Source organism: Kitasatospora sp. NPDC048715, from assembly GCF_043198905.1.
Classification (GTDB): domain Bacteria; phylum Actinomycetota; class Actinomycetes; order Streptomycetales; family Streptomycetaceae; genus Kitasatospora; species Kitasatospora lactacystinica.
This window is the reverse complement of the sequence record NZ_JBICVH010000015.1, coordinates 239,547-296,417: the sequence shown is the minus strand read 5'-3', so window position 1 is coordinate 296,417 and position 56,871 is coordinate 239,547. Positions and strand designations below refer to the sequence as shown.

General features: G+C 73.6%; 24 protein-coding genes (1 of these 24 cut by a window edge). 13 read left to right on the top strand and 11 right to left on the bottom strand.

What is annotated here, in order from left to right; all coding sequences use genetic code 11:
- The first annotated feature begins 42 nt into the window (after positions 1 to 42).
- From ACGFSC_RS27565 to gndA, 3 genes are all read left to right on the top strand, one after another.
- The gene (locus ACGFSC_RS27565) at positions 43 to 9,051 is read left to right on the top strand and encodes an amino acid adenylation domain-containing protein (RefSeq protein WP_359912530.1); all 9,009 of its coding nucleotides are present in this window, start codon (positions 43 to 45) and stop codon (positions 9,049 to 9,051) included.
- A 153-nt stretch (positions 9,052 to 9,204) separates the two neighbouring features.
- Entirely contained in the window at positions 9,205 to 10,530 is a 1,326-nt protein-coding gene (locus ACGFSC_RS27560; protein ID WP_359912533.1) for an MFS transporter, read from the top strand.
- 161 nt (positions 10,531 to 10,691) lie between these two features.
- Positions 10,692 to 12,146 carry an NADP-dependent phosphogluconate dehydrogenase gene (gene gndA, locus ACGFSC_RS27555; protein ID WP_359912536.1) on the top strand — a complete coding sequence of 485 codons (1,455 nt, stop codon included), beginning with the start codon at positions 10,692 to 10,694 and terminating at the stop codon, positions 12,144 to 12,146.
- Positions 12,147 to 12,225: 79 nt separating this feature from the next.
- Here gndA and ACGFSC_RS27550 read toward each other — a convergent pair whose 3' ends face one another.
- The 5 genes from ACGFSC_RS27550 to ACGFSC_RS27530 form a co-directional block, all read right to left on the bottom strand.
- Positions 12,226 to 12,978 carry an SDR family NAD(P)-dependent oxidoreductase gene (locus tag ACGFSC_RS27550; protein ID WP_359912539.1) on the bottom strand — a complete coding sequence of 251 codons (753 nt, stop codon included), beginning with the start codon at positions 12,976 to 12,978 and terminating at the stop codon, positions 12,226 to 12,228.
- A gap of 89 nt (positions 12,979 to 13,067) precedes the next feature.
- Positions 13,068 to 14,390, bottom strand: coding sequence for an MFS transporter (locus tag ACGFSC_RS27545; protein ID WP_359912541.1), 1,323 nt, complete (start codon positions 14,388 to 14,390; stop codon positions 13,068 to 13,070).
- A 3-nt stretch (positions 14,391 to 14,393) separates the two neighbouring features.
- Entirely contained in the window at positions 14,394 to 15,026 is a 633-nt protein-coding gene (locus tag ACGFSC_RS27540) for a DUF5825 family protein (RefSeq protein WP_359912544.1), read from the bottom strand.
- A complete protein-coding gene (locus tag ACGFSC_RS27535; protein ID WP_359912547.1) occupies positions 15,026 to 16,936 on the bottom strand; it encodes a RiPP maturation radical SAM C-methyltransferase in 1,911 nt (636 codons plus the stop codon). The genes ACGFSC_RS27540 and ACGFSC_RS27535 overlap by 1 nt, the downstream gene beginning before the upstream one ends.
- 176 nt (positions 16,937 to 17,112) lie before the next feature.
- Positions 17,113 to 17,958, bottom strand: coding sequence for a ferritin-like domain-containing protein (locus tag ACGFSC_RS27530; protein WP_359912550.1), 846 nt, complete (start codon positions 17,956 to 17,958; stop codon positions 17,113 to 17,115).
- A gap of 328 nt (positions 17,959 to 18,286) precedes the next feature.
- On the opposite strand from ACGFSC_RS27530, the gene ACGFSC_RS27525 reads away from it, so the two are divergent.
- Positions 18,287 to 19,660 (top strand): FAD-binding oxidoreductase, encoded by a 1,374-nt coding sequence (locus ACGFSC_RS27525; protein ID WP_359912553.1) that lies wholly within the window; start codon positions 18,287 to 18,289, stop codon positions 19,658 to 19,660.
- Positions 19,661 to 19,681: 21 nt separating this feature from the next.
- Here the strand turns inward: ACGFSC_RS27525 and ACGFSC_RS27520 are convergent, their stop codons facing one another.
- From ACGFSC_RS27520 to ACGFSC_RS27500, 5 genes are all read right to left on the bottom strand, one after another.
- Positions 19,682 to 20,419 carry a class I SAM-dependent methyltransferase gene (locus ACGFSC_RS27520; RefSeq protein WP_359912556.1) on the bottom strand — a complete coding sequence of 246 codons (738 nt, stop codon included), beginning with the start codon at positions 20,417 to 20,419 and terminating at the stop codon, positions 19,682 to 19,684.
- 139 nt (positions 20,420 to 20,558) lie between these two features.
- The gene (locus ACGFSC_RS27515) at positions 20,559 to 21,764 is read right to left on the bottom strand and encodes an MFS transporter (protein ID WP_359912559.1); all 1,206 of its coding nucleotides are present in this window, start codon (positions 21,762 to 21,764) and stop codon (positions 20,559 to 20,561) included.
- A gap of 149 nt (positions 21,765 to 21,913) precedes the next feature.
- The gene (locus ACGFSC_RS27510) at positions 21,914 to 22,159 is read right to left on the bottom strand and encodes a hypothetical protein (protein WP_359912562.1); all 246 of its coding nucleotides are present in this window, start codon (positions 22,157 to 22,159) and stop codon (positions 21,914 to 21,916) included.
- Between the two features lie 163 nt (positions 22,160 to 22,322).
- The gene (locus ACGFSC_RS27505; RefSeq protein ID WP_359912565.1) at positions 22,323 to 23,774 is read right to left on the bottom strand and encodes a glutamate-cysteine ligase family protein; all 1,452 of its coding nucleotides are present in this window, start codon (positions 23,772 to 23,774) and stop codon (positions 22,323 to 22,325) included.
- The gene (locus ACGFSC_RS27500) at positions 23,771 to 25,306 is read right to left on the bottom strand and encodes an NAD(P)/FAD-dependent oxidoreductase (protein ID WP_359912568.1); all 1,536 of its coding nucleotides are present in this window, start codon (positions 25,304 to 25,306) and stop codon (positions 23,771 to 23,773) included. Before ACGFSC_RS27500 ends, ACGFSC_RS27505 begins: the two co-directional genes overlap by 4 nt.
- A gap of 274 nt (positions 25,307 to 25,580) precedes the next feature.
- Here ACGFSC_RS27500 and eccB point away from each other — a divergent pair, with 274 nt between their 5' ends.
- The 9 genes from eccB (at position 25,581) to ACGFSC_RS27455 (ending at position 56,486) form a co-directional block, all read left to right on the top strand.
- Positions 25,581 to 27,131 carry a type VII secretion protein EccB gene (gene eccB / locus ACGFSC_RS27495; protein ID WP_392864063.1) on the top strand — a complete coding sequence of 517 codons (1,551 nt, stop codon included), beginning with the start codon at positions 25,581 to 25,583 and terminating at the stop codon, positions 27,129 to 27,131.
- Positions 27,132 to 27,206: 75 nt separating this feature from the next.
- Positions 27,207 to 27,533: a hypothetical protein gene (locus ACGFSC_RS27490; RefSeq protein ID WP_359899443.1), complete on the top strand. Its 327-nt coding sequence runs from the start codon at positions 27,207 to 27,209 to the stop codon at positions 27,531 to 27,533.
- 32 nt (positions 27,534 to 27,565) lie between these two features.
- Positions 27,566 to 27,874: a WXG100 family type VII secretion target gene (locus ACGFSC_RS27485; protein WP_359899441.1), complete on the top strand. Its 309-nt coding sequence runs from the start codon at positions 27,566 to 27,568 to the stop codon at positions 27,872 to 27,874.
- Between the two features lie 23 nt (positions 27,875 to 27,897).
- Complete coding sequence (locus ACGFSC_RS27480) at positions 27,898 to 28,266, top strand: hypothetical protein (RefSeq protein WP_359899439.1); 369 nt, start codon at positions 27,898 to 27,900, stop codon at positions 28,264 to 28,266.
- 94 nt (positions 28,267 to 28,360) lie between these two features.
- Positions 28,361 to 30,655 (top strand): hypothetical protein, encoded by a 2,295-nt coding sequence (locus ACGFSC_RS27475; RefSeq protein WP_359899437.1) that lies wholly within the window; start codon positions 28,361 to 28,363, stop codon positions 30,653 to 30,655.
- A gap of 141 nt (positions 30,656 to 30,796) precedes the next feature.
- A complete protein-coding gene (locus ACGFSC_RS27470) occupies positions 30,797 to 31,246 on the top strand; it encodes a YbaB/EbfC family nucleoid-associated protein (protein ID WP_359899436.1) in 450 nt (149 codons plus the stop codon).
- Positions 31,239 to 31,538 (top strand): hypothetical protein, encoded by a 300-nt coding sequence (locus ACGFSC_RS27465; RefSeq protein WP_359899434.1) that lies wholly within the window; start codon positions 31,239 to 31,241, stop codon positions 31,536 to 31,538. Before ACGFSC_RS27470 ends, ACGFSC_RS27465 begins: the two co-directional genes overlap by 8 nt.
- A gap of 113 nt (positions 31,539 to 31,651) precedes the next feature.
- Complete coding sequence (locus ACGFSC_RS27460; RefSeq protein WP_359899454.1) at positions 31,652 to 55,798, top strand: ADP-ribosyltransferase; 24,147 nt, start codon at positions 31,652 to 31,654, stop codon at positions 55,796 to 55,798.
- Between the two features lie 25 nt (positions 55,799 to 55,823).
- The gene (locus ACGFSC_RS27455; RefSeq protein ID WP_359899432.1) at positions 55,824 to 56,486 is read left to right on the top strand and encodes a type VII secretion system-associated protein; all 663 of its coding nucleotides are present in this window, start codon (positions 55,824 to 55,826) and stop codon (positions 56,484 to 56,486) included.
- Between the two features lie 77 nt (positions 56,487 to 56,563).
- Here the strand turns inward: ACGFSC_RS27455 and eccD are convergent, their stop codons facing one another.
- On the bottom strand, positions 56,564 to 56,871 hold the end of the coding sequence (gene eccD, locus ACGFSC_RS27450; RefSeq protein ID WP_359899430.1) for a type VII secretion integral membrane protein EccD. It continues 1,069 nt past the right edge of the window; only the last 308 of its 1,377 coding nucleotides appear in the window; the start codon falls outside the window, past its right edge — the gene reads right to left on this strand; its stop codon occupies positions 56,564 to 56,566.

Here is a 56,871-nt window from a genome sequence, read left to right as displayed (position 1 = left end):
CTGAAGGAGGGGCGTCCGGCGCGTCCGGCGCTGGTGGCGGGCGTGCGGCCGGAGGTGCTGCCGCTGTCGTTCGCCCAGCAGCGGTTGTGGTTCCTGGACCAGCTCGAAGGCGCCTCCGCGACCTACAACAGCCCGTTCGCGTTCCGCCTGCACGGCACGGTGGACGTGGAGGCTCTGCGCGGCGCGATCGGCGACGTCGTCGGCCGGCACGAGGCCCTGCGTACGGTCTATCCGACGGTCGACGGCCAGCCCCGCCAGCTGATTCTGCAGGTCGGCGACGCCCACGTCCCGTTCACGGTCGAGCCGTGCACGGAGGACGAGGTGGCGGAGCGGATCTCCGCCGAGGCGTTCGCCACCTTCGATCTCTCCGCCGAACTTCCGCTGCGGGTGGTGCTGTTCACCCTCGGCGAGGACGAATCGGTCCTGGTGCTGACCTTGCACCACATCGCCAGTGACGGTTGGTCCTCCGGTCCGCTCTGGTCGGGTATCGCCTCGGCCTACCAGGCTCGGCTGGCCGGGCTCACCCCGGAGTGGGAGCCGCTGGCCGTCCAGTACGCGGACTACGCACTGTGGCAGCACAACCAGCTCGGCGACGCCATGGACCAGCAGCTCGCCTACTGGGCGGAGGCGTTGAAGGGCTCACCGCAGGAGCTGGCTCTGCCGTTCGACCGGCCCCGCCCCGCCGCCGCGTCGCATGACGGCGAGCTGTTGGAGTTCGGGCTGGACGCCGAACTGCACGCCGAACTGGACGCGTTGGCGCGCCGCCACGGGGTCACTCTGTTCATGGTGCTGCATGCCGCGTTGGCGGCTCTGCTGTCGCGGCTGGGTGCGGGGACGGATGTTCCGATCGGGACGGTGGTGGCGGGGCGTTCGGACCAGGCGCTGGACGACGTGGTCGGGTTCTTCGTGAACACGTTGGTGCTGCGGACGGATGTGTCGGGTGAGCCGTCCTTCGGTGAGTTGTTGGGCCGGGTCCGTGACACGGATCTGGCGGCGTTCACCAACCAGGACGTGCCGTTCGAGCGGCTGGTGGAGGAGCTGAACCCGGTGCGGTCGCTGGGCCGGCACCCGCTGTTCCAGGTGATGCTGGTTCTGCAGAACAACGACGAGGGCACCCTGCAGCTTCCTGATGTCGTCGTGACGTCCGAATCGTTCGGGACGCCGCCCGTCAAGTTCGATCTCAACCTGACCTGCGTCGAGAACCGGGACGGTTCCAATGCGCCCGCCGGTATCACGGCTGTTCTGCAGTTCGCGACCGATCTGTTCGATCGGGGGACCGCGGACCAACTGGCGGAGCGGTTGGTGCGGTTGCTGGGTGTGGCGGTCGGGGATCCGGAGGTTCCGGTGTCCGGGTGGGAGGTGTTCGATTCTCCTGAGCAGGAGCGGTACTTCCTGGCGCGGGCGGAGCGGGCGCGGGTCGGTGCGGCGGAGGAGGCCGAGGAGGGGCAGGGCGTTGTGCGGGGGCATCGTGGTCCCCGGACGGCGCAGGAGGAGATCCTGTGCGCGTTCTTCGCCGAGGTGCTTGATGTTCCGTCGGTGGGGATCGACGACAACTTCTTCGCTCTGGGCGGTCATTCGCTTCTCGCGACGCGGTTGATCAGCCGGATCCGTACGACCCTGAACGCCGAGCTGGGCATCCGTGACCTGTTCCGCAACCCGACCGTCGTGGGCGTCGTGGAGAAGCTGAAGGACGGTGGCCCGGCCCGACCCGCGCTGCGGGCCGGAACGCGGCCGGAGGTGCTGCCGCTGTCGTTCGCCCAGCAGCGGTTGTGGTTCCTGGACCAGCTCGAAGGCGCCTCCGCCACCTACAACAGCCCCTTCGCGTTCCGCCTGCACGGCACGGTGGACGTCGAGGCCCTGCGCGGCGCGATCGGCGACGTCGTCGCCCGGCACGAGGCCCTGCGTACGGTCTACCCGACGGTCGGTGGTCAGCCCCGGCAGCTGATTCTGCCGGTCGAGGACGCCCGGGTTCCGTTCACGGTCGAGCCGTGCGCGGAGGAGGAGCTGGCGGAGCGGATCAATGCGGAGGCCTTCGGCCTCTTCAGTCTCTCGACGGAACTGCCGCTCCGCGTGGCGCTGTTCACGCTCGGTGAGGGGGAGTCCGTCCTCGTCCTGACTCTGCACCACATCGCGAGTGACGGTTGGTCCTCCGGTCCGCTCTGGTCGGGTATCGCCTCGGCCTACCAGGCCCGGCTGGCCGGTTCCGTGCCGCTCTGGGAGCCGCTGGCGGTCCAGTACGCCGACTACACCCTCTGGCAGCACAACCAGCTCGGCGAGATTCTCGACGAGCAGCTGACGTACTGGCGCGATCTGCTGGGTGAACTGCCGCAGGAGATGGCCTTGCCGTTCGACCGGCCCCGCCCTGCCGCCGCGTCGCATGACGGCGAGCTGCTGGAGTTCCATCTCGACGCCCAACTGCATGCCGAACTGGACGCGTTGGCGCGCCGCCACGGGGTCACTCTGTTCATGGTGCTGCATGCGGCGCTGGCTGCTTTGCTGTCGCGGCTGGGTGCGGGGACGGATGTTCCGATCGGGACGGTGGTGGCGGGGCGTTCGGACCAGGCGTTGGACGACGTGGTCGGGTTCTTCGTGAACACGTTGGTGCTGCGGACGGATGTGTCGGGTGAGCCGTCCTTCGGTGAGTTGTTGGGCCGGGTCCGTGACACGGATCTGGCGGCGTTCACCAACCAGGATCTGCCGTTCGAGCGGCTGGTGGAGGAGCTGAACCCGGTGCGTTCGCTGGGCCGGCACCCGCTGTTCCAGGTGATGCTGGTCCTGCAGAACAATGACGAGGGGTCGCTGGAGCTGCCGGGTCTCACCGCGCAGCCCGAGTCCTTCGGGACCCCGCCCGCGAAGTTCGACCTCAACCTGACCTGCGTCGAGAACCGTGACGGTTCCAATGCGCCCGCCGGTATCACGGCTGTTCTGCAGTTCGCGACCGATCTGTTCGATCGGGGGACCGCGGACCAACTGGCGGAGCGGTTGGTGCGGTTGCTGGGTGTGGCGGTCGGGGATCCGGAGGTTCCGGTGTCCGGGTGGGAGGTGTTCGATTCTCCCGAGCAGGAGCGGTACTTCCTGGCGCGGGCGGAGCGGGCTCGGGCCGGTGCGGCGGAGGAGGCCGAGGAGGGGCAGGGTGCGGTGCGGGGGCATCGTGGTCCCCGGACGGCGCAGGAGGAGATCCTGTGCGCGTTCTTCGCCGAGGTCCTCGATGTGCCGTCGGTGGGGATCGACGACAACTTCTTCGCTCTGGGCGGTCATTCGCTTCTCGCGACGCGGTTGATCAGCCGGATCCGTACGACCCTGAACGCCGAGCTGGGCATCCGTGACCTGTTCCGGAACCCGACCGTCGTGGGCGTCGTGGAGAAGCTGAAGGACGGTGGCCCGGCCCGACCCGCGCTGCGGGCCGGAACGCGGCCGGAGGTGCTGCCGCTGTCGTTCGCCCAGCAGCGGTTGTGGTTCCTGGACCAGCTCGAAGGCGCCTCCGCGACCTACAACAGTCCGTTCGCGTTCCGCCTGCACGGCACGGTGGACGTCGAGGCTCTGCGTGCGACGATCGGCGACGTCGTCGGCCGGCACGAGGCCCTGCGTACGGTCTATCCGACGGTCGGTGGTCAGCCGCGGCAGCTGATTCTGCCGGTCGGCGATGTCGAGGTGCCGTTCCGGGTGGAGCCGTGCACGGAGGAGGGGGTGGCGGAGCGGATCTCGGCCGAGGCGTTCGCGACCTTCGACCTGGCCGCCGAACTCCCGCTGCGGGTCGCGCTGTTCACTCTCGGCGAGGGGGAGTCCGTCCTCGTCCTGACCTTGCACCACATCGCGAGTGACGGTTGGTCCTCCGGTCCGCTCTGGTCGGGTATCGCCTCGGCCTACCAGGCCCGGCTGGCTGGTTCCGTGCCGGTCTGGGAGCCGCTGGCGGTCCAGTACGCGGACTACGCACTGTGGCAGCACAACCAGCTCGGCGAGACCATGGACCAGCAGCTCGCCTACTGGGCGGAGGCGCTGAAGGGCTCGCCGCAGGAGGTCGCTCTGCCCTTCGACCGCCCCCGCCCCGCCAGTGCCTCGCACGAGGGCGAGCTGCTGGAGTTCCACCTCGATCCCCAACTGCACGCCGAACTGGACGCGTTGGCGCGCCGCTACGGGGTCACCCTGTTCATGGTGCTGCATGCCGCGCTGGCGGCTCTGCTGTCGCGACTGGGCGCCGGCACGGACATCCCGATCGGCACGGTCGTCGCCGGGCGTTCGGACCAGGCCCTGGACGACGTGATCGGGTTCTTCGTGAACACGCTGGTGCTGCGGACCGACGTGTCGCAGGCCCCCACCTTCGGCGAGCTGCTGGGCCGGGTCCGTGACACCGACCTGGCGGCGTTCACCAACCAGGATCTGCCGTTCGAGCGGCTCGTCGAGGAGCTGAACCCGGTTCGCTCGCTGGGCCGGCACCCGCTGTTCCAGGTGCTCCTGGTTCTGCAGAACAACGACGAGGGCACCCTGCGGCTGCCGGGTCTCACCGCGCAGCCCGAGTCCTTCGGGACCCCGCCCGCGAAGTTCGACCTCAACCTGACCTGCGTCGAGAACCGTGACGGTTCCAATGCGCCCGCCGGCATCCTCGCCGTGCTGCACTACGCCACCGACCTCTTCGACCGCGCCACCATGACCCTGCTGGCGGAGCGGTTGGTGCGCTTGCTCGCTGTTGTGGCCGGGGATCCGGAGGTTCCGGTGTCCGGCTGGGAGGTCTTCGATTCTCCTGATCAGGAGCGGTACTTCCTGGCGCGGGCGGAGCGGGCGCGGGTCGGTGCGGCGGAGGAGGCCGAGGAGGGGCAGGGCGTTGTGCGGGGGCATCGTGGTCCCCGGACGGCGCAGGAGGAGATCCTGTGCGCGTTCTTCGCCGAGGTCCTCGATGTGCCGTCGGTGGGGATCGACGACAACTTCTTCGCTCTGGGTGGTCATTCGCTTCTCGCGACGCGGTTGATCAGCCGGATCCGTACGACCCTGAACGCCGAGCTGGGCATCCGTGACCTGTTCCGCAACCCGACGGTCGTGGGCGTCGTGGAGAAGCTGAAGGACGGTGGCCCGGCCCGACCCGCGCTGCGGGCCGGAACACGGCCGGAGGTGCTGCCGCTGTCGTTCGCCCAGCAGCGGTTGTGGTTCCTGGACCAGCTCGAAGGCGCCTCCGCCACCTACAACAGCCCCTTCGCGTTCCGCCTGCACGGCACGGTGGACGTCGAGGCCCTGCGCGGCGCGATCGGCGACGTCGTCGCCCGGCACGAGGCCCTGCGCACGATCTATCCCGCGCACGACGGGCAGCCCCGCCAGCTGATTCTGCCCGCCGGCGACGCCCAGGTCCCGTTCCGGGTCCAGCCGAGCACGGCGGACGAAGTCGCGGAGCGGATCTCGGCCGAGGCGTTCGCCACCTTCGACCTGGCCACCGAACTCCCGCTGCGGGTCGCGCTGTTCACTCTCGGCGAGGGGGAGTCCGTTCTCGTCCTGACCTTGCACCACATCGCGAGTGACGGTTGGTCCTCCGGTCCGCTCTGGTCGGGTATCGCCTCGGCCTACCGGGCTCGGCTGGCCGGGCTCACCCCGGAGTGGGAGCCGCTCACCGTCCAGTACGCCGACTACACCCTCTGGCAGCACAACCAGCTCGCCGAGACCATGGACCAGCAGCTCGCCTACTGGGCGGAGGCGCTGAAGGGCTCGCCGCAGGAGGTCGCTCTGCCCTTCGACCGGCCCCGCCCCGCCGCCGCTTCGCACGAGGGCGAGCTGCTGGAGTTCCACCTCGATCCCCAACTGCACGCCGAACTGGACGCGTTGGCGCGCCGCCACGGGGTGACCCTGTTCATGGTGCTGCACGCGGCGCTGGCCGCTCTGCTGTCGCGGCTGGGCGCCGGCACGGACATCCCGATCGGCACGGTCGTCGCCGGGCGTTCGGACCAGGCCCTGGACGAGCTGGTCGGGTTCTTCGTGAACACGCTGGTGCTGCGGACCGACGTGTCGGACGCCCCCACCTTCGGCGAGCTGCTGGGCCGGGTCCGTGACACCGACCTGGCGGCGTTCACCAACCAGGACCTGCCGTTCGAGCGGCTCGTCGAGGAGCTGAACCCCGTCCGTTCCAGCTCCACGCACCCGCTCTTCCAGGTGATGCTGGTTCTGCAGAACAACGACGAGGGCACCCTGCGGCTGCCGGGCCTCACCGCGCAGCCCGAGTCCTTCGGAACGCCGCCCGTCAAGTTCGACCTCAACCTGACCTGCGTCGAGAACCGGGACGGCTCCAATGCGCCCGCCGGCATCCTCGCCGTGCTGCACTACGCCACCGACCTCTTCGACCGCACCACCATGACCCTGCTGGCGGACCGCCTGCTCCGGCTGCTGGCCGCCGTGGTCGCGGACCCGGACCGGTCGATCGAGGCGGTCGACGTCCTGACCCCGGCCGAGCGCCGGCGGATCCTCGTGGAGTGGAACGACACCGGGCGCGTCCCGGCGGACACCCGGCCGGTCCCGGAGATCTTCGAGGGGAGCGTCCGGCGGATGCCGGACGCGAACGCGCTCGTCTTCCAGGGCGAGGCCCTGACGTTCCGTGAGCTGAACGCGCGGGCGAACCGCCTGGCGCGGCTGCTGATCGACCGCGGGGTGGGACCGGAGCAGACCGTGGCCGTCCTGCTGCCGCGGGGCACCGACCTGATCGTCTCGCTGCTGGCGATCCTGAAGGCCGGCGCCTGCTACGTCCCCGTCGACCCGGAGTACCCCGTCGAGCGGGTCACGTACATGCTGGACAACTGCGGGCCCGCCCTCGTGATCACCGGCCGGGAGACCGCCGCGCGGTTCGCGGGCCTCGGCGGGCGCGTGCCGCAGCTGCTGGACCTGGCGGAGCCCGCGGTCGGCGCCGAACTGGCCGGCCGGTCCGACGCCGACGTGTCGGACGCCGATCGGCTCTCGCCGTTGCGCCCGGAGCACTCCGCGTACGCCATCTTCACCTCCGGGTCGACGGGGAAGCCGAAGGGCGTGCTCATCGAGCACCACTCGCTGGCCAACCTCGTCCACAGCCACCGGGAGGACGTCTACCGGGCCGACATCGCCTCCGCCGGCCGCCCCCTGCGCGCCGCCATGATCGGGGCGACGACCTTCGACGCCAGCTGGCTGCTGCTCTTCTGGCTGCTGGACGGCCACGAGCTGCACCTGGTGGACGACGGGACGCGCCGGACGCCGGAACTCCTGGTCGACTACATCGAGGCCGAGGGGATCGACTACATCGAGACGACCCCGACCTACTGCCGGCAGCTGATCGAGCTGGGCATGCTCTCCGCGGAGCGCTCCTCCCGCCCCCGGATCGTCGACGTCGGCGGCGAGGCGGTCGACGAGGCGCTCTGGGCGGACCTGCGGCGGGCCGGGGTCGCCGGCAACAACCAGTACGGTCCCACCGAGTGCACCGTGTACAGCACGAACGCCGTGATCGGCGCGTACGAGCGGCCGGTCATCGGCCGGCCGATCCGCAACACCCGGCTGTTCGTCCTGGACGACCGGCTGCGGGTGGTCCCGCCGGGCGTCCCCGGCGAGCTGTACATCGCGGGGGAGCTCCTGGCCCGCGGCTACCTGGGCCGGCCGGCCCTGACCGCCGAGCGCTTCGTGGCGAATCCGTTCGGGGCGCCGGGCGAGAGGATGTACCGCACCGGCGACCTCGTGCGGTGGCGGGCCGACGGCGCCCTGGAGTACGTGGGCCGGGCGGACGACCAGGTGAAGATCCGCGGCTTCCGGATCGAGCCGGGGGAGATCGCCGCGGTGCTGCAGGCGCACGACACGGTGGCGCAGGCCGCCGTGGTGGCGCGGGAGGACCGGCCGGGGGACCAGCGCCTGGTGGGCTACGTGGTGCCGGTCGCCGACCGGGAGGCCGACCCGGAGGAGCTGCAACGCTTCGCCGCGGGGCGGCTGCCGCGCCACATGCTGCCCTCGGCGGTCGTGGTGCTGGAGGCGCTGCCGATGACGTCGCACGGCAAGCTCGACCAGCGGGCGCTGCCGGCGCCGGTCGCCGGTGCGGGCGGCGGCGGGCGGGCTCCGCGGTCGGCGCAGGAGGAGATCCTGTGCGCGGTGTTCGCCGAGGTCCTCGGGGTGCCGTCGGTGGGGATCGACGACGACTTCTTCCTCCTGGGCGGTCACTCGCTCCTCGCGGCCCGGCTGATCAGCCGGATCCGCACCGCCCTCGGCGCCGAGATCGGCATCCGGGACGTCTTCGACGCCCCCACCGCCGCCGCCCTCGCCGGACGGCTGGACGACGCGGGGCAGGGCGACGGCGCCCTCGCCACCCTGCTGCCGCTGCGCAGGAGCAGCGGGCCGGCGGCCCGGCCGCTCTTCTGCGTGCACCCCGCGGCCGGCATCAGCTGGGTCTACTCGGGACTGCTCCGCCACCTCGACGGCGACCGTGCCCTGTACGGTCTCCAGGCCCGCGGCCTGCTGGCCCCCGAGGCCGTTCCGGAGAGCCTCGACGCCATGGTCGACGACTACCTGGCACTGATCCGCTCCGTGCAGCCGCAGGGCCCGTACGCGCTGCTGGGGTGGTCGTTCGGCGGGGTCGTGGCCCATGAACTCGCCGTCCGGCTCCAGGAGGAGGGCGAGGAGATCGAGGTCCTCACCCTGATGGACGGCTTCCCGGCCGGTGGCACCGGGACCCCGGCCGGGTCGGCCGAGGCGCCGAGCGGCGAGGAGGCCGTGCGGGCGCTCCTGGAGTCGCTCGGCTACGACCCGGATTCCGCGGCGGCGGCGGACGGTCCGTTCGCGCTGCTCGACGACGCCACGCTGGAGGCCATGGCCAGGGTCTTCCTCGGGAACATCGCGGTGCTGGACTCGTTCAAGTCCCGTACGTTCAGGGGCGATGTGCTCTTCTTCGAGGCGACCAGGGAGGAGCCGTTCCCGCCGGTGCGGCCCGAGGACTGGCAGCCCCACGTCACGGGCCGGATCGAGGTGCACCGGGTGACCGGACGGCATGGTGAAATGACGCGGCCGGATCAGCTCGCCCAGATCGGCCCGGTCCTCGCCGCCCGGCTCGCGGGCGAGCGCGACGGGTCCTAGCTGCTGGATAGGCGGCCCGTGTGCCGGTCGGCACACGGGCCGCGCGACGGCCCTCCCGCTCGTCCCGGCACTGCCCGGCGAGCGGGAGGGGGCCCGGCCGGCGGGCGGTTTCGGACGGTTCGGCTTCCCTTCCTCGAGAAATTGGAGCGATCGATGGGCAATGACACACGTGGTGGCCTGCTCCGCCGCCACCGGGACTTCCGGCTCCTCTGGTTGGGCGAGACCGCGGGGCGCTTCGGTCAGTCGGTCACGGTTCTCGCCGTCCCGTTGATCGCCGTTTCGACCCTGCACGCCGACACCTTCGAGGTGAGCCTGCTGAGCGCGGCGCCCTGGGTGCCGTGGCTGCTCATCGGGCTGCCGGTGGGGGTCTGGGTGGACCGGCTGAGGCGCAGGCAGGTGATGTTCTGGGCCAACATCGTCTGCTTCGCGCTCTTCGCCAGCGTTCCCGTGGCGGCCTGGGCGGGGGTGCTGAAGGTCGGTCAACTCCTGCTCGTGGCCCTGCTCGCGGGCGCCGCCACGGTGTTCTTCCAGACCGCGTACACCGCCTACCTGCCGACGCTGGTGAAGCCGGAGGACCAGGCCGAGGGCAACGCCAAGCTCCAGGGCAGCGCCTCCGCGGCGCAGATCGTCGGGCTCGGCTGCGGCGGCCTGCTCATCCAACTCGCGGGCGCGGCCAACGGGATGCTGGTCAACACGACGACCTTCCTGCTCGCGACGCTCTGCCTGGTCGGCATCCGGCACCGGGAGGCCGCTCCCGAGCGGGTCGAACGACCGCGCGGCGCCATGGCCGAGGAGATCCGGGAAGGACTGGGGCTGCTCTTCGGCGACCCCTTCCTGCGGAGCCTGGCACTCTTCGGAGCGGCGTCCAACCTCGCCCTGTCCGGGTACCAGTCGCTCACCGTGGTCTTCCTGGTCCGTGAGATCGGCCTGTCCTCCGGGACGATCGGCAGCCTGGCGATGGTCGGCGGTGTCGGCGGCGTGCTGGGAGCCTTCGTCGTGCGCCGGGTCAGCGCCAGGCTGGGCACCGGCCGCTCCCTGCTGATGTTCGAGCTGGTGCTGCCGGCGCTGGCCCTGCTCATCCCGCTGGCCGGCCCCGGCTGGGGGCTGACGATGGTCGTCCTCGCCTACGCCGGGGTGTCGATCGGCGTGGTGGCGGGCAATGTGCTCAAGTCCGGGTTCGTCCAGAGCTACTGCCCGAGCGGCGTGCTCGGCCGGCTCGTCGCGAGCTCCGCGTTCCTCAACTACGGCACGATGCCGCTGGGCGCCGTGCTCGGCGGCGCGCTCGGCACCTGGCTCGGTCTGCGCCCGGCCCTGTGGATCCTGACCGCGGGCGTACCGGCGGCGGCCCTCTTCCTCTACTGCTCCCCGATCCGCGGCCACCGGGACCTGCCGACCGGGCAGATGTCCGTGCGCCGGCCGGAGACGGACCCCGAGACGGACCCGGAGGCGGACGTGGAGCCGGTCGAGGCGGTCCGCTGAGACGCCGGGCGTCGCCGCGGGCCCGGGGCACCTGAACGGGGGAGTTCCCCGCGCGGCGGGAGGGCGCGGGTTGTGAGCATGGGTACGGCCGGCCCGGGCGGCCGCGGCGCAGGACCCGCGGGCCCGGCCGGGGGACTCCCCGAGGAAGGAAGCACCCGCCCATGGAGGCATCCGCACAGATCGGCGTGACGGGGCTCGCGGTGATGGGCCGCAACCTGGCGCGGAACTTCGCCCGCAACGGCTACACGGTCGCGGTGCACAACCGCACGCCGGGACGGACCACGGCGCTGGTCGAGGAGTTCGGCCACGAGGGAGCGTTCGTCCCGGCGGGCTCGCCGCAGGAGCTGGTGGCCGCGCTGGAACGGCCCCGCCGGCTCCTGATCATGGTGAAGGCCGGGCAGGCCACCGACGAGGTCATCGAGGAGTTCGCCCCGCTGCTGGAAGCGGGCGACATGATCATCGACGGCGGCAACGCGCACTTCGCCGACACCCGCCGCCGGGAGCGGGCGCTGCGCGAACGCGGCATCCACTTCGTCGGCAGCGGCGTCTCCGGCGGGGAGGAGGGCGCGCTGCACGGCCCCTCGGTCATGCCCGGCGGCTCCGCCGAGTCCTACGCCGTCCTCGGCCCGATGCTGGAGCGGATCAGCGCCCACGTGGACGGCGATCCGTGCTGCACCCACATCGGCACCGACGGGGCCGGCCACTTCGTGAAGATGGTGCACAACGGCATCGAGTACGCCGACATGCAGCTCATCGCCGAGGCCTACCACCTCCTGCGGGAGGTCGGCGGGTACAGCCCGGCCGAGATCGCCGAGACCTTCCGGAACTGGAACAAGGGGCGGCTCGACTCCTACCTGATCGAGATCACCGCCGAGGTGCTCGCCCACACCGACGCCGCCACCGGCAGACCCTTCGTCGACATCGTCCAGGACGCCGCGGAGCAGAAGGGCACCGGACGCTGGACGGTGCAGACCGCCCTCGACCTCGGGTCCCCGGTCACCGCCATCGCCCAGGCCACCTTCGCCCGGGTCGCCTCCGCCCGGGCCGAACTGCGGGCGGCCTACCGGCCGCTGCCCGGGGGGACCCGGCAGGAACTGCGCCCGCACGAGGCCGAGCGCTTCACCCGCGACGTCGAACAGGCCCTCTACGCGTCGAAGGTCATCGCCTACGACCAGGGCTGGACCATGATCCGCGACGCCGCGGCCGAGTACGGCTGGGACATCGACCTGGGGGCGGTGGCGAGGATCTGGCGCGGCGGCTGCATCATCCGCGCCGCGTTCCTCGACCGGATCCGCGCCGCCCACGCCGCCAACCCCGACCTGGTCAGCCTGCTCGCCGAGGAGCGGTTCGCGGCCGAGGTCTCCGACGCCCAGGCGGCCTGGCGCACGGTGGTGGCCGGCGCGGCCCAGCACGGCATCCCCGTGCCGGCTTTCTCCGCCGCGCTCGCCTTCTACGACACCCTGCGCAGCGAGCACCTGCCCGCCGCGCTGATCCAGGGGCAGCGCGACTTCTTCGGCGCCCACACCTACCGCCGCACCGACCGTCCGGGCAGCTTCCACACGCGCTGGGCCGAGCCCGGCCGCCCCGAGGTGCGGACGGACGGCGGGACGGCGTAGCGCGTCACCGGCCGGCCCGGCCCTCGTGGCCGCGCGCTCGGGGCGGCTCGGTACCGGGGCGGCTCGGTACCGGGGCGGCTCAGTACCGGGCGTCGGCGGCGTCGAGGGTGATCTCCGCGATCCGGGCGTGGCCGGGGCGGCCCATCGCCCATGCGACGGCGGCCGCCACGTCCTCGGCGAGCAGCGGGTGGTACGGCCAGTCGGTGACCTCGTGGACGCGCGGGGCGGCGGCCCCGGACAGGACCGAGGCGAACTCGGTGTTGGTGGCGCCGGGGGAGATCAGGCAGATCCGGCAGCCGCCGGGCGGCCGTTCCTCCTCGGCGAGAGAGCGGACGAAGCCCGCCAGCCCGTGCTTGGTGGCGGCGTAGGCCGCGTAGCCGGGCGAGGGCCGGGTGCCGAACAGGGAGCCGACCAGCACCAGGTCCCCGCCCCGGGCGTCCAGTTCGGGCAGGAGCCGGCGCGTGACGATCATCGGGGCGAGCAGGTTGACCCGCAGCTGGGACTCCCACGGCGCGCTGTCGGCCTCCCGCACCGGTCCGTGGCCGCGGCCGTGCCCGGCCGCCAGCACCGCGCCGGCGAGCGGGCCGGGCAGGGCCGCGAGGACGTCCGTCAGCGCGTCGGCCAGTTCGTCGGTGCGCTCCAGGTCCAGGGGCGCCGCGACGGCGGCGGTGCCGTGGTCGGCGGACAGCTCCGCGGCCAGCGCCTTCAGGCGATCCTCGCGCCGGGCGATCAGCACCAGGTCGTGCCCGCGGGCGGCGAGCCGGCGCGCGGTGGCCGCTCCGATGCCGCTGCTCGCTCCGGTGATCAGCACGGTTCCCGCTTCGCCGGACATGCGGCCTCCTGTTCCTCGGGGGACGTGGTGCGGGGACGACGGGTGCGGGGACGACGGAGCTCAGGGGCCGGCGGGACCCGGGGGCGGGCTCAGGCCTTCTTCCGCTCCGCCGCCCGCTCGATCTCGGCGAGCATGTCGCGCGGGAACCAGAGGCTGCTCGCGCCCGCCAGGGCGACGGCCGCCGCCCCGACCAGCACCGGCACGATGCCGACCCGGGAGGCCAGCCACCCGCCGACGAAGGCGCCGACGGGCAGGGTGGCGGTCAGCACGGCCTGGAGGAAGGCGTTCACGCGGCCCAGCAGGTGGGCGGGGGTGACGAGTTGGCGTCCCGTGGTCATGGCGATCGACCAGACGGTGGCCAGCAGTCCGAACAGCAGCTGGTACAGCACCAGGACCGGGAACGGCAGCCCCAGGGAGGCCGCCGGGATGAGGAAGAGGGCGGCCCCCGCGCCCACGGCGCACAGCCGGATGGCCCGGGCCATGCCCAGCGAACGGGTGACGGAGGTCGCGGCCAGCACACCGGAGCCCATCCCGACGGCGTACGCGGCGTAGACGGCGCCGAGCTGCCACGGGGGCAGCTGGAGTTCCCGGTCGGCGTACAGGACGAACAGGCCGCCGCCGGCCCCGCCGCCCAGGTTGAGTCCGGCCGCGGCCAGGGCCTGGCGGCGCAGCAGGGTCTCGCGCCGGATGACCGCCAGGCCTTCCCGCAGGGCTTCGAGGCGGGAGCGCGCGCCGCTGCCCGCGTTCGCCGGCCGGTTCAGGGAGGTCGGCAGCGCGAGGAACAGGGCCCCGCCGACGAGGTAGGCGGCGCACTCGACCAGCAGCGCCGGGGCCGGGTCGATCACGCTGATCAGGAGGCCGCCGAGCGCGGGCCCGCCGATCAGGCCGATGGTCCGGGCGCCGGTGAGCGAGGAGTTGGCCGGCAGCAGGCGTTCCGCGGGCACCACGCGGGGCAGACAGGACTGCAGCGCGACGCTCTGGGCGGAGTTCAGCGCCCCGGAGGCGGCGGCCGCGGCGAACAGGTGGGGCCAGGTCAGGCCGTCCAGCGCGGCCGCGAGCGGCACGCTGCCGATGGCGGGGACCTGCAGCCAGGACAGCGAGACCAGCATCCGCCGCAGCCGGGCCCGGTCGACGGCGACGCCGATGAGGGGGCTGAGCAGGACGCCGGGCAGGTAGGTCATCGCCATCAGCGCCGAGGCGCCCAGCGGGCCGGCGTGCAGGTGGGCGATGGCCAGCAGCGGCAGCGCCAGCGCGGTGACCTGGCGTCCCACCGAGCTGGTCATCTGCTCCGTGACCAGCAGCAGCAGCGGACGGTGCCGGCGCAGCGGCACGGATTCCGGGGCCGGGGGCGGGGTCGCGGGCGGGCCGGACTCCGCGGGTACGGACGACTCCTCGGCCGTGGAAGATCCCATGTATCAGACTCCTGTGTCGGGCACGGTCCAGTGGCGGATGCGTGGAGGCAGTGTCACCGCCCAGCCCCGCGTGACGAGCACGAGGCCTTCGGACGCCAGGACGGACACGGCCTCACGGCCCGTACTGCTGAGGTCGTCCAGGGCGGTGGGGGTCAGGCAGGCCCGGAAGGTGGCCACCAGGTCGGGGTGGTCCAGCGCGAAGCGGGCCGAGGCGTCCGGGTCCCGGCGGTCCCTGACCTGGAGGAAGCCCGGTCCCTGCCGGTAGTAGAACCGTCCGTACGCGTAGGCGGAGCGCCACTCGGCCAGGGCGGGTCCGGCCTCCGCGGCCCCGGAGGGGTCGGCCGTCCCGGGATCCTGCGGGGCGGGCGGCGGCAGGTGGTGCAGGTGGTGGAGGGCGAAGTCGGCGGCGGAGGGGTCCCGCAGCGCCGGGTCGTCCGGGGCCAGGGACCACCGCACCGGGAGCACGTGGCTCTGGCACTCGCGCAGCAGCCGGACGGCCTCGGCGGCGGGCCGCCCGCCCGCGCCGAGGGGGACCGGCGCGGCGAGGACGACCAGCCGGCCGTCCAGCCGGTGGGGGACCGTGTCCGGCAGGTCCGGCAGGTCCGGCGCCGCGAGGGAGGGCTTGGCGATCGGCATCACGCCACCTCCTCGGGGGTGGGGAGGGCGGCCGGGAAGGCGGTGCCCAGGTCGGGTGCGCGCACCGGCACCGCCCGGGTGGGCAGCGCGAGCAGGGTGTCGTCGTCCTTGAACACCAGTCCGTGCGCGAGCAGTTCGCGTCCCCAGTCGGTGAGCGTGTCCAGCGGGACCTCGTACCCGGCCTCGGCCAGGCGGCGGTGCAGGGCGGGGAGCGTGCGGCCGTGCTCCAGCTCGCGGAACGCGGCGGCCCGCCAGTGCGTCAGCCGGTGGGTGCGCCGCGGCCAGCCCTCGCGTTCGTCGTGGACGAGCAGGTCCCCCTCCTCGCCGCCGTCGCCGCCGTCCGCGGCCGGTTCGAGCAGGAGCCGGGAGGACGGGTAGGCCTCCGTCCAGCGGTCGATCTCCTCCGCCAGCCGTCGTTCCAGCTCGCCCTGGATGCCGGTGGCCGGGGCGTCGAACAGGTAGACCAGGTCCTCCAGTTCCTCCCGCGGCAGCTGGTAGACGTGCTGGTAGATGTCGGCGGGGCGGCGCTCGGTGAAGCCCAGCGCGGGGTTGGTGAAGTGCGGGCTGAACCGCTCCAGCGCGATGCGGGTGGCACCGCCCGGGGGCTGGAGGTGGCGCAGGGCGGGCATCTGGTCGATGATCTCCGTGTAGTCCTCGTCGCGTTCGCCCGGGAACCCGTAGAGGTAGTTCCAGACGCAGGTGAGCGCGTGGTTCTCGCACTCCCGCATGGTACGGACGTTGCGGGCGCCGGTGACCCCCTTGTCCATCAGACCGAGCACCCGGCTGTTCAGGCTCTCGATGCCGGGCTGGACGTGGGTGACCCGGGCGCGGCCCAGCAGGGCGATCTGGTCCTGGCTGAGGTTCGACTTCACCTCGTAGTGGATGCGCAGGTCCCACCCGCTGTCGGCGGCCCGTGGCAGGAAGTCACGGAAGTAGTCCATGTTGATGATGTTGTCGACCGTGATGACATCGAGCAACTTGTGCCGCTGGACGAGCCGTTCGATCTCGGACCAGAGCTGCTCGCCGTTCTTCGAACGGAACTCCATCAGGCTGCCGTTGAGCCCGCAGAAGGTGCAGTGGTGCTTCTCGCCCCACCAGCAGCCGCGGGCACCCTCCACCACGAGCTTGGGCTCGACGAACTCGGCCACCGGGGAGGAGTCGAAGGACTCCTGCCAGGCGTCGAAGTCGGGGCTGGGCAGCAGTCCGATCGGGACGGTGCCGCGGGCCTCCCGGTTGGCACGCGAGGTGCCGCCGTCCCACCAGCAGACCCCGGGGACGTCCGCGGGGGCCGTGCCGCGCTCGATGTGGGCGAGCAGCGCCGGGAAGGTCTTCTCGGCCTCCCCGCGCACGACGTGGTCCAGGAAGGGGTGGTTGCGGTGCAGGGCGTGGCCCATGACGCTGTCGCAGTTGCTGCCGCCCAGCACGGTGACGACCTCGGGCCGCAGGCGCTTGATCTCCCGGGCGAGGGCGAGCGAGGGCACGTTCTGCAGGAAGGTGGTGGTCATGCCGACCACGTCGGGGTCGGTGGCGAGCACCTCCCGGGCGGCCTCGGCGATGAACCGCGCGGCGTGCGGGCGCATCCGCAGCAGGCTGTCGATCGACGATCCGGTGCGGGCCGCGTAGGCGGTGAGCTGCTCGGTGCCCCACTGGTCGTCGTCGTAGAGGCTGCCGGAGAAGACCCAGTCGCCGAAGCCGTCGAACACCTGGTCGTCGGCGACGGTCATGTACTCCGTGGGCGTCAGTTCGCCGTCGCTGTGCTCCAGCAGGAACTCGGCCCAGCGCAGCCACCCGTGGTACTCGGCGACCTCGTCGGCCGGCCGTTCCCGGGCGACGAGTGCGTGCAGGAGACCGACCTGGAGCGACGGCATCTCCAGGGCCTGCCACGGCATGGAGACGAGCGCGATACGCATTCCCTGGCCTTTCGGACTCTCGGACGGTGAGGAGGACAGTGGAGAGGCGGCCGCACCACCGGGGTGCGGCCGCCTCGGTACAACCAGTGTTCGTTACTTGCTCGCGCGACGTGTGCTCACGCTGTACTTGTTGGCCGCCTTGGTCTCAGCGCGGACGGCAACCTTCTTGATCTCCATCACACCTCCATGTGTTCTCGCGTGGATTTTCGGCGCCGGGACAGTTCTTGCCGGTCGTCCCGGACGTTCAGGAGCACCCGCATGCGGGTGGCGTGCCGCGCCCGGAGCCAGGCGGCGACCCGTGGTGCCGGAGTACCGGGCAGCAGCCGGTGCACCAGCGCGGCCAGCTTGTCCACGTCGTTGTGCTTCTCCACCACCTGTTCGGCGGCGAGCAGCAACTCGGCGGGCATGCGGCGCAGTCGGTCCGCGCCGGGGCCGTGGGTGAGGTAGGCCATGCCGAGCGCGACGTGGCGGGACTCGTCGCGGCGCACCAGCCGGTACACCTCGCCCAGGCCCTCCTCGCGCAGGCCCTCGTCGAACCAGCGGAACTCGTCGGCGGCGAAGCCCTCGGCCAGGGTGTGGGCCAGGAAGCGGGCGGTGTAGTCGTCCAGGGACCACAGGTCGCGCGACAGCTCCTCGACGGCGTCGCCCGGATCCTTGACCGACCCGGCGACGGCGTGCGCGTAGCGGTGGAAGACCGCCGAGTGCTTGGCCTCGTCGGCCACCGCGGTGGCCAGCACCAGCTTCATGTCGCCCTCGGGGCAGGCGTGCAGCAGGCCCGCCGCCACGTCCATGCCGACCTGTTCGGCGTAGGTGCTGCCGCTCGCGAGCAGCCAGGAGAGCTCGGAGGGCTGGGCGGTCGCGGTCCGGTCCCGCAGGGCCCGGTGGACCACCTCGGCCGGCTCCCAGTCGTGCGAGCGGGCGTCGCGGATGAAGCGGTCGTGCAGGCCGGGGACGCCGCGGGCGCGGTAGCGGGCCACGCCCGACGGACGCGGCCGGTCCGGAGCGCCTTCGGTCCCAGCCATCCCTCACCCCGTTGCCGTCGTGCCGACCGATGTCATGTGCAGGGAAGCAAAACACGGCGGGCCCCGTTGTTCGAGCGCTTTCGTCGCTCCGGCCCCGCAAATGCGCCAAGATCCCGGTCCGCGGCGGGACTTGAGCGCTCCGCCGGGCGGTCCGAGGCTGACCAGCGGCGATCGGGACCGGCCGGGTCGCCGGCGTGACCCGTCCGGGAGGGTTCGGCCCGGAACGGAGGATGGCCGAAACCTGATGGATCATCAAACCTTCACGCACGCGATGTCGACGGGCCGCCTATCGTGTGTACGCCATGCATCGATCACGGGGGGTGCCGCCATGCCGGAGGACGACGTTCTGCCACGGGCGACACCGCCCGGGCACTGGCTGAGCCCCGGCGACGCCGGGTACGACGAGGCGCGCGCGGTGTGGAACGGGATGCACGACCGCCGCCCCGCCCGCATCGCCCGCTGCCGCACCGCGGCGGACGTGAGCGAGGCGCTGCGCCACGCGGCGGCCCACGGCCTCGACGTCACCGTCCGCGGCGGCGGCCACAACGTCGGCGGCAGCGCCGTCGCCGACGGCGCGCTGATGATCGACCTGTCGCCGATGCGCGCCGTCACCGTCGACCCGGAGGCCCGCACCGCCGAGGCCCAGGGCGGCTGCCTGCTCAGCGACCTCGACCGGGCCACCGCGCCGTACGAACTGGCCTGCCCCGCCGGCGTCATCTCCCACACCGGCCTGGGCGGACTGGCCCTCGGCGGCGGATACGGCTGGCTCGCCCGCCGCTGGGGCCTGACCTGCGACCACATCCTCGCCGCCGAGGTCGTCCTCGCCGACGGCTCGGTGGTCGAGGCCACCGAGGAGAGCCACCCCGAACTGCTCTGGGCGCTGCGCGGCGGCGGCGGGAACTTCGGCGTGGTCACCCGCTTCACGCTGCGGCTGCGCCCGGTCGGACCGGCGCTCTTCAGCATGGGCGTCCACGCGCTGGACGACGTCCCCGAGGCCCTGGCCGCCTACCGGGCATACACCGCGCGGCAGCCGGCCGGCCTGCACGTCGTCGGCGGGCTGAAGCGCGCGGGCGAGCAGGAGTGGATACCGGAGCACCTGCGGGGGCGGCACGCGCTGCTGCTCCTGGCGGTGTGGACCGGGGACCCGGAGGAGGGCCGGGCGCAGACCGAGGCGCTCTACCGGGAGGTCGCGCCCGCGGCCCGCGTCAGCATCCCCATGACCTACCCGCAGCTGCAGGCGCTCGGCGACAGCAGCGAGCCCAAGGGCGACCGGTACTTCGTCAAGTCCCGCTACCTCCAGGATCTTTCGCCCGAGGCCGTGGCCCGGCTGGTCGAGGCGACCAGGGCCAACCCGTCCGCGCTCTGCTCGATCGACTTCGAGTTCCTGCGCGGGGCCATCGCGGACGTCCCCGAGGAGGGCTCCGCCTTCCCCGGCCGCGCCGCCCCCTACCAGGTGACGGCGGAGGCGCACTGGACCGACCCGGCGCGGGACGCGGAGCACATCGCCTGGTCGCGGGCGACGGTGGAGGGCCTGGAGGCCTTCGGCACCGGCGGGGCGTACGCCAACTACGTCCAGGGCGAGGGCGACCGGAAGGCGCGGGAGATCTACGGCCCGGAGCGCTACGCCCGGCTCGCGGCCGTGAAGAAGGCCTACGACCCGGCGAACGTCCTGCGCGGCAACCTGAACATCCGGCCCGAGTAGGGCGTGTCGGCCGCGCCGGGCTCAGAGCGGCGCGGACCCGCGCGGCCCGGCGACCAGCCAGTGCGCGGGCAGTTCGATCCGGGCGCCGTCGGGGGCGGACTCGGTGGTGGCCAGCGGCAGTTCACCGGTGGCGAGGACGTCGAGTCCGGCCGCGCGGAACAGCTCGGGGAAGACCGCGTCGGCGACCTCGGCCGGGGCGAGTCCGTGGGCGAACACGGGGCGCAGCTTCGGGGGCGGGCCGGACGGGCCGCGGACCAGCGCCTCCAGCACGCCCTTGGCCGCCTCGGCGAGCTCGAACACGAAGGCCCGGCCGCGGGCCCCGAGCAGGATGCGAATGCCTTCGGCCACGCGTTGGCGGTCGGCCGGCTCGCTCTGGTGGATCACCCCGCGCACGTACACGTTGGCGTCGCCGAGGCGCCGGTGGAGGGCCCGGACGGCCTCGGCGTCGGTGGCGTCCAAGCGGGTGAACTCGGCCCGCCCGGCGGGGTCGCCGCGCCGGGCGCGGTCCACCGCGGCGGCGGACAGGTCGACCCCGAGGGCGAGCGGGAAGTGCTCGGCGAGGAAGCGGGTCTGGGTGCCGTTGCCGCAGCCCAGGTCGACGACGGGCAGCGCGGGGTCGGCCAGGTGGGGGCGGAACAGGGTGAGGTGGCGTTCGGCGCCGAGGGCCGGTTCGGCGTCCCAGATCACCGCGCCCGGTTCCTCGGGCGCATCGCGCCAGAAGCCCTCCCAGGCGTCCAGGTAGCGGTTCGTCACGCTCATGGCGGGGACCTCCGGGTGTCACGCAACGTGTCTGGATCGTGTCTATCGGCACCCGGCCCGCGCGGCAAGCGGGTGCGGGCGGCACCCGGCGGGCGTGCGCGGGCGGCGCGCGACGGGCGCGTACGGGGGCGCGCGGGGGTCAGCTCCCGACGCGGCGCGCCTGGCGCAGCAGGTAGACGCCGGAGGCCGCGGCGAGCACGGCCATGCAGGCGGCGAAGACCAGGCCCGCGTGGGCCAGACCGAGCGGTCCGGTGAGCAGGCCCACCCCGATGACCGGGACCGAGATGCCGAAGTAGGCGACCACGAACAGCGCCGACAGGGCGCCGCCGCGGTGCTCGGCGGGAGCGGCCGCGGCCACCTCGCCCACCGCCCCGCGCAGGCCCATGCCCTGCCCGGCGCCGCCCACCAGGGCGCTGAGCACCAGCGGGAGCACGGTCTCCCGGGCGAGCGAGGCGGCCAGCAGGGCCATCCCGGCGATCAGCACCAGGCAGCCCAGCGGGATCGCCCGGGCAGTGCCGAGCCGGGGCACCAGGAGCTGGCCGAGGGTGGAGGCGAAGAAGGCCGTGAAGACCACCAGGCCGATCACCGCGCGGTTGTGGACCCCCAGGTCGACGGCGAGGAAGGCGGGGCTGACCGAGGTGAACAGGCCCAGCAGGGAGAAGCCGGCGAAGGCGGCGACCGCGGCCGGTACGAACACCCGCCGGACCTCCGGCGGCAGGGACGGCCGGTCGGGCCGGGCCGTGCGCAGCGGGCGGGCCCCGGCGACCGTCTCGGGCAGCAGCCAGGTGAGCGCGAACGAGACGGCGAGCAGCCCCAGGTGCACGACGAACGGCAGGACCAGGGGGTTGGGCGCGTACTGCGAGAGCACGCCCGACAGCAGTGGCCCGCAGCCGAGCCCGCCCATGTTGGCGGCGGTCGCGACGAAGCCCGCGCGGGCCCGGTGCCCGGGCGGGGCGAGTTCCAGCACGTACGCCGTCCCGGTGCCGGTGAACAGGCCGGCCGAGAACCCGGACAGCAGGCGGCCCAGGCAGAGCAGGGCGACGCTGTCCGCGGTGAGGAAGACCACGGCGCTGGCCGCCGAGCAGACCAGCCCGCAGAGCAGCACGGGCCGGCGGCCGACGGAGTCCGAGACGTTGCCGATCAGCAGCAGGACGCCGATGACACCGAAGGCGTACACGGCGAACACGACCGTCACCGTCAGCTCGGAGAAGCCGAGCTTCTCCTGGTACAGCCCGTACAGCGGGGTGGGCAGGGTGGTGCCCGCCATGCAGACGGCGAAAGCGGCGGCGGCGACGAGGTGCCCCACCCGGGCGATGCCGGGCCGGGCGGTCCGACGATCGGTCATTCGCCCACCATAGGCGCGCACCCCGGGCCGGGGCCGTGCCGTGCGGGGGAGCGCTGCGCCGAATGGCGGTCCGCGCCGGGCCGCCGCCGGGCGCGGACCGCCGCTCGGACGGTCGTTCGGACCGCCGCTCGGACGGCTGTCGGGCGGTGTCAGCGGTCCGGGTGCCAGGTGGCTTCGAGGGCGGTGGTGCCGTCCGGCCGGGGCGCGGGGCGCCACCGGGCGCGCAGGCCGGCCGGGCGGCCGGACGGGCGGGGCGTACCGATCGCGCCGAGCACGGTGTTGTCGAGCGGGCTGGCGGCCAGCCGGTCCAGCACCCGCGCGACGGCGGTGCGCAGGCCGTGGCCGTGGCGGGGCACGTCGGGGACGACGGAACGGAACCCAGCGAGGACGGACATGCGGCTCACCTCCGGGAGGACCTGCGGGTCGTGCAGGTGCGGTCCGTCCAGCTTCCGCCGGTTCGCGGCCGCCGCGGCCCGGATTGACGGGCTGCTGACACCGCGCTGACGAACTGCTGACGCGGAGGTGTCCGCCGGGGGGCGCCGGGGGTCCGCCGGGGCGTCAGACCCGGTAGGCGGCGACGTAGCGGGCCGGGTCGCGGCGCAGGTCCCCGTGCCAGCGCTCGCGGCACTGCTCGGCGAAGGTCCGTCCGGTGGCGAGGATCTCCTCCAGCGGGTCCAGGTACCCGAGCACGTGCGGCGGTTCGAGGCCGGCCGCGATCCGGGCGGCGAGGCCGGCCCGGGCCAGCCGCAGCAGCTCGGCGGCCAGCGGGCGGACCGGGTCGCCGCCGAGGCGGGTGGCCAGGCCGAGGGCGGGCAGCTCGGCGAGCGCCGCCCGGTGGTCGTGCAGGGTGTAGCGGCCGAGCAGCTCCCAGGCGGCGGAGAGGGAGGCGGGGTGGTAGCTGAGTCCGGCCCAGAGCGCGGGGACGGCCGGGACGAACGGGTACGGCGGGCCGTCCGAGGCGCGCAGTTCCAGGGTGTCGCGGACCCTGGTGCTGGTCCAGAGCTGGTTGAGGTGGGACCTCCAGTGGGCCGGGGTCGGCCGCGAGCCGTCCGGGTAGCCGTGCCGGAGCAGTTCGGCGAAGGTGCGCCCGGGTGGAGCCGGGTGGTAGCGGCCGTCCGGGGTGCGGTAGTGGATCAGCGGGATGTCGAGCGCCCAGTCGACGACGGACCCGACGGTGACGTCGGGGCGCAGCGCGGGCGGCAGCACTCCGCCCCGGCGGGGGTCCATCCGCAGCCAGGCCCAGCACCGGTGGGACAGCCGTCCGCTGGAGGAGCTTCCCTCCTGCAGCGGCGAGTTGACGAGCAGGGCGGAGACCACCGGGGCGGCGGCGGTCTGCATCCGCAGCTTGCGGGTGAAGTCGGCGGGGGAGAGGTAGTCCAGGGTGACCTGGGTGGACAGCGACAGGGCCATCACGTACCGGGCGCGGCTGCCGGGCTCGCCGAGCCCGGTGAAGTAGTCCCGCATGATGGCGCCCCGGGTCATCGGCACCCACCGCATGTCGGCGAGCCGGTCGAAGGGCAGGTAGGCGCCGGGCAGCAGGGCGAGGCCGAACCGGCCGACCAGCTCGGCGAGTTGCTCCAGGGCGGCGCGCATGTCGTCCACCGCCTTGGCCACGGACGGGACGGGCGTCGAGGAGTACTCGATCTGGCCGCCGTGCTCCAGGGTGATCTGGCTGCCGTCCGGGAGCCGGACCCCGGTGAGCCGTCCGGCGTCCTCCTGCCGCTCGCCGCCCCACCTGGCCAGCACGGCCTCCAGGACGGCCAGCACGCCGCGCTCGCCGTCGTAGCGGGCGGCCAGTCCGGTGACCGGGTCGACCAGGCCGCACTCGACCTCGATGCCGATCAGTTCGCCGCGGCCGGGCCGGAACGGGGCCAGCAGTTCGGCCCGGCCGAAAGCCGGGCCAGGGCCCGCGGCGGGGTCCGCGGCGGGGTCCGGGTCCGTCGGGTCCGGGTCCGCGAGGTCCGGCGCCGGGGCGGGGTCCGGAGCCGGACCGGCCTCGTCCTCCGTCACACCGCCCCCACCCGGGTGGCGACCCGGGGGTGCCCGGCCCGGTCGAGCAGCGCGCCCACCGCGCCCAGGGCGGACTGCGCCGCGCCCTGGCACCAGGCGTGGGCGCCGGACAGGTGCTCGCCGGCGAAGAAGATCCGCGGTTGCCCCGCCGGGTGCGGGGAGCCGAGCACGGACAGGTAGCGGGTGTGCTCGCCGGGCGTCAGGTGGGCGAAGGCGCCGCCGCCCATGCCGGTCTGCACGTCCCAGTTGCAGTGCACGATGTCGTCCACGTCCCCCGTGATGCCCGGGTGGAGCCGTTCCAGGCAGTCCAGCACCAGCGCGTCCCGGTCCGCCGGCTCCAGTGCGGCGAAGCGGCGGGCGTTGGCACCCCACAGGTACGCGCCGAGCAGGGCCGTCGGCTCGGCCGAGCGCAGCGGGTCGCGCACCGCCCAGCGGGGGCCGGAACCGCCGTTGACCCCGTCCTTCTTCGCCCGCACCGCGTTGTCCGACGGGTACCAGCACTGCTGGATCGGCAGGTCCGTGAAGCTGCCGCCGCCGTGGATGCCGTCCTCCAGCTCCCAGCGGCGGCGGGTGAGGTGCAGGACGGTCTTGATGCTGCTCGCGTAGCTGATGCCGCGGATGGCGTGCCGCTGGGCGTGCGGCAGGCCCGGGGTGACGGTGATCCGGTCGAGCGCGGGCGCCGGGACGCAGCACACCACGTAGTCGACGTCCTCGTGCAGCCGGGCGCCGATCCGCCGGCCGTGCAGCCGGACGCCGTCCGTGGTCAGCGTCAGTTCGTCGACCTGGGTGGAGAGCCGCAGCGTGCCGGGGCGCAGCGAGCCGACGAAGGCGTGGATCAGCGCCTCCAGCCCGTCGACCAGCTCGACCTGCCCGCGGTGGAACAGGCCGAAGTAGTCGACCAGCACCTCCAGCAGCGAGGACTGCTCGTAGTGGGCGAGGCCGGTGGCGTGGCCGACCAGGTCCCAGGCGTCCTGCGACAGGTGCTCGTGGACGAACTGCCACAGCGACACCGAGGCCGCCCGCTCCAGCGCCGGGTCGTCCCAATGGCCCTCCAGGGTGCGGCGCTGCTGCTCCACGGTCAGGGTGCGCCACACCGAGCCGAGCAGGTGGTCCAGCACCGGGCCCGGGGGCTGCCGCTCGGCCGGGCGCAGCTCGTACGCGGGGAACAGCGTCGCGACGTCCTGCACCCGGGCCCGCCGGCCGCGAAGGTGGTAGTAGGCGTGCGGGTTGGCGTTGACGAAGGGGCGGGTCGCCAGCCGGAACCGGGAGACGTAGTGCAGCACGCAGTGGTGGTTGCCGGGGATGCGCATGGCGCCGAGGTCCACGTGGGTGCCGTCCCAGAAGCGGTGGGTGCGCACCCGCCCGCCCGGCCGGTTCGCCCGCTCGTACACGACGACGTCGAACCCGCGGCGCTGCAGCTCGTAGGCGCACACCAGCCCGGAGACGCCCGCCCCGACCACCGCCACCCGGCCCCGGGCGCCGGCCACGGGTTCCTCCAGCGAACGCGGGAAGGCAAAGCTCGTCTCGAACATCGGCACCGTACCCCTCTGAGGCGGGACCCCCGCCCCAGCCTCGGCCAGGCACCCCGGGCATGCCACTTCGCGGCGCCGATGCGAGTGACGGGCGGGGGCCGGCCCGGTCCTGGCGCGCCCGGCCCCGTCCTGGTGCACCCCGCCCCGCCCCGGTGGGCCCGGGCGGCGGCGGTGAACCCGGCCGGTGCGGGGGGCCGTAGGACCGTAGTGGGCGCGCGCAGCGGTGCGGCCGCGAAGCAGCGGGTGCGTCCGTGAGGAACCGGGGAGGAACTGGATGCAGTCCCGACGCGACCAGGTGCAGGCACATCTGTTCGTGATGAGCAGGCTGGCCTCGGGCATGCTGCGGGCGGAGCCCGACGCGCCGGACACCCCCACCGGGCGCACCACCCGGGGCACCATGACGGGCCTGGCGGTGGGGGTGCTGATCGGGCTGGGCGTCACGGTGTACGGGGTGATCCGGCCCGGTGGCGGTGACGGCTGGGCCAAGCCCGGCACGCTGGTGGTGGTCGAGGAGACCGGTGCCCGGTACCTGTCCATCGGCGGGCAGCTGCACCCGGTGCTGAACGACACCAGCGCCAGGCTGCTGGCCGGTGAGCAGATGACGGTGCGGCAGGTGAGCCGGGCGTCGATCGCGGACGCGCCGCGCGGCGCCCCGGTCGGGATCGTCGGCGCCCCGGACGGGCTGCCGCCGGCCGCCGACCTGGCGGGCGGCACCTGGCTGGTCTGCGCCACCGCCCAGCCAGGCCCGGCCGGCACCCCGGTGCCGAAGCTCGCCCTGCTGGTGGACCCGGCGGCCGAGGGGCGGGCGCTGGCGCCCGGCCAGGGTCTGCTGGTCGCCGCCCCGGACGGTTCGACGCATCTGCTCTGGCAGGGCCAGCGGCTGCGCGTCGACACCGCCAACCAGGCGCTCCAGGCGCTCGGCTACGGCGGTGCGACGCCGTTCCCGGTGCCGGCCGGGGTGCTGAACGCGCTGCCGGCCGGGCCCGACCTCGCGGCGCCCGCCGTCGCCCGGCGCGGCGAGGCGGGCCCGGCGCTGGGCGGGAAGCCGACCCGGATCGGCCAGCTCTTCGAGGCCCCCGGCGGCGCGCACTACCTGCTCACCAAGGACGGCCTCGCCCCGCTCACCCCGACCCTGTACGCCCTGCTGCTCGGTGACCCGCGCACCCAGAAGGAGGCGTACGGCAGCGCGGCCCCGGCGCCCGCGCCGATCGGCGCCCTGGACCTCGCCGGGCACACCGCGCCCGGCGGACCGCCGCCCCCGGGGCTCCCGGAGGCGCCGCCGACGCTGGTCGCCCCGCTGCACGGCGAGGGCGTCTGCGCCGACCTGCACACCGGCGCCGGCGCCCCGACCACCGCCGTCACCGTGCTGCCCGCCGGCCGGGCCTACGAGGGCCGCCCCCCGGCGGCCCCGGCCGGTCCGGCGGGCGGCACGGCGGGTGCGGCGGGCGCGGCCTGCACCGTCGCCGACCGGATCGCCGTCCGGCCGGGGCGCGGCGCCCTGGTGCGCGCCCTGTCGGGCGCCGGCGCCGGTGGCACCGAGTACCTGGTCACCGAGGCCGGGGTGCGCTACCCGCTGCCCTCGGCGGCGGTCGTCAAGCAGCTCGGCTACGGCGGCGCGACGCCGGTCGCCGTCCCGGCCGCGGTGGTGGCCCTGCTGCCGGCCGGCCCGAGCCTCGACCCGGCGGCCCTGGCGGACGCCGCGGCCTCGGGCGCGCCCACCGTCGCGGCGGTCACCCCAGGGGTTCCCGGAACCGCCGGCGTGCCCGTCGCGGGCGTTGCGCTCGACGCCGCCGTGTCCGCCGCCACGACGGCGACCTGCGGCTGAACCGCCGGTCGCGGCGGTCCCGTTGAGTCGATCAGAGCCGCGCGCGACCGGCGCGCGGAGAGAAAGGAGCACCTGGTGAGCACGCCGGCGAACTTGAACAAACAGGACGAGGCGATCCGCAAGGCGCTGTCCGACATCGAGCAGCAGATCGAGGGCATGATCACCGCCGGCCGCACGGTCGAGCGGATCAAGCAGGAACTGGCCAGCGGATACATCTCCGGGGCCAGCTCGACCTTCCAGCAGAAGGTCGAGGACTGGATGACGCGCTACCACACGGTCATCGGCGCGTTCGAGCGCTTCGCGGAGTCCACCAAGGTCGCCGACCAGGTCCTCAGCCACGCCGAGGAAGAGGCCCGGCTGCACGCGGCCGACGGCATCGTCGACGCGCTGAACGGCGCCTGACGGCGCGCCACGGAGAGGAAGGGAACGAGCACATGTCGATGGACAACTTCGGGAGCATCCAGCTCCACCACGAGACCGTCGCCCAGGCGGCGAGCGAGCTGGGCCAGGCGGGCCAGCTGATGGACGACGCCCTGTGGGAGGTGGAGCGGAAGCTCAACTCCCTGACCGAGAGCGGAAACTTCCAGGGTGCCGCGGCCGACGCCTTCACGGAGTTCAAGCAGGCCGTGACGGCCAACGCCGGACAGATGAACCAGGACATCATCGCCGCCGGCGGGAAGCTCACCAACATGCACCACATCATGAACGAGGCCGACCAGAGCGCGCGCAAGCAGTTCGGCTAGTCGAGAGGGCGGAGGCGCTCCCCATGGGTGAAACCACGATCAAGGTCTCGACCAGCGGCCTCAAGGCGTTCGCCACGAATCTGGAGACCTTCCGGATCGACCTCGGCACGGAGGCGAACGCGGTGCAGACCTGTCCGCCCGTGCTGCCGGGCAACACCAGTGTGCTGGAGATCCAGACGCTGAAGACCGGCGTCGACGCCTTCATGGGCAGTGTGAAGGACGCACTGACCACGATCCAGACCGAGGCCAAGCACACCAAGCTGGATCTGGAGATGGCCGGCGTCATGTTCGCGGACGGCGAGGACCACAGCCTGACGGAGGCGGAGACGATGGAGCTCTTCAAGGACGTCCTGGGCGGCGGCACTCCCAAGCCCCCGACCAGCACCGGCTGAGCGCTCCCCGGTCGTCGGGCGGACCATCCGTCCGGCGGCCGGACCGACACCCGTTCCGTTCCCGCTCCGCCCCGTGTGCCTCCGGGAGGAAGTCATGGCAGAAACAGCACCGAAGCACTATCCGTGGGAAGACGGCCTGACGGCGTTCGCGGCCTCGACGCAGAGTTCGATCACGAGCCGGGACACGGTGATCGGCAAACCGTGGATCACCGGGATCCGGGTCAGCAGCACCCTCAAGTCGACGAACGACGCACTGAAGCCGTACAAGAAGGACGAGGGCCAGGCCGGCTTCGACATGTGGGCCGAGTGGGTCTACCCGAAGGGCGACGACACCTACGAGTGGAGCACGATCGTCGGCGTCACGGTCGACTGGAACTTCTGGCAGCTCCAGCCGCCCGCCGGCGACACCGACACCCCGCTCGGGCACTTCGGGCACGCCGCGGACAACATCCTCGGACCGCTGATCTGGGGCAACGGCTACAACGACCGCACCAGCGCCCCGAGTTTCGAACAGGCGGCGACGGTCATCTCGGCCGTCAACACCTGGGTCAAGGAACAGCAGGGGATCGTCCAGGGCTGGGCCGACGGCGTCGAGGGTGCCGGCAGCGAGTTCCAGGGCAGCGCGGCGGGCCGGTTCAAGGAAGTCCTCATCGGGCTGCGGAACCAGCTCATCCAGGTGCACGTCGAGCTCGGCGACGACGCCGACGCCAAGGCGAAGTGCCTGCGCGAGACCGCGGAGGCGCTGCGCGCCGCGTACAAGGGGCTGTACAGCGGCTACGCCGCCTGGCGGGCGGTCCCGAAGGACCGACTCGAGTCGGGGACGCTCTGGAAGCTCAAGAACGACGACGAGGTGGTGTCGTTCTCCTGGCCCTCCGAGTGCGTCCACTCGGCCTTCGGCGCGGCCACGGCCTACGTGACGCCGACGATGACCAAGAACAGCGACGGAACGCGCACCTTCAAGTTCGCGGCCACCGGAGCGGCTCCGTCGCCGGACGACAAGGAAGCCCTGAAGGCGTGGATCGACGAGATCTCCAAGAAGATCTGGACCTCGTGGATCGAGATCGTCCTGGACAAGCAGGCGACCGAGGTGATGGCCGCCTTCAAGACGGCGTACGCGCACGCCGCCGCCGTCCTCCAGAAGCTCGAACCCCCGCAGAAGTGGCTGCCGGCCGACAAGCCGCCGACCCAGGAGGGCCCCAAGCCGCCGCCCGGCACCGGCGGCGCGGGTGACGGCGGCGCGGGCGGTGGCGCGGGCGGCGGTGCGGGCGGTGGCGGCACCGGCGGGATCGGTGACAACAAGGACAAGAAGGGACCCGGGGGCGGCTCCGGCACGGGCAAGATCCCGCCCCCACCGCCCACCACGGTGCCCGGGAACCCCGGCGGCACCGGTGGCAACAAGGGCCCCGGTGGCGGCCAGTCGACGCTGCTGGACGGCAAGGGGAAGCCGGTCCTCGGCAAGGACGGCAAGCCGATCACCGTGCCGCCCGGCAGCACCGTCAACGGCAAGGGCGAGGTGATCGGCCCGGACGGCAAGCCGGTGCTCGGCAAGGACGGCAAGCCGATCATCGTTCCCCCGGGGACGACGGTCAGCCAGCCGACCACCGTGCCGGGCACCGGTAGCACGACCGGCGGGGGCGCGTTCAAGGTGCCGGTCGGTTCCAAGCGGAACGACGACGGCACCGTCACCGGCCCGGACGGCAACCTGCTGAAGGACGCCAACGGCAACACGGTCGTGCTCGGCAAGGACGACACGATCGACAAGGACGGCATCGTCCGGGGGTCGGACGGCAGGCCGGTCTCCCAGTTCGAGCAGCTGATGAACGACCAGGCGCACGCCATCATCGCCGGCCGTCCCGGCACCGGCGTCAGCTACCCCGGCGGAGGGATCTCCACCGGAAGCAACTGGACCGGGCTGCCGTCGTTCGGCGGGATCTCCACCGGGACCGGGACGGGTGGCATCACCACCTCGTTCAAGGGCGGCTCGGACCTGGCGGGCCAGTCGTTCGGCGGCTCGGGCGGCCGCAGTGGCATCGGCGGCATCGGTGCGTCCGGCCCGCCGACCATCGGCATCGGCGGCCGGTCGGCGGTGATGGGCGACGCGGCCAAGGTCGCCGAACTCGCCGCCGAGGCGCAGGCCGGCCGCTCCGCCGCGGGACGGGCCGCGACGGCCGCCGCCGAGGAGTCCCAGCTGATGGGCCGGGGCATCTCGACCACGGGCGGCACCGGCGGCATGGGCGGCCCGATGATGCCGCCGATGGGTGCCGGGGCCGGTGCCGGGGCGGCCGGCGGCCAGGGCGAGAAGGAGCGCCAGCGCACCACCTGGCTGTCCGAGGACGAGGAGGTCTGGGGCACCGACTCCGGTGCGGTGACGGGCGTCATCGGCCGCTGATCGGGGCGCTCGCGGCCGGAGTCGAACCGGGCGGGCGGGCGCAGCCGTAGAGAGGACCGTACGACCCCATGGACCGGTGCGTCCCGGGCCCGACACCTCCGGGCCCGGGACGCACCCTCGGGAAGAGAGGGAGGTGCGGGCGTGGAGTTCCCGTTCACCGCACAGATCGAGCAGGCGATGGCCGCGCTGGGGGAACAGCAGGCCAGGATGGCCGCGGCGGCCAAGGAGCTGGAGACGGCGACCGCCTCGGTGACCTCCAAGGACCGGCTGGTCACCGCCGTGGTCGGAGCGCAGGGACAGGTGGTGTCGCTGACCTTCCACACCACCGCCTACCGCTCGATGGCCCCGGGCGAGCTGTCCAAGGCCCTCATCGACGTGCTCAACACCGCGCGGGCCGACATGGGCGACCGGGTGGCCGAGACGATGAGCGGGTTCAGCGGCCTCGGCGAGACCCTGGCGGCCTCGATGACCGGCGGCACCGAACTGGACGACCTCTTCGCCCCGCTGCGGCAGATGCGGCCCGGGTTCGCCGACGCGGCGGCGGCCGAGGAGCGGCGCAAGCGCGACCGGCAGGAGGAGTTCCGTGGCTAAGCCGAGGCTGACCGCGCTGTCGGACCTGACCGACAAGTTCTCCAAGTACCCCGAACTGTCCGACCTCTTCCAGGAGTTCGAGGTCAAGACCGGGGAGATCAACGCGTACAACAAGAACTCGGCCGGCAACGACGAGATCGGCACGACGTACCACGACAACGTCGACGAGCCCACCACGTCGATCACGGCGCTGTTCAAGAAGGTGCGGAAGACGGTCGAGAGCGCCGGGAGGGGCGGGACGAACACCTCCAACATCCTCAACGACGCCGACCAGGACGCCAAGAACGCCTGACGAGGCCTCCGGCCCGCCGTGCCCGGGCGGGCCCCACCGGTCCGTCGGACCTCCGCCGCCGGGCACCCCCCTCCCCGCTCGTCCACTGCCAGGAGTGCACCACCGTGTCGATCATGCTGCCGCCGGGCCTGGCGAAGTTCTTCAGCATCGTGACCGGCATGAAGTGGCCGGAGGCGAACGAGGACCACCTGCGCATAGCGGGCGACGACTACCTGGCCATCCACGAGAAGGTCCCCGAGCTCCGCGGCTACCTGGTCGAGCTGGTCAAGCTCTGCGGCGAGAGCTTCGAGGGCCAGGCGGCCGACGCCTTCATGGAGCAGATGCGCCAGTTGATCGGCGAGACCGGCGGCACGGACTACGTCTCGGCGGCGGGCGAGATGGCCAAGCAGCTCGGCGACTTCGCCCACAAGGTGGCCAACCAGGTCGAGTACGCCAAGTGGATGATCATCGCCCAGCTCATCCAGCTGGTGGCCCAGATCGCCTGGGCGATCGCCATGTCGCCGATCACCTTCGGCGGCTCGCTCGCGGGGATCTTCGTCGCCTACGAGACCGCGGGCGCGGTGATCAAGCAGGTCTTCATCTGGCTGTTCAAGCAGCTCCTGCTGCACGAGTTCCTCTCCATCACCACCGCCATGCTGATGGACGGGATCATCCAGGGCATCCAGATCGGCCAGGGCCACAAGGACAAGTGGGAGAAGGAATCCTTCATCCAGTCGATCGAGATGGGCGCGATCAACGGCCTGCTCACCGGTCCGCTGGAGCTGTTCACCTTCGGCCTCGGCAAGGCCTTCGGGCGGATCTTCGGGCGCGGCGTCAGCAAGGGGCTGCAGGCCGACCTCAAGGCGCTGGCCGGCTCCGAGTTCAAGGGCCTGCTGAAGAACCTCCCGACCGGCACGTTGAAGGAGGCCCTCAACCTGATGCGGAAGGAGGGCAGCCTCACGCTCAAGACCGCCATCGAGCAGGCCGAGAAGAACGTCGCCAAGGACCTCGCGAAGAAGACCGCCAAGGAAGCCGCGAAGAACACCGCCAAGGAGGTCGCGAAGAACACCGAGAAGAAGGTCCAGGACAACGCCCTCAAGGAGCTCGCGGACAAGGTCGGGGAGAAGTTCGGCAAGGAGGCCGGGGAGAAGGGGATCGAGAACGTCGCCGAGCACCTCAGCAAGGTCGAGAAGCTCACCCAGAAGATGGGGGAGACCTTCGAGCGGCAGCTCCTCGAGCTCGGCATCGACAAGGAACTCTCCAACGCCGCGGGCCGGTTGATCGCCTCGCGGCTCGCCAGCCAGGGCGCCCGCTACGCCATCGACCTCGGAACCGTCAACAAGCTGGTGTCGACGCTCGTCGCGGCCAGCGGAAGGATGGAGTCGGGCACGCTCAGGGCCGAACTGCAGGGCATCACCAAGCAGATCGGCCACATGCAGAACGAGCTGAAGCAGCTCGGCGGCGGCGCGCTGGACAGCGGGATGAGGGACCTGAAGTTCCTCCAGGCGGAGCAGCAGCACCTCCGGGAGACCATCCAGGCCACCCAGGACCTCGCGGGGCGCGCGGTGAGCCTGATGGACGGCCTGCACCCGCAGACCGCCGGGCAGTTCCTGTACCGGTTCGGCGAGGGCGTCGGCAACTACCTCAAGGGCGGCGTCCAGAACATCGTCACCGAGGGCGCGTACAACCTGGCCTTCGGCGAGAACCACAAGTTCACCGTCAGCGTCGAGAGCTTCTACGGCGGCGTCGCCATGGGCGCGCTCGGCCACCTCGGGCACATCGCCGGCGGCCCGCTGCGACTGCGGATGGAGGACATCAACCTCCCCAACTACGCGCGCTTCCCGCTGGCCGTGGTGTCCACCCTGATGGGCCACCCGACCTCCCTGTGGGTCTCCCGCCCGGAGGGGGCGGGGGCGGTGGGCGGTGGCCCCGAGGGCATCGGCGGCAAGCTGCCCGGGACCGGCCCGCTGGACGCCTCGCGGCCGGAGAACCTGAGGACGGACTCCGACGGCTCCGCGGCCCCGGCCGGGGACAAGTCGGCGAAGCCCCCGGCGGGCAGTCCGAGGACGACCGGCGGGGACGGCTCGACGAGGACGTCCTCCGAGGCGCCCAAGTCCTCCTCGAACAACGAGAGGCCGGAGGCGCCGAAGCCGGCCAACACGACGGGGGGCCCGAAGGAGACGCCGGAGCAGGCACCGAGGCACGAAGCGGAGCAGAGGACCGCGGAACAGACGGCCGCGGAGCAGAGGACCGCGGAGCAGACCTCGGAGGGGTCCGCCCCGCCCGTGACGCGGTCCAGGACGGAGTCGTCGGCCGAGGCGCCGACAACGGCGGAGCAGCCGGCCGCACCGCCCCGGCAGCACGACGACGGCGGGAACCAGGGCACCCGCGAGCGGCAGGACCTCGACCCGAAGCCGAAGGACTCGCACGACCCCAAGGACCCGAAGGACCCGAAGGACCCGAAGGACCCCCAGGACCCCAAGGACCCGAACGAGCCCAAGGAGCCCAAGGGGTCCGACGGGTCCGACGGGTCCGACGGGCCGTCGAAGCCCCGGCCGGAGCCGCAGCCCGACCCGCAGCCGAAGCCCGACGCACAGCCGAAGCCCGAACCGGTCGTCCACGAGCGTCTGGACTACCTCCGCACGGGCGGCGACGGCGACGTCCCGTGGGACCGCGGCAACTTCCTGCCCGAGGGCGAGGGGCGGCAGCCCGGGTGGGTCGCGGGCAAGCCGGGCGCCGACCTGCCGGACGTGCTGTCGCTGCTGCCCGTCCGGAACGACCGCTACACCGTCGCGATCCACACCGACGAGAGCGGCGTGCCCGTATCGGCCAAGGACCTGGCCGCCGTGATCGTGGGCCTGGACAGCCTCGGACACCTGTCGGGCGGTCGCCGCACGATCGAGTTCGTCTCCTGCAACCTCGACAGCGCGCACCCGAACTACATCAGGCAGGTGATGGCCGAGGTCTGGTCGCACCCGAAGCTCGCCGACCTGAAGGCCGTCGCGGCGAACGGGCCGGTCTGGGTGGCGCCCGGGTTCGACGGTACGACCATGAGGACGGCCTCCGGCACCGGCCACGTGATCGTCGCGGACAAGGTCGGCTTCGACTCGCTGGGCCGCCCGGCGGTCGTCGGCGGCGGCGAATGGCACACGTACTCCAAGTCGCCCGACGGCGACCAGCCGATCGTGACCACGACCGCGTCGACGAAGCCGGCGGAGTACCAGCACCAGTCCGAGGGCGACCTGCGCCCCATGGACACCGCCGTGCGCTTCGGCGCCGAACCGGACTCCTACCACTACACCGACGCCCCCGAGCACATCCGCGCCGAGGCGGACGGCGAGCGGGCGGAGCAGTGGCGCCGGACCCAGCGCGACCTCCAGGACCAGTACGAGGCCAAGCTCACCGATGCGGCCGAGGAGCTGCGGGCCGACCCGGACGGCAGCGGCCACCGGCGCGAGGACGAGGCCGAGCGGCTGCTGAACGAGGCCCTCGACGCCCCCGGCCGGTTCCCGGAGGATGCGCCGGCGAACCTGCGCGGAGCGGTCCACGAGCGCGCCCGGGCGATGATGTACGAGGAGCTGGCCGCCCGGCCGGGGGAGCGCGAGCGGATCCTCGGCGACCTCGACGGCCTGGTGCGGGTCGCCTCCGTCCGCGAGGCGGCCGTCCGGGTGGCGGTGCAGCACTTCGACCGGGCGGCGGCCGCCTGGAACGCCCCGCGGATCACCGACGGCGACGCCGGCGTCGCCCACACCCCCGACCGCACCCCCGCTCCCGTCGTGGACCTCGTCCGGCAGGACTTCAAGGCGCGGGCGGAGGCGGAGGTCGCCCGGATCTACGCCGACGCGGACAGCCTCACCACCGAGGCCAACACCCGGGCCGGGAACGCCCTCCAGCGGCTCACCGAGCACGCGCGCGACGAACTCGCCCTGCACACCGACCGGGCGAACGCCCTGGCCCTCGCCAAGGACCGGGTCGAGCGGGCCGCCCACGACTGGTACGAGCGGCTCTCCCCGGCCGACCGGGAACTGCTCGACGCCGCCGGGGTGACGGAACGCCCCGACCTGTCGTCGAGCAGCGTGCAGGCGGTCCGGGACCGGCTGCGCGACCGCCTCGCCGCCGACTTCGAGAAGGCGGCCGGCCCGCTCGACGCGGCGACCGGCAGGCGCCGGGACCGCGACGAGGCCGTGGAGCTGTTCACCCGGTCCCTGGCCGGGCACGACCGGGCGCTGCCGCACGAGTTCGCCGTCCAGGCGGTCCGCGAGGCGGCGATCCGCCGGGCCGTCGCGGAGACGGAGAAGGCGGCCGAATCCTGGGCCGAGGACGCCGCGCGCAAGGAGTTCGCCGAGAAGCTCGGCGCCGGCGAGTCCGACGTGCTGCGGGCCAGGGACACGGTGCTCCGCGAACTCGCCGAGGAAGCGGACCGGGCCGCCGCCGAACGCGTCGGCGAGCCGGCCGCGCTCCGCGGCGCCCTCGACCGGCTCACCGACCCCGCCGCCCTGCACGACCGGCTCACCCACCGGGCCGCCCGCCTCGCCGTCCGCCGGCAGGCCACCGCGGAGGCCCAGGCCGTCGCCCGCGAGCACGGCCTGTCCACGCACGCCGCCGAGCGCCTGGCGGAGGGCCACGGCGACCGGATCGCCCGCGCCTTCGACGAGTCCTTCCGCTCCCACGAGGACCTCGCCGGCCGCCAGGAGCACTGGGAGGAGAGCCGCCGCGAGCTCACCGGGGAACTGGCCGAGCACGCCGCCTTCGAGAAGGAGGCCGCCCCCGCCCTGCGCGAGGCCGCCAAGGGCTTCGACGGGCTCGCGGCGCGGCACGACCTCAACGAGGCCCTGACCGACCACCTCAAGCGCGAGTACGGCGACGACTTCATCGCCCACTACCGCGAACTGTGGACGCTCGCCCACTTCGACGCGGCCGGCTGGAAGGCCCACCAGCGCGCACACGAGGACGCCTTCGGCCGCCGGACGGAAGCCGATCCCGAGGAGGGCGGCGACCGCTCCCCGGACGGGGGAGCCGCAGGGGCCCTGATCCGGACCACCGGCGGCGACCACGGCGGCGCCGACGACCGAGGGGCCGACGACCGGGGGGCCGACGGCGGAGGTGCCGTCCGGGCCCGGGAAACCGCCGACCTGCCCGGCGAGCACGACCTGCCGGTGCCCACGGCCCCGGAGCCCGGCGCCCCGGGCGCCCTCCACGAGCGCCCGCCGGCCACGACCGAGATCCGCCCAGGCGTGCACTGGCTGGCCGACCGCGGCTCCGACCCGCGCGCCACCGACGAGGCGCTCGCCCACTTCCCCTCCGACCCGTCCCACTTCACCCTGGTCTTCCACGGCAAGGGACCGGACGGCGCGCCGCATGTCGACGGAAAGCCCGTCCCGCCCCGCGAGTTGGCCAGGACCGCGCTCGACCTGTACGACCGGGGCGTGTGGGACGGCCGGCCGCTGCGCCTGGCCGGCTGCGACGTCGGCCGCGGCGGCGCGGACTCGTACGCGGGCCGTTTCACCGCCGCGCTGCGCGAGCAGCGACCGGCGCTGAAGGTCGAGGTGGACGCCCCGGGCGGCACCCTGTGGCTGGTGCCCGACCGCGTCGCGGGCGACGGTTCGCGCCGGCTGGTCGTCACCCGCGACGTCGGCTTCGACAGCGCCGGACTCCCGCGCGTCGAGCCGGGCGGCCACTGGGTCCGGCTCACCGCCCCGGCCGAGCACGTCCCGGCGGAGCACGCCCCGGCCGAGCACGTCCAGGTGGTGGCCACCGAGCTGCCGGCCCACCAGGACGGCGGGTCCGCACCGCTGACCGCCACGCCCGAGCACCGGATCGTCGCGCCGGACCCGCAGGCGCACCAGTTCGGCGCGGGCCGCAAGCACCTGTACAACGCACCGGAGTACGAGACCGTCGCGCAGAACTTCGAGAGGTCCGTCGGCCTGCTCGCCTACCGGGACGAACGGGCGCTGCAAGCGGCCCGGGGGAGCGCGTACCGGCTGTACGAGGCGTTGAAGTCGGCGCACGGCGACCCGACCGGCGGGCAGGTCTACCGGGTCTTCCTGAGCAAGGACCTGACCTCGGCCGGGCAGGTCGGCGAGCACCTCACCCGGGACGAGTTCCACGAGCTGCTGGCGACGGGCAACCTCCGCGAGCTGATGACGGCCTTCTTCAACGCCGCCTACGCCCACGACGCCACGCAGCCACCCGGCTCGTACGGTCTCAAGCAGCTGCTGACCGGCCTGGCCGAGCACGGGAATCCGGCCGCCCGGCTGCGCGAGCTGGGACTGGACAGTACCCGGGTGCCGCAGCAGCTGGACTACCTCAACAGCTCCACCCGGAAGGTCTCGCACGCGCTGACCGGCGGGGCCGGCTACTTCGACAAGGACTACTTCGCCACCGGTGCGGTCGCGCACCGGGCCCCGCTGGCACTGCAGCGGGAGTTCCGGGCCAGCTCCGATGCCCGCACGCCGCGGACCGAGACGAATCCGCTCGAGCTGGACCGCAAGCTCATCGAGCTCCGGATGCCGCTGAGCCCCCGGGAGAAGACGTTCCAGGGCGCCGACCCCTCCCAGGCCCTCCAGTGGGAGCCCGGCAACTTCAAGCACGACGTCAACACGGCCTCCAAGTGGTACGGCGAGGCCCGGAACACCAAGGGAATGCAGCTCAGCACCGGCGTCTCGGCGACGACGGCGAAGATGCTCGGCGCGTTCCGCGCGCTCAAGGTCCCGGACGTTGCGGCAGAGGACATGCTGCTCGCGCTGGTCGGCTGGATGCTGCCGCTGGGCGACCACTCGCTCTACGAGATCCTCAAGGGCGCCGAACTCGCCGGGGAGCTCCCGCCGGTACCGTCGCACCTGTTGACCGAGGCCGCCGCGATGTACCGGCACGTTCCGGGCCTGCCCGAGGGCACTCTGCGCCGGGAGCTCGGGATGCTCCCGCACGAGTCGGTGTACCACGCCCTGGCGAGCCGCTCCCGCCGCAACGGCGGTTTCGAGGAGGAGGGCCTGGAATCCGTGCGCCGGGTGTGGCAGCGGATGGTCGAGCCGGGGAAGGTGCCGTACCCGTTCGAGCGGGAGTGGCTGGCCGACAACGGGCTGACGCGGGAGCAACTCGGCGCGCGGCTGAGCGTGGCCCACGTCGAGGCGCTCAACATCTACACCGGGAAGGCCTACCCGCTGATCAACGCGCTGTTGAAGTACGACGGACCGTTGCTGCACACCGCGCTGGCCAAGCAGATCGACGCCCTGCTGGCCGGGAAGGTCGAGGCGGTGCCGTCGATGCTCCTGGAGCACCCGGTGCTCGGCGGGCTCATCGCCACTCCCGGGCCGAAGCACCGGACGCCCGAGCACACCGCGGAACTCTCCCGGATGGCCAGGGAACTGTTGCCCGAGATCGAGAAGGAGCTGCGGATCCACGCCGAGATGATCATCGAGGCGTTGGACCGGCTGCCGGCGGTGACCGGGGTCGTGTACCGGGGAGAGTGGGGGCTGGGCCGCCTGGACGGTCCGGAGAGCGTGTTCACGGCGGCCAGGCCCGGCAACAAGCAGAGCAGCGCGGGGCTGCTCAGCACCAGTCGGCTGGAGGAGACGGCCCAGGAATTCCTGGCGCCCGACGAGAAGCTCGCCCGGTACGGACTGGCCCACCGGGTCCTGGCCCGGATCCGCCTGGCGGGCGACAGCGGTGTCGACATCACGCCCTTCTCCCGCTACCGGGACGGGGAGCGGGAGATCCTGATGAAGCCCGGTGCGGTCCTCACGGTCACGGGCAGCGGCACCGGCAGCGCGAGCACCGGACCGTACGAGCGGATCGACTACATGGAGAACGGATCCGCGCGGCCGTTCGAGTGGCAGAACGACTCGCCGCAGTGGCCCCAGCGGCTCCACGAGAAGCTCAGGTCCCAGCTGGCCGGCCTGGCGAACACGTCCGAGGCGCGGTTCCACCGGGACCTCTGGCAGCTGGCCAGGGCCGCGGGTGCCCACGTCGGGCTGCCGGACGCGCGCCGGGCCCAGGCGGACGCTCCGGACGACGTCCTGGTCCGCCGGGCGACCGAGCACCTGTGGGACGCCGCGCGGATCACCGCCACCCTGCACGACGCCGTCGGGCACACCCTCGCCGAGCTCACGGGTGCGTCCCTGGTCGCCACCCTGGCCCGCACCGAACTCGGTCTGTCCCCGGACCACCGGATCACCCAGGACGACCTGCAGCGGTTCACCGGACAGGTGACCGGCAGGACCGGAACGGGCGACCACGACCTGCGCCGGATCCTGGCGGTCGCACAGGACGTGGAGTACACCGACCACGCCTCGGCCGTGGCCGCCCTGCGGACGGCCTGGGAGGCCGTCGGGCGGGCCGACGCGGAGCCGGCGGTCCCGGGCGAAGCGGGCCTGTACCTGCTGGGGGACCGGCCCGCGGAGCACGACGCCCTGGTGCCGCTCCTGACCACGCTGCAGTTCCGGGGCGACTTCCTCACCGTGGTACTGGACACCGTCGGCGGGCGCCCCGCTCTGCACGGCACCGCCCTCACCCCGGCCGAGGCCGCGCACGCCCTGTTCAAGCTGGTGGAGGACGGCAGCTGGGACGTCCGCCGGCCCCTGCGCCTGCTGGCCACCGACCTGGCGTCGGACGCCCACCGGTCGTACGCCGATCAGATGCTGAACCACCTGTGGCGGATGGACCGGAGGATCCTCGCGCTCGCGGCGGCGGGAAACGTCTGGATCACCGCCTCGCCGCTCGGCACCACGCACCTCCTCGTCGCCGAGAAGGTCGGCCTGTCCGTCGCCGGGGAGCGGGTGTACGCCGGTCCCGGAAACTGGGTCTGGCTGGAGCACGGGAGCCGGCCGGAGAAGCTCGGGCCGTACTTCGCCGACGAGAAGACCGAGTTCAGGGTGAGTAACGGCGAAGGGCTGCCGCTCGTGGGCCCGGCACCCCACACCGTCGGGCTCGGCACCGAGGTCACCTCCTGGGAGACGCACCTCGATCCGGACCCGGCCGACGACCAACCGGTGCACGGGCCGGGGCAGGAGCCCGAGGGAAGGATCATCGAGCTGGACGACCTGCTGGAGGACGGCGGGAACACCGCGCACGGATCGCCGGAGGTGGACGGGAACGCCGCGGCGGGGCAGCAGACGGGACCGGGCGCTCAGGTGCCGCCGACCTTGCCGCCGGTGCCCGGTCCGGTCGTGCACCGACTGCCGGGCGACGACTGGGTCCAGCAGGGCCGGCCGCTCACGGACACCTCGGGCGGGTTCCACGGCTGGGTGCTGGACGGCACGGTGCTGCCGGAGTTCGGGTACGTCGAGAGCTCGTCCAGGACGTTCGAGATCGTGGGCCGCGCCGATGCGGACGGTTTCCCGACGGTCGACGGGCACCAGGTCACCTCCTGGGAGATGGCCCGCCTGATCGCGGATCTCAAGAAGCACGGGTACTGGAGCGGGACGGGGGACATCGAGCTCGCCGTCCCCCGGCTGGGTGCGACGCAGGCCGGCGTGTACCTGGCCACACTCCACGTGTACCTCTCCATGAGGGACGTGCACGTCACCATTCGGGCACCCAAGGAGGACCTCTGGTTCGTGCCGTTCCCCGGTCGGCACATCGGCGATCCCTTGCCTCCCGGGGGCGGCCGGACCTTCGTCGCTTCGACCTCGACCGGCTACGACTCCCACGGCTTCCCGGTGGTCGCCACGGGCGGTACGTGGATGATGGTCAAGTCCGATGCGGGACAGAGCGGCAGCAGCGTGCAGATGGTGCCCGTGGTCATCGAGATGCCGGCCGGTTACTCGGGGGTTCCCGCCGACCAGGTCGCGACGGAACTCTCCTCGGACCTGCGGCTCACCGGACCGGCCCCCACCCCGCCGCCGCCCGGCACGGCGACGCGGCCGCCGTCGCCGACGGACACGGCGATGCAGCAGCCGCCGTCCCAGCCGTCGCCGACGTTCCCGGCGCCCGCGCCGACCGGGCAGGACGGGCAGGTCGCGCCGGGCCGGCCGCCGGTGGGGCTGGGCGGCGGGGAGATGCCGGTGCCGGGGCCGCTGCACGAGTGGGTGCAGGTGCTGGAGCACCTCTCCTCGGAGGACCGGCGCGAACTCGCGGCGGACGAGGCCTTCATGGCGGGTCTGCGGGACGAGCTGGGGCCGGAGGACTTCGCGCAGGCGGCGGCGAGGCTGCTCGTCGACGTCGACCCCCGGACGCACCAGCCGGTCGCGGCGCGCCGGACGGCCGAGGACCTGGTGGCGCGGATGCTGGCGAACAAGGAGGTCGCGGAGCGGCTGGTGGCGGCGGGCCTGCGGGTCGGGGTGGTGCCGCGTGACGTGCCGATGACGGAGGTCCCGGGCTTCGCGGCGTCCGGGCACGGCACGGGTGACGGGCGTGACTGGTCGGTCGTGCGGGGCTCCAGCGGGCACGGGACCGTGCTGATCACGGAGGAGAACCTGCTCGGTGCGCGGACGCCGGTGGGGGAGCATCCGGCGTACGCCGAGGGGTACTCCACGTCGGCGCACGAACTCGCGCACGCGATCCACGAGTTCGGTCTGACCGAGGCGCAGCGGGAGCTGGTCGGGCAGGCCTTCCGGGACCGGAGCGTCTCCGACGCGCTGGCGGAGCTGTTCGGCGAGGAGTCCGTGACGGCCTGGCCGGACGGCGGTCTGCGGGACGGGAACGGCGAGCGGGTCGGGAACTACTCGGCGCGCGACGAGCACGAGTTCTTCGCGCAGCTGGTGACGGCGTACTTCGGGCACAACCACGGCAGTGACCCGTCGACCGGGGCGCCGCGCAACAACGGTGCGCCGTGGGTGCGGGAGAACGTGCCCGAGCTGGTGCCGCTGCTGGAGCGCCTCTTCGGGACGGACCCGCGGGCGGCCCATCCGGAGCCGGCCAACCAGGTCGGCCGGACCGAGGCCGAGGAGGAGCTGTTCACCGGGTTCCGGGAGTTCATGGACTCCGCGGTCCGCGAGCGCAGGACCGTCGCCCGGCTGGACGAGGAGGACCTGTTCGGCCGCTTCCGGGAGTTCATGGACTCCGCGACGCGGGAGCGGGCGACGGTCGTCCGGCCGAGCGAGGAGGAGGTGTTCACCGGGTTCCGGGAGTTCATGGAATCCGTGGCGCCGGTGGACGAGACGGTCGTCGAGCAGCACGACCAGGGGCAGCACGCTCCCCTGGAGGTCCTGCAGCCGGGTGACACCGTCACCGACCTGAACGGTGTCGTGCGCACCGTCGTCGGCCCGGAGCTGCCCGCCCGTCCGTCGCGGATCGACGAGCACGGACTGGCCTCCTCGGACGTGCTGATCGGGCTCGGCAGCACCCGCACCCAGCTCCTCGACCACTTCACCCGCCGGTTCGCCGCGGTGCTGCACGGTGAGGAGCCGGCGGCCAGGACGCTGGCCGAGAGCCTGTTCGGCGCGGAGACCCTGCAGGCGAAGCTCACGGCGCTGTCCCGGGGCGAGGTGTGGGACGTGCCGTTCTCGGCTGGCGCCTGGACCGGCACCGTCCGGGTCGGGGCCGACCTCGGGAACAGCACCTTCCTCAGGGCCGCCGACAACTTCGAGTTCGAGTACGGTTCGGAGCGGCAGACCTCGGTCGGCGTGACCGGGGACCGGCTGCTCCAGGGGAACGTGGGCGGCCAGGCGAAGTTCAAGTTCGGCAAGCCGGCCGACCTCACCGAGACCGTCGGCTACCGGTACGGCCGGCAGCACGGGACGACCGACGCCCAGGCGAGCCGGACGGTGGCCCGCGGCAAGACCTCGGAGACCGCCGCGCTGTTCGACACCGTCTTCCACCTGTCGGCGCGGTTCCTCGACCTCACCCACCGCGGCACCGACGTGTCCCCGGAAGCCGTCCCGCGACCGATCGGACCGGTGGACGTGCGGGCCCAGGTCGCCGTTCCGCTCCGGGAGACCGGAGCTCCGCGGCCGGTCGACCTCCCGCTCCTCCCGCCGCCCGGGGCGGGCCCGGGCGGGCGGCTGTCCGGCTCGCACATCGTGACGGACGTGTGGGCACTGCGGCACCGGCCGGAGCCGGTCGAGGGGCCCGAGGGCATCCAGCTCCCCGACCTGAACGCACCCGGTGCCGGCGGCAAGGGCATCGCCGCGTTCGTCGCGGGCTTCGAGACCCAGGCGCGGGAGCACTTCGGCAGCGCCTGGCCCGCGTTGAAGGCCAAGCTGCTGGACGAGGTCGACCTGGGCGCGCTGCACCAGGACCTCAAGGCGCTGATGTCGGGCGAGACCCTGACCGTCGAGGTGGACGGCCTCGTCGGCCCCAGGGCCGTCATCACCCTGAAGAACGCCCGGATCCACACGATCGGGCAGACGGCGGAGCTGCCGGCCACCGAGTTCAACATCGCCACCGGAACCTCCCGCTCGCACGTCCAGCAGGACACCACGAGCACCGGCTGGCAGTTCCCGCTGCCGCTCAGCGCGACCGGGTCGGCCAAGAACGGCGGCGGAGGCGCCGGCGCAGGCGCCGGGACCGGCCGGGACCGGGTGACGCTGAACGGCGGCGGCGACGAACTGTCGCTGGGCACCAAGGTGAAGACGGCGGCGGTGGTGTTCGAGGGCGAGGCGCGGATCCAGGTCGAATTCGGCCCCTTCGGCACCCGGCGGCCCGGCCCGGCCCGTTCCGTCGACGCCGGGCTCGGCTTCCGGGTGGTCGTCGACCGGGCGGAGACCTCCCCGCCGACCCCGGGCCAGGAGAACCCCGCCCCGCACCCGGACCACGCGCCGCTGCCCCCCGGCACCCTGGTCCCGCACCCGCCGACCGGGATCTGGCACGGCTCGGCCGCCTACACCGGCCTGCCCGTGACCACGGTCGTCCGTGACGTGCACAGCGTCGCACCGCTGCACGCCCGGCTGGACGAGATCGGCCTCGCCCAGCTGGGGGCGAAGACGTGGCGCGGGGTCAGGGAGGACGTCCTGCGGGCGTTCTCGCAGGCGGCCGTCGGCGCCCACCTGGTGGGCATGACCCACGAGGTCCCGCTGCGCGGCCCCGCCGTCACGCTCGGCCCGCTGAGCAGGCTCGGCATCGGCGTCACCGCCCACGTCACCTCGCTGACGTACCGGCGGGAGCAGGCGTCGGCGGACCTCAACCCCGTCCGGGAGAGCACCACCTTCGAGTCGAAGCGGCTGCTGAACTCCGACAGCAGGAACGTCTCGGCCCAGGCCTTCGGCAAGGGGCCGGTGCACACCCGCGAGAACGTGCTGGACGGGAACGGCAAGCCGTTCACGGACACCCTCCAGGGCACCGCCACGGTCCAGCACGAGGTGCGCGACCGGGACGGCTGGCGGGGCGGCGCCTCGGCCAAGAGCTACGCGAACGGCAAGTACCGCAGCGCCCAGGTGCTGTACGACGCGACGTTCGAGCTCCGGCTGACGCTGAACGGCAGGCCGCACGGCGAACCGGTCGCGCTGGACGCCGCGTTGAGCATGGAGCAGGCGCACACCGAGCCCCGGGAACGGCCCGACCGGGTCATCGCCAACCCCTTCGACGAAGCGGTGCCCCCGCCCTCCGACCCGCCCGCCCCGCAGCCGCAGCCCGCGGGGCAGGCCCCCGAGCACCTGAGCGTCCCCGACAAGCTCGGCCACTCCGACGTGGTGCTCAGCGTCGGCCGGCGCGGCCCGTCCGTCCTGGAGGAGGTCCACCGCGTCCTCGGGACGGCCGGCCCGGTCTCCGCCCACGCGTCGGCCCGGCTCGCCGCCCGGCTGGACGCGGCCGGCCTGACCGCCTCGCTGTCCCGGCTCAGCCGGGGCGGCAGCCTCAAGGTGTCGGTGGACACCGGCAGCTGGAAGGGGACGGTGGAGGTCACCGTCGCCCCGCTGGCCCTGCGGCACCGGCGGACGGTGGACGGCTTCGAGTTCGAGCTCGGGAGCCAGCAGCGCACCGTCGTCGGCTACAGCTGGGACCGGCTCAGCCGCTGGCGGGGCGGGGTCTCCCTCAAGGGCACCGTCCCGCACGTGAGCGTCACCGGCGAGTACGCCCACACCCGGGACAGCGCGCGCGGCCTCACCATCGAGCGCACCGGCGGCACCGGAAGCCGCGGCAAGAGCGTGGAGACCGCCGAACTGTTCGACGGGGACGCCGTGTTCACGGTCCGGTTCGTGCCGGGAACGCTCCAGCGGTCGCTGGCCGGGGCGACCGCGGAGGCGCCGGTCCTGGTGGCGGCCCCGCACCGCGAGGTGGTCCGGCCCCCGGCCGACGACAACCCGGCGGTCCTGCAGCTCCCGGACAAGCGGCTCGGCTCCTCGGACATCGTCACCCGGGTCCACCTGGAGGCCCAGGACGGAACGGTGCGCACCGGGCCGCGGGCGGTGGCCGACGTGGTCGCCGAGCTGGCGCCGAAGGGCCGGGCGGTGCTCGGCCGGGACTGGGAGGGGATGCGGACCCGGCTCCTCGACGCCCTCGACTTCGACAGGCTGCACCCGCTGCTGAAGCCCATGACCTCGGGCCACGAGATCGTCCTGACGCACGGCCGCAGCACGGTGCGGATCACCGCCTCGGTGGACCGGATGACCAAGTCCGGCGACGCGCCCCAGGTCGAGTTCAACATCGGTGCCAGCTCCCAGACCGCCTTCACCAGCTCCGAGGCCGGCACCAACTCCGGCAGCGGGCACGCCGACTCGCTCGGGCTCACCGTGCTGGGGACCGTGGGCACGGGCGTGTCCGCCGTGATCGGCGGCGGCGTCACCCACACCCGGCGCACGGACGCACTGGAGTACGGCCGGGACGTCCTGGTGACCGGAACGGCCGTCAAGACCAAGCTCGCCGCCGAGGCGCACCGGGCCACGATCCGGCTGTCGGTGGTGATGGAGCGGCGTCCCGCGGTTCCGCTGCCCCTGGACGCCCGGCCGGTGCGGGTCGTCCCCGAATCCGCCCTCTCCAGGACGCAGACGGTCGTCCGCAACCTGGCCGAGGCCGGGAACGCGGTCGTCCCGCAGTGGCGGCTGCGCCGGACGGTCGCGGAGGCCGTCATCCACGCCGACGTGCTGACCGAGACCGCCCGCGCCACCGCGGACGCCACCGGGCCCGGGCAGCGGCGCGGCCCCTCCCTCCCGCGCGATCTGCGGGTGCCGCCGGCGGAGGTCTTCACCTCGGGCCTGCGCCCGGGGGACGTGCTGCGCTGGGTCGGCGACACCGCCGGCTTGCGGAGCCTCCTGCGGACCGAGGGGCCGCGCTTCTTCGGCGGGGGCACCTGGAAGCGGCTGGAGCCCGTCGTCACCGCGGGCCTGAGCCACGCCCAGCTCTCCTCCCTGCTGGCCCCGGCGGTCGGCGCCCACCCGGGAGCCGGCGCCGAGGTCGGCCCGCAGCGGGCGATCGGCACCCCCTCCTCGGGCCGGCGCTGGTTCGTCGACGACGCGGAGGTGACGGTCAAGGCCTCCCTCGTCCAGCTGGAGCACCACGGCGACAGCACCGGGGCCGCGCTGAGCCCGGCGAACGAGTCGGGCGGCGGCAACCGGAGCACGCAGCTGACCGGCCGGCAGTGGAACCTGCGCGGCCAGGTCGGCGCCCAGGCCGACCTCGGGGCCCTGGTCGAGGGCACCGGTTCGCTGCTGCTCGGAGGCGCCTACCGCGGGCGGACGGGCACCGTCACCGACGCCGGCGGCCGGTACGTGGCCAACGCCAAGGCGAACACCCCGATGGCCCGCTACACGGGCTACGTCCAGCTCGAACTGACCCTCCACAGGGGCGGCGACCCCGCCGACCAGGGCTCCGGCGGCAACCGCTCGCTGTCCGGGCTGCTGCCCGTCGAGCTGGAGATCCCGCACGCCGACACCAGGGCAGGCGTCTCGCCCGCGGACCACTGGACGCAGTTCACGCCCGAGCACCCGGACGGCCTGACCGTGCCGCGGCGCCAGGTCGGAATCCAGGTGGCCCGCGCCCTGACCCCGCACCACGAGGGCGGCGTCCGCGTCCTGCGGGACCCGCTCGCCGACCAGGCCACGCACGAGAACCTGGAGCGGAGCGTACGGTCGATCGAGGAGGACCCGCGCTACTTCACCATCGCCTACCACGCCGTCACGGAGAACGGAGCGCCGGGCTGGAACGGCTGGCCCCTGCACCCGGACGACCTGGCCCAGTCGCTGGCGGAGCTCCACGCCACCGGCGAGTGGGACGGCCGCCCGCTGCGGTTCGTCGCCTGCGACGCCCAGGAGTACGTCACCCAGGTGCTGGGGTCCCTGCGCGAGCGGCTTCCCGGCGTGGAGCTGCAGGCGTACGTCGGGAACGGCAAGGTCTGGGTGGTCCAGGACCAGGGCCGCACCCACCTGGTGGTCGGCTCGCGGGTCGGCTGGGACGCCTCGGGCCGGCCCCGGCTGGAGGCGGGCGGGCAGTGGCTCCACCTGAGGCTGCCCGTGGAGGGCGCCGGGGCGCACACCCCGACCGTCGACAACGGGGCGGGCGTCCACGCCCCGCCGCCGGACCACGCCCCGCCGCCGGCCCACGGGCCGGTCGTGGAGGTCGTCGAGGTCCACGGCCCGCAGCTGCACGACCCGCAGCCGCTCGCCGAGGCCACGGCGCAGCACCCGGTCGTCGACCAGCGGGACCTCCAGCCCCTCGGCGTCCCCAAGCAGGCGCTCCACGCGACCCCGGAACACCGGCGGCGCGCCGAGGAGTTCGAGGCGCGGCTGGGTGCCTACGCCTTCGCGCACCCCCAGGCGCAGGCCGCGGCCCGCAACGCCGTCCAGCGGCTCTACGACGCCCTGCGGGCCGCCCACCCCGAGACCCCGGAGGGGGAGCTCTACCAGGTCTTCCTCAACACCGACAGGAAGCCGGAGGAGGGCTCCGCCGGGCAGGTCGGCGAACAGCTCGGCCTGGCGGAGTTCCGCACCATGATGCGGACCGGCAACACCCGGGAACTGCTGACCGCGTTCTACAACGCGGCCTACGTCAAGGACTCCCCGTTCGGCCTCAAGCAGGTGCTCCAGCGGATGCTGGAGTCCCCCGACCCCACGGCGACGGCCGAGGCGATGGGGCTGGACCTGCGCGAGCTGGCGGCCCAGCAGGACTTCCTCCGGAGCGGGACCCGCTCCGTGCTGGAGATCCTGCCCGGCCTCAACACCATGTTCGCCAAGGACCACTTCGGCACCGGCACCGTCATCAAGCAGGGCACGGAACCGCTCAAGGCCGGTGCCGAGTACCTGGCCAGCCTGAAGGCCCGCCAGGCCCGTGAGCCGGTGCCGCCGAACGACCTGACGGCGCAGGGCCTCCAGGACCGCGGCATGCCGCTGAGCCCCCGGGAACTGGCGTACCAGCAGGGCGTCGGCGACGGGGAGGCGCTGACGTGGAAGCCCGGCCGGGCGCACTACATGCTCAACGAGAAGTCCGCCTGGTACGGCGAGGCCCACCGCGACAAGGGCATGCCGCTCAGCACCGGCATCTCGGCCACCACGGCGAAGATGCTGAACGCCTTCCGACTGCTCAAGGTCGTGGACAGCGCACCGCAGGACATGCTGCTGGCCCTCACCGGCTGGATGCTGCCGCTGGGCGACCACTCGCTGTACGAGATCCTCAAGGGCGCGCAGTTGCTGGACGAACTGCCCCCGCTCCCGCCGAACGCGCTGGACGACGTCTCGACGCTGTACCAGCACATCCCGGGCATACCGCAGCAGCAGGTGCGCGCGCTGCTGGGCGAGGACGGCATGCTGCCCCACGAGGCGGCCTACCACGACCTGCTCCACAAGCCGCGCGCCGACGGCGGCTGGCGGGACGACGTGGTGGAGAACGCGCAGCGCAACCGCGACGGGTTCACGCTGGCCGCGAACGACCCGACCCGGGCCTCGCGGGTCGTGGCCGACTGGCTGGGCCGCAACCCGCTGAGCGCGCGGGAGGTGCTCGACCGGCTGACCCCCGCGCACTTCGACGCGCTGGCCGTCTACACCGGCCCCGCCTACGCGCTGATCAACGTGGCCCTCAGGTTCGGTCCGCTCACCCGGCAGCGGGCCCTGGAGGTCCAGATCTCGGGGCTGCTGCGCACACCGGACCCGGCCCGCCTGCCGTCGATCCTCAAGCACGACCAGGTGCTCGCACCACTGCTCACCAAGCTGCCCCGCAACCGCACCGCCGACGACTGGAAGGCCCTGAAGAGCGCCGTGAAGGAGCGGCTCCCGCAGATCGAGCGGGAGCTGATCGCACACGCGGAACTGATCTCCGAGTCGCTCGCCAAGCTCCCCCCGTACTCCGGCGAGCTCTGGCGCGGCGACCGGGTCCTGGGCCTGCCGGGACCGGTCGGCAGGCGGCTGTCGCCCTCCTACGGGGGAGAGACCTTCCGCAACCCCGACTTCGTGAGCACCAGCATGGACCGCCGGACGGCGATGATGTTCATGCAGACCCGCACGGAACTCCCGCTCACCTACCGCGCCCTGCTGCACTTCTCGGTGCGCGGCGGCGGCAGCGCCTTCGACATCCAGCCGTTCTCGGACAAGCAGGGCGAGGCCGAGGTCCTGATCCGGCCCGGCAGCACCTTCGACCTCGGCGGGCGGCAACTCCTCCAGTCCCCGCTGCGGGAGCCGTACGTGCAGATCGAGGCCACCGAGCGGACCACGCCCTCGCCGTTCCCGAAGGCGAGCGACGCGGACCAGCGGCTGCACGAGGCCCTGGCCGGGCTCGCCAACGTCCCCGAGCTGCGCACCCACGACGACCTGTGGCCACTGGCCGAGTACATCGGAGCGGACCACGGGCGCCCGCTCGCCGGCCGGGTCACCGACCTGGTCGCGGGGGAGGCGGCCCGCCGCGAGGCGAGCATGAACGCCTGGCGCACCGCCAAGCTCGCCCAGGAACTGCAGCAGGGCACCGAGCGGATCACCCTGGCGCACCTCACCAGGCTGCGCCGCACCGCCGACCTCGTCCGCGAGGCCCTGCACCTGCCGGCCGACCAGCAGGTGACCAGGGCGGACCTGGTCGACTACGTCCGGACGCTGAAGGGCGACGGCGGCGGCGAGGTCGACGCGGGTGACCTGAGGACCCTGGTCGACGTGGTCGACAGGCTCAAGCGCCCCGGCCGCGCGGTGGCCGTCACCGAGGTCGAGCAGCGCTGGCGCGACCCCGGGTACGAACCCGCCCCCGAGCTGACCGTGCTGGAGTCCCAGGCGCTGTACTGGGTCGGCGACCGGCACGCCGACTGGCGGACGCTCACCGAGTCGGTCTTCCCGAACCTCCCGCACGCGAACGACTACCTCACCCTGGCCATGCACACCGCCGACGGCGTGCCCGTGATGGGCCATGTCATGGTCGCCCCGGCGGACGTCGCGGGCGGGCTGCTCAAGCTCTACGAGGAGGACGGCTGGGACGGCGAGAAGCCGGTGCGCTTCGTCGCCTGCGACCTCAACGTCCGGCCGGACCGCGAGTACGTGCGCGAGGTCATGGAGCACGTGTGGGCCCGGCTGCCCAAGGCCGTCGCCTACGCCGCCGACGGCCAGGTCTGGTTCGTCCCGCCGGCTCCCGCGGCCGGTGCGGCGGCCGGTGCGGCGGGCGGCGGCCGGGGCCACCTGGTGGTCACCTCCGGCGTCGGGATGGACGCGCACGGCCGTCCGGTGATCGTCCGCGGCGGCAACTGGCAGCGCATCGCCCAGGACGGGACCGTGGACCTCGGTGCCTACCTGAACGACGACGGCAGGGCGGCGTACCCGGAGGCCGACCGGGGCGACGTCCACGGCGGGATCGACGGAGCGGTGAAGTTCGGCGTCGACACGCCGCTCGACCCCGCCACGCCGCTCGACCAGCAGCTCCACCCCGGCGACGGCTCCCCGCCCGTCGTGCTCCCCGGTGCCCAGCCGCCGCCCACGGCAGCGGTCGTACGGCACACGGTCTTCGACGAGCCGCGGTACCGGCACCACGCGGAGGCCTTCGACCGGGAGCTCGGAGCGTGGACGGCGGGCGACCCCCGGGTGGTCGACCGGGCCCGTGCGGCGCTGCGCCGGATCGCCGAGGCCACCGGGGCGGAGGGCACCGCCCACCTCGTCACCGGCGGGAGCCTGCACGAGGTGATGCGGGAGTTCCACCGGCTGGCCCGCGACGAGCGGTTCCGGTTCGACGATTCCGCGGCCCTGCGGGCCGACGCCGTCCGGCAGGCGGACCTGCGGGAGCTGGGGATCAGGACGGCGGACGGCGCGGCCTCCCGGGTCGCGGCCGAGGCCATGCGGGCGTACCGGCTCCTCGGGCAGGGCGACCACGACCTGTTCGCCCGGGCGCTGTACGGCTGGCTGCTGACGGGCGGGGAGCACTCGCTGCACGAGGTGGTGGCGGGCATGCGGCTCGCCGGCGCCTTCCCCGGCCACCGGTACACCGACGGCGCCGAGCTGTACCGGAACGTGCCCGGTGTCCCGCCGGCCGAGCTGCGCCCGCCGGTGGAGGGCTGGGACGGGCCGGTCAGGCCGGCCTTCGAGCACCCGGCACCGGCGGAGCTGACGGCCGGACTGCCGCACGAGCGCACCTACCTGGAGTGGGCCCTCACCTCGAAGGAGGTGAACGACACGGTCCTGGAGGAGACGCGGCGGCGCTGGGAGTCGCTGACCGAGACCAACCCGGACGAGGGACTCGGGGCGCCCCCGTACCTGCAGTGGATGGCCCGCAACGGCGTCGCGAGGGCGACGGACGTGACCGACCTGCTGGGCCCCGCGCACTTCGTGGCGCTGTACACCTACACCGGCCCGGCCTACTCGCTGATCAACGTGCTGCTCAAGAACCCGGGCCCCGGCGCCGTCCCCGCGCTCCGCGGGAAGATCGCGGCGCTGATCGCCAAGCACTACCGGGACCCGGGCACCGCGCTGCCCGGCTCGATCACCGGGATCCCCGAGCTGCACGAGGGCATGCGGGCGAGGACCGAACCGTGGAGTCTCGCCGACTCCCTGACCGCCGAGCAACTGGCGGGCATCCAGCGGGAGATGCAGCTGCACAGCCACCTGCTGGCGGACGCGCTGCGGCTGCTGCCCGCGGCGACGGGGACGCTGTTCCGCGGCGACGGCACCCTGGAGGACCCGATGCGGCCGACCGGCCGGCCCGCCGGGCCCGAGTACGGCGGCGACGTCATCCTGCACCGGACGTTCGCGAGCTTCAGCACCAACGAGAGCACCTCGTTGGGCTTCATGAAGAAGTACGACGGCCAGGACGAGTACCGGGTCCTGCTGGAGCTGGAGGCGACCGGCCTCAACGGCCGCGACATCGCGCCGTTCTCCTCGCACATGGAGGAGGAAGAGGTCCTCTTCCTGCCCGGGGCCCGGATGCGGGTCACCGAGCGCACGCTGACGCGGACGGAGGACGGCGTCACGTACGTCCGCCTCCGGGCCCGCGAGTCGGCGTCCGAGGAGACGGACAACACGGCCGCCGTGCCGCCGCCCCGGCGCGCCGGCGACGAGCCCGCCACGGACCCCGCCGAGGAGACCGGGCCGGCCTCCGGCGGGGTGCGCCTGGCGGACGGACGGACCGTCCCCGACGAGCTGCTGCTCACCCACACCATCACCGACGCCACCGGCCGGGAGACCGGGCAGGCGCTCTTCGACGAGGCCGACTGGGCGAAGCGGTCGACGCTGTACCCCGGGCTGAGCGAGGTCACGAGCCTCGTGCCGCGCTCCACCGACGGCTTCGCGACCGGAGTGCCGCAGCAGGTGCCGTGGGACGGGAAGCACACCTACTTCTTCGCCGCGCACGGCCGTTCGGAGGGATTCGACCTCCCGCTGACCGACGGCACCAAGGCCCACGGGGTCACCGGCACCGAGGTCGGCGCCCTGCTCAAGCGCCGGCTCGCCGACCTCGCGCTGAAGGCGGCCGACGCGCACCGGAACGTGACCGCCGACGCGGACGGCGGCCCGGACGGCGGCCCGAGCCGCGGTCCGGCCTCGATCACGCTGCTCAGCTGTGAGTCCGCCGAGCAGGCCCAGGCCGTCGCCCGGCAGACCGGACTGCCGGTCCACGCGCCGACCGGCCGCACCGGCGTCAGCGGCAGGCCGGGCGGCCCCGACGGTCCGTCGACCGCGAGCGTGTACGTCAAACCGGGCCCGGACGGGTCGACCGGACTGTTCCGGACGTTCCACCCGGACCCGGCCGGCGCCGCCCCGGGCGGTACGCCCCCGCCGCACGCCCCGGCGGCCGGCCGGCCCGAACAGTCGGCGCCGGTACGACGCGCGCTGGACAACACGGGGAACGGCGAGGGCTCCTCGCGGTTCGGCCCCGAGGTCCGCCACGAGAACGGTGTGGAGATCCACCGCTACGCCACCGGGGAGGAGGTCCACTTCCTCCCGGACCGGGAGGTCCACTACCTGGCGGACCGCGAGGTCCACCACCTCACGGACGGAACGGAGATCCAGCGCTTCGCGGACCGGGAGATCCACTTCCTCCCGGACCGGGAGGTCCACTACCTGGCGGACCGCGAGGTCCACTACCTCGCCGACGGGACGCAGATCCACCGCCACCCGGACGGGACGGAGATCCACCGCTTCCCGGGCGGCGGGGAGACCCGCTACCTCGCCGACGGCCAGGTGGACAGCTACGACGGGGAGGGCCGGCTGGTCGAGCGGTACCGCGCGCCGGAGGACCACCACCACGGGCCCGACCTGCGCCCGCTGGACGTCGCCCTCGACGAGCGGAACGCCTACCTGGACACCGAGTTCGGCGCGCCCGAGGTCCCGCTGGTGCCGAGGGACGACGTCCCGCACGCCGCCGCGCAGGAGCCCCCGAACCCGGTCGCGACGAGCCGGTACGTCGACCTGGACGCGCTGCGGGAGGCCCAGTCCGTGCCCCTGATGTGGCGGTACGACTCCGGCCACCTGTACCGGTGGGAGCGGAGCCGCTCCGACATGGTCGACTACCCCGAGGTCTTCGGGGGCGGAATGCGGCCGAGGCAGGAGGACCGCTACCCCGACGTCCAGGACTACGTGGGGAGCAACGAGGCGTCGGCCCTGGTGAGCACGACGCGCTCCCGCACGGCCCAGCACGTCGACTGGGGGACCTGGCACCGCTACGTGATCGACGCACCGGGAGGCATCGACGTCCGGGAGACCCTGAACCGTCCGGGCCTCTCGGAGGAGGAACAGGAGGTCGCGTTCCCCGGGGGCATCGACGGCCGGTACATCGTCGGCGTCGAACTGGTGCGCGGCACCGAACTGGACCACGAGACCGGCCGGTACGCGGAAGCGGTCGAGTTCGTCCCGAACGAGGCCTACCGGCCGGACCACCGGAGCCCGGAGCAGACCGCGGCGATGGGCTTGACGGAGCCCGCCGCGGAAGCGGACGGGAACCCGGGCGGGCACGTCGGCGACCACACGGCCGACGACATCGAAAGCGTCCTGAACGGCCTGGGCGGGCTGAGCATCGTGAACGGCGACGACTCCTCGGTGGGGTCCGACTCCGACAACAGCGCGGCGCCGCCCGGAGGCTGGCACCACCAGCTCCCGGAGCACGACCCGGAGGTCTGGGCCGACCCGTCCGGCTGGGCCCTGGCGGGCATCGACGGCACCCAGGCCGCCGACCTGTTCTGGCGCGACGGGGGCTGGACCATGAGCACGGCCGAGTTCGACGCGATGCCGCGGGCGTTCCGGGAGCGCCTCGCGCAGCTGGAGCTCTTCGGGACCGACCAGCAGAGGCTCGGCCGCGACGCCTACTACGACCGGCAGGGGCTCGAACCCATGGCGGAGCTCGTCCGCGGGCTGAGCGACGAGGAACGCGGGGCACTGGAGTTCTACACGGCCCCGAGCGAGACCGGGGACGGCGAGGTCGCCGAGCAGTTCTCGTACTACGAGGTCAAGCAGATCCGGTGGCAGCTGACCATGGCGGGCCGGGACCACACCGCCCTGCCCCCGGGCCCGGTGCGGGAGGTCATCGGGAACCTGGACAGTTCCATCGAGCAGAGCCCGGTGACGGGGGACCTCGTGGTGAGCAGGGGAGCGCCGTACGTCGGACCCGGGCTGCACCCGGGCGTCCTGGAGGTCGGGCAGGTCGTCACCGAGCCCACGTACGTCTCGGTCTCGGCGGGCAGCCGGCTGCACGGGGCCTTCGGCCAACGGCTCATCCGGCTGTACCTGATGCTGCCCGACCGGACACCGGGGGCGTTCCTCCGGGAGGTCTCGCACAGCCCGGCCGAGAACGAGATCCTGCTCGGCGCCGGACTGCGCTGGCGGCCGGTCCGGATCATCCCCCCGGACCACCCCCTGCAGCAGGGGGCCCTGGACGGCGGGGAGGCGGACGTGCCCCCGGAGAGCCAGTGGATCGTCTACGGCAGGGTGGAGCCGCCGGACGACGGCGCCGACGAGGACTTCGAGCCGATGGGGGACGAGACGGCGGAGCACTTCGCCCCGAACCCCGACTACGGCCTGACCGACGACTGACAGCCACCAGACAGCGAGGACCGCGATGACCGCTCCCGGACAGGGCCACGACGAACCGACGGCCGCCACGCCGCCACCCGGCACGGCGCCACCCGACATGGCGCCGGTGCCCGAGCGGATCCTGGCCGCCGCCCGGGCCGCGCCGGGGCAGTGGATCGGGCTGGTCGACCCGAACTGGCAGGGCGAGGGGCAGCCACCGGACTGGGCGGTGATCGGCCGGTGGCGTGCGGGCGAGGACGGCTCCGTCGAGGAGTTCGCGCCGAACGCGGAGTACCGCCCGTCGCCGCTGGCACGCGAGTGGCCCGCACCGACCGACCCGGTCGACGCCGCCGTCCAGCTGGCCGCGACCGGGTACGGGCCGGGCGACGACGTCTACCGCGCGCTCGCCTCGGCCCGGGTCGCCGTACTGCTGGACGAGTTCGGCACCGTCGGCGGCTTCGGACTCCCGGACGGCGAACCGGCCGTGGTCGTGTTCTCCGCGCGCTCCTGGCTGGAGGCCGCGGGAAGCCCCGGGCACGCGGTGGTCGGCCCCGGCACGCTGCTCGAACGGCTGCCCCCCGGCCTCGGGATCGTCGTCAACCCGGGAGCCCCGGCCGCGATGAGGCTGGAGCCCGGCCCCCTGTGGGCGGCCCTCGACGCCCGGGAGCGGGCCGGCGACCGGGGCGGCCCGCTCCGCCCGTTCGGCTGAGCCGGCCCGCACCGGGCCGGGCAGCGGAAGGGCCCGCCACCGGGGGACGGTGACGGGCCCGCGGATCCCCGCCCGGCTCAGCCGGCCAGGCCGCGCAGGGTGTGGTAGACCCCGCAGGCCTGGAGCGCCAGCGGCAGCAGGGCCAGCGCGCACAGGGTGTGCAGGACGTCCGCGAGGCGGCCCCAGTAGGGCAGCAGACGGCGGCCCGGCACGGTCCAGGCGGCGACGAGGAGGGCGGCCGTCAGCGTCAGCAGGACCGCGAGCAGGAGCAGCCGGTCGGTGGTGGAGGCGCCGGCGGCGGCGCGGGTGAGCAGCACCAGGCCGCCGAGGACACCGGGCAGCAGGACGGCCAGGCGCTGGCGGATGCTGCCGACGGCCCGTCCGT

What these genes read in the sequence shown, in the direction of transcription:
- ACGFSC_RS27485 (WP_359899441.1), top strand. Translation starts at nt 27,566, where the DNA reads ATGTCGATGGACAACTTCGGGAGCATCCAGCTCCACCACGAGACCGTC.
- ACGFSC_RS27500 (WP_359912568.1), bottom strand. Translation starts at nt 25,306, where the DNA reads ATGTTCGAGACGAGCTTTGCCTTCCCGCGTTCGCTGGAGGAACCCGTG.
- ACGFSC_RS27455 (WP_359899432.1), top strand. Translation starts at nt 55,824, where the DNA reads ATGACCGCTCCCGGACAGGGCCACGACGAACCGACGGCCGCCACGCCG.
- gndA (WP_359912536.1), top strand. Translation starts at nt 10,692, where the DNA reads ATGGAGGCATCCGCACAGATCGGCGTGACGGGGCTCGCGGTGATGGGC.
- ACGFSC_RS27480 (WP_359899439.1), top strand. Translation starts at nt 27,898, where the DNA reads ATGGGTGAAACCACGATCAAGGTCTCGACCAGCGGCCTCAAGGCGTTC.
- ACGFSC_RS27460 (WP_359899454.1), top strand. Translation starts at nt 31,652, where the DNA reads ATGCTGCCGCCGGGCCTGGCGAAGTTCTTCAGCATCGTGACCGGCATG.
- ACGFSC_RS27530 (WP_359912550.1), bottom strand. Translation starts at nt 17,958, where the DNA reads ATGGCTGGGACCGAAGGCGCTCCGGACCGGCCGCGTCCGTCGGGCGTG.
- ACGFSC_RS27535 (WP_359912547.1), bottom strand. Translation starts at nt 16,936, where the DNA reads ATGCGTATCGCGCTCGTCTCCATGCCGTGGCAGGCCCTGGAGATGCCG.
- eccB (WP_392864063.1), top strand. Translation starts at nt 25,581, where the DNA reads ATGCAGTCCCGACGCGACCAGGTGCAGGCACATCTGTTCGTGATGAGC.
- ACGFSC_RS27550 (WP_359912539.1), bottom strand. Translation starts at nt 12,978, where the DNA reads ATGTCCGGCGAAGCGGGAACCGTGCTGATCACCGGAGCGAGCAGCGGC.
- ACGFSC_RS27525 (WP_359912553.1), top strand. Translation starts at nt 18,287, where the DNA reads ATGCCGGAGGACGACGTTCTGCCACGGGCGACACCGCCCGGGCACTGG.
- ACGFSC_RS27515 (WP_359912559.1), bottom strand. Translation starts at nt 21,764, where the DNA reads ATGACCGATCGTCGGACCGCCCGGCCCGGCATCGCCCGGGTGGGGCAC.
- ACGFSC_RS27475 (WP_359899437.1), top strand. Translation starts at nt 28,361, where the DNA reads ATGGCAGAAACAGCACCGAAGCACTATCCGTGGGAAGACGGCCTGACG.
- ACGFSC_RS27510 (WP_359912562.1), bottom strand. Translation starts at nt 22,159, where the DNA reads ATGTCCGTCCTCGCTGGGTTCCGTTCCGTCGTCCCCGACGTGCCCCGC.
- ACGFSC_RS27545 (WP_359912541.1), bottom strand. Translation starts at nt 14,390, where the DNA reads ATGGGATCTTCCACGGCCGAGGAGTCGTCCGTACCCGCGGAGTCCGGC.
- ACGFSC_RS27520 (WP_359912556.1), bottom strand. Translation starts at nt 20,419, where the DNA reads ATGAGCGTGACGAACCGCTACCTGGACGCCTGGGAGGGCTTCTGGCGC.
- ACGFSC_RS27540 (WP_359912544.1), bottom strand. Translation starts at nt 15,026, where the DNA reads ATGCCGATCGCCAAGCCCTCCCTCGCGGCGCCGGACCTGCCGGACCTG.
- ACGFSC_RS27560 (WP_359912533.1), top strand. Translation starts at nt 9,205, where the DNA reads ATGGGCAATGACACACGTGGTGGCCTGCTCCGCCGCCACCGGGACTTC.